Source organism: Desulfobotulus mexicanus, from assembly GCF_006175995.1.
Lineage (GTDB): Bacteria > Desulfobacterota > Desulfobacteria > Desulfobacterales > ASO4-4 > Desulfobotulus > Desulfobotulus mexicanus.
This window is the reverse complement of the sequence record NZ_VDMB01000024.1, coordinates 1-50709: the sequence shown is the minus strand read 5'-3', so window position 1 is coordinate 50709 and position 50709 is coordinate 1. Positions and strand designations below refer to the sequence as shown.

The 50709-nt window shown below is 48.6% G+C and carries 37 protein-coding genes, 2 tRNA genes and 1 other RNA gene; 22 read left to right on the top strand and 18 right to left on the bottom strand.

The genetic code is table 11. The features are described from left to right. Positions 1–225 precede the first annotated feature (225 nt). Both FIM25_RS14265 and FIM25_RS14260 read left to right on the top strand, forming a co-directional pair. Positions 226–687, top strand: coding sequence for a YkvA family protein (locus tag FIM25_RS14265; protein ID WP_218961441.1), 462 nt, complete (start codon positions 226–228; stop codon positions 685–687). A 3-nt stretch (positions 688–690) separates the two neighbouring features. After that, positions 691–1824, top strand: coding sequence for a tRNA nucleotidyltransferase/poly(A) polymerase-related protein (locus FIM25_RS14260; RefSeq protein ID WP_139450533.1), 1134 nt, complete (start codon positions 691–693; stop codon positions 1822–1824). Here the strand turns inward: FIM25_RS14260 and FIM25_RS14255 are convergent. Together FIM25_RS14255 and FIM25_RS14250 are read right to left on the bottom strand one after the other, a co-directional pair. Next, positions 1767–3437, bottom strand: a complete 1671-nt coding sequence (locus FIM25_RS14255) for a hypothetical protein (RefSeq protein WP_139450532.1) — start codon at positions 3435–3437, stop codon at positions 1767–1769. The genes FIM25_RS14260 and FIM25_RS14255 overlap by 58 nt on opposite strands. Before the next feature lie 94 nt (positions 3438–3531). Next, positions 3532–4035, bottom strand: coding sequence for an acyl-CoA thioesterase (locus FIM25_RS14250; RefSeq protein WP_139450531.1), 504 nt, complete (start codon positions 4033–4035; stop codon positions 3532–3534). A 296-nt stretch (positions 4036–4331) separates the two neighbouring features. On the opposite strand from FIM25_RS14250, the gene FIM25_RS14245 reads away from it, so the two are divergent. Continuing rightward, positions 4332–4622 (top strand): integration host factor subunit alpha, encoded by a 291-nt coding sequence (locus tag FIM25_RS14245; RefSeq protein ID WP_139450530.1) that lies wholly within the window; start codon positions 4332–4334, stop codon positions 4620–4622. Between the two features lie 187 nt (positions 4623–4809). Here the strand turns inward: FIM25_RS14245 and FIM25_RS14240 are convergent, their stop codons facing one another. The 6 genes from FIM25_RS14240 to FIM25_RS14210 form a co-directional block, all read right to left on the bottom strand. Beyond that, entirely contained in the window at positions 4810–5739 is a 930-nt protein-coding gene (locus FIM25_RS14240) for an acyltransferase (RefSeq protein ID WP_139450529.1), read from the bottom strand. 108 nt (positions 5740–5847) lie between these two features. Then, positions 5848–8094: a FapA family protein gene (locus FIM25_RS14235; protein WP_139450528.1), complete on the bottom strand. Its 2247-nt coding sequence runs from the start codon at positions 8092–8094 to the stop codon at positions 5848–5850. A 283-nt stretch (positions 8095–8377) separates the two neighbouring features. After that, positions 8378–8893, bottom strand: coding sequence for a MarR family winged helix-turn-helix transcriptional regulator (locus FIM25_RS14230; RefSeq protein ID WP_139450527.1), 516 nt, complete (start codon positions 8891–8893; stop codon positions 8378–8380). Positions 8894–8959: 66 nt separating this feature from the next. Further along, complete coding sequence (ispH, locus tag FIM25_RS14225; RefSeq protein ID WP_139450526.1) at positions 8960–10690, bottom strand: 4-hydroxy-3-methylbut-2-enyl diphosphate reductase; 1731 nt, start codon at positions 10688–10690, stop codon at positions 8960–8962. 347 nt (positions 10691–11037) lie between these two features. Further along, a complete protein-coding gene (locus FIM25_RS14215) occupies positions 11038–11922 on the bottom strand; it encodes a ParB/RepB/Spo0J family partition protein (RefSeq protein WP_139450524.1) in 885 nt (294 codons plus the stop codon). 89 nt (positions 11923–12011) lie between these two features. Next, positions 12012–12794 (bottom strand): ParA family protein, encoded by a 783-nt coding sequence (locus FIM25_RS14210; RefSeq protein WP_139450523.1) that lies wholly within the window; start codon positions 12792–12794, stop codon positions 12012–12014. A 151-nt stretch (positions 12795–12945) separates the two neighbouring features. On the opposite strand from FIM25_RS14210, the gene FIM25_RS14205 reads away from it, so the two are divergent. Continuing rightward, positions 12946–14406: a M48 family metallopeptidase gene (locus tag FIM25_RS14205; protein WP_179953406.1), complete on the top strand. Its 1461-nt coding sequence runs from the start codon at positions 12946–12948 to the stop codon at positions 14404–14406. Between the two features lie 33 nt (positions 14407–14439). On the opposite strand, the gene fusA is transcribed toward FIM25_RS14205, so the two are convergent. Beyond that, positions 14440–16470: an elongation factor G gene (fusA, locus tag FIM25_RS14200; protein ID WP_139450521.1), complete on the bottom strand. Its 2031-nt coding sequence runs from the start codon at positions 16468–16470 to the stop codon at positions 14440–14442. Then, positions 16467–17030 (bottom strand): GerMN domain-containing protein, encoded by a 564-nt coding sequence (locus FIM25_RS14195; RefSeq protein ID WP_139450520.1) that lies wholly within the window; start codon positions 17028–17030, stop codon positions 16467–16469. The genes fusA and FIM25_RS14195 overlap by 4 nt, the downstream gene beginning before the upstream one ends. 411 nt (positions 17031–17441) lie before the next feature. Between FIM25_RS14195 and panP the strand changes: the two genes are divergently transcribed. The 5 genes from panP to FIM25_RS14170 all read left to right on the top strand — a co-directional run bounded on the left by panP (position 17442) and on the right by FIM25_RS14170 (position 23909). Continuing rightward, positions 17442–19100, top strand: a complete 1659-nt coding sequence (panP, locus tag FIM25_RS14190) for a pyridoxal-dependent aspartate 1-decarboxylase PanP (RefSeq protein ID WP_139450519.1) — start codon at positions 17442–17444, stop codon at positions 19098–19100. Positions 19101–19256: 156 nt separating this feature from the next. Then, complete coding sequence (gene lepA / locus FIM25_RS14185) at positions 19257–21050, top strand: translation elongation factor 4 (RefSeq protein ID WP_139450518.1); 1794 nt, start codon at positions 19257–19259, stop codon at positions 21048–21050. 208 nt (positions 21051–21258) lie between these two features. Continuing rightward, entirely contained in the window at positions 21259–22041 is a 783-nt protein-coding gene (locus tag FIM25_RS14180) for an amino acid ABC transporter substrate-binding protein (protein WP_139450517.1), read from the top strand. Between the two features lie 100 nt (positions 22042–22141). Further along, positions 22142–23143, top strand: coding sequence for an amino acid ABC transporter permease (locus FIM25_RS14175; RefSeq protein ID WP_139450516.1), 1002 nt, complete (start codon positions 22142–22144; stop codon positions 23141–23143). After that, on the top strand, positions 23130–23909 hold the full coding sequence (locus tag FIM25_RS14170; RefSeq protein ID WP_139450515.1) for an amino acid ABC transporter ATP-binding protein: 780 nt from the start codon (positions 23130–23132) through the stop codon (positions 23907–23909). Before FIM25_RS14175 ends, FIM25_RS14170 begins: the two co-directional genes overlap by 14 nt. Positions 23910–24029: 120 nt before the next feature. On the opposite strand, the gene FIM25_RS14165 is transcribed toward FIM25_RS14170, so the two are convergent. Both FIM25_RS14165 and FIM25_RS14160 read right to left on the bottom strand, forming a co-directional pair. Next, a tRNA-Phe gene (locus FIM25_RS14165) sits at positions 24030–24105 on the bottom strand. Between the two features lie 207 nt (positions 24106–24312). Then, positions 24313–25077, bottom strand: a complete 765-nt coding sequence (locus FIM25_RS14160) for an RsmE family RNA methyltransferase (RefSeq protein ID WP_139450514.1) — start codon at positions 25075–25077, stop codon at positions 24313–24315. 466 nt (positions 25078–25543) lie between these two features. Between FIM25_RS14160 and FIM25_RS14155 the strand changes: the two genes are divergently transcribed. From FIM25_RS14155 to FIM25_RS14140, 4 genes are all read left to right on the top strand, one after another. Further along, positions 25544–26998: a hypothetical protein gene (locus FIM25_RS14155; protein WP_139450513.1), complete on the top strand. Its 1455-nt coding sequence runs from the start codon at positions 25544–25546 to the stop codon at positions 26996–26998. A gap of 156 nt (positions 26999–27154) precedes the next feature. Beyond that, positions 27155–29818: a valine--tRNA ligase gene (locus FIM25_RS14150; RefSeq protein ID WP_139450512.1), complete on the top strand. Its 2664-nt coding sequence runs from the start codon at positions 27155–27157 to the stop codon at positions 29816–29818. A gap of 271 nt (positions 29819–30089) precedes the next feature. Continuing rightward, positions 30090–30950 carry a carboxylating nicotinate-nucleotide diphosphorylase gene (gene nadC / locus FIM25_RS14145; RefSeq protein ID WP_139450511.1) on the top strand — a complete coding sequence of 287 codons (861 nt, stop codon included), beginning with the start codon at positions 30090–30092 and terminating at the stop codon, positions 30948–30950. A 13-nt stretch (positions 30951–30963) separates the two neighbouring features. Beyond that, on the top strand, positions 30964–31947 hold the full coding sequence (locus FIM25_RS14140; RefSeq protein ID WP_139450510.1) for a rhomboid family intramembrane serine protease: 984 nt from the start codon (positions 30964–30966) through the stop codon (positions 31945–31947). 87 nt (positions 31948–32034) lie between these two features. Here the strand turns inward: FIM25_RS14140 and FIM25_RS14135 are convergent, their stop codons facing one another. Then, positions 32035–34227, bottom strand: a complete 2193-nt coding sequence (locus FIM25_RS14135) for a transglycosylase domain-containing protein (protein WP_139450509.1) — start codon at positions 34225–34227, stop codon at positions 32035–32037. Further along, complete coding sequence (locus FIM25_RS14130) at positions 34224–39884, bottom strand: alpha-2-macroglobulin (protein WP_139450508.1); 5661 nt, start codon at positions 39882–39884, stop codon at positions 34224–34226. The genes FIM25_RS14135 and FIM25_RS14130 overlap by 4 nt, the downstream gene beginning before the upstream one ends. Positions 39885–40084: 200 nt before the next feature. Here FIM25_RS14130 and FIM25_RS14125 point away from each other — a divergent pair, with 200 nt between their 5' ends. From FIM25_RS14125 to ispD, 7 genes are all read left to right on the top strand, one after another. Further along, positions 40085–41359, top strand: coding sequence for an aminomethyl transferase family protein (locus tag FIM25_RS14125; protein WP_139450507.1), 1275 nt, complete (start codon positions 40085–40087; stop codon positions 41357–41359). Between the two features lie 298 nt (positions 41360–41657). Next, a tRNA-Ile gene (locus FIM25_RS14120) sits at positions 41658–41734 on the top strand. A 567-nt stretch (positions 41735–42301) separates the two neighbouring features. Then, the gene (locus FIM25_RS14115) at positions 42302–43336 is read left to right on the top strand and encodes a Nif3-like dinuclear metal center hexameric protein (RefSeq protein ID WP_139450506.1); all 1035 of its coding nucleotides are present in this window, start codon (positions 42302–42304) and stop codon (positions 43334–43336) included. Between the two features lie 117 nt (positions 43337–43453). Continuing rightward, on the top strand, positions 43454–44173 hold the full coding sequence (locus tag FIM25_RS14110; protein ID WP_139450505.1) for a zinc ribbon domain-containing protein: 720 nt from the start codon (positions 43454–43456) through the stop codon (positions 44171–44173). Positions 44174–44256: 83 nt separating this feature from the next. After that, an RNA gene (gene rnpB / locus FIM25_RS14105) (RNase P RNA component class A) lies at positions 44257–44631 on the top strand. A gap of 114 nt (positions 44632–44745) precedes the next feature. Next, a complete protein-coding gene (locus tag FIM25_RS14100) occupies positions 44746–46056 on the top strand; it encodes an HPr family phosphocarrier protein (RefSeq protein WP_342774348.1) in 1311 nt (436 codons plus the stop codon). A gap of 123 nt (positions 46057–46179) precedes the next feature. Then, positions 46180–46896 carry a 2-C-methyl-D-erythritol 4-phosphate cytidylyltransferase gene (gene ispD / locus FIM25_RS14095; protein ID WP_179953405.1) on the top strand — a complete coding sequence of 239 codons (717 nt, stop codon included), beginning with the start codon at positions 46180–46182 and terminating at the stop codon, positions 46894–46896. Between the two features lie 251 nt (positions 46897–47147). Here the strand turns inward: ispD and FIM25_RS14090 are convergent, their stop codons facing one another. From FIM25_RS14090 to FIM25_RS14080, 3 genes are all read right to left on the bottom strand, one after another. After that, a complete protein-coding gene (locus FIM25_RS14090) occupies positions 47148–47693 on the bottom strand; it encodes a hypothetical protein (protein ID WP_139450502.1) in 546 nt (181 codons plus the stop codon). A 115-nt stretch (positions 47694–47808) separates the two neighbouring features. Next, positions 47809–48072 carry a hypothetical protein gene (locus FIM25_RS14085; protein ID WP_139450501.1) on the bottom strand — a complete coding sequence of 88 codons (264 nt, stop codon included), beginning with the start codon at positions 48070–48072 and terminating at the stop codon, positions 47809–47811. Positions 48073–48256: 184 nt separating this feature from the next. Then, positions 48257–48565: a hypothetical protein gene (locus FIM25_RS14080; protein ID WP_139450500.1), complete on the bottom strand. Its 309-nt coding sequence runs from the start codon at positions 48563–48565 to the stop codon at positions 48257–48259. A 335-nt stretch (positions 48566–48900) separates the two neighbouring features. Here FIM25_RS14080 and argC point away from each other — a divergent pair, with 335 nt between their 5' ends. Beyond that, complete coding sequence (argC, locus tag FIM25_RS14075; protein WP_139450499.1) at positions 48901–49938, top strand: N-acetyl-gamma-glutamyl-phosphate reductase; 1038 nt, start codon at positions 48901–48903, stop codon at positions 49936–49938. 143 nt (positions 49939–50081) lie between these two features. After that, positions 50082–50498, top strand: a complete 417-nt coding sequence (locus FIM25_RS14070; protein ID WP_139450534.1) for a sodium:solute symporter family transporter — start codon at positions 50082–50084, stop codon at positions 50496–50498. On the opposite strand, the gene FIM25_RS17350 is transcribed toward FIM25_RS14070, so the two are convergent. After that, a partial coding sequence (locus FIM25_RS17350; protein ID WP_218961406.1) for a hypothetical protein occupies positions 50481–50709 on the bottom strand: 229 nt, incomplete at its 5' end. The genes FIM25_RS14070 and FIM25_RS17350 overlap by 18 nt on opposite strands.

Here is a 50709-nt window from a genome sequence, read left to right as displayed (position 1 = left end):
ATTTCTTCACGAAACAGATGCGCCCATGATGACTCCAGAAGAGCCAGCCTCTTTGGACCAAGATGCTCAAACGGGCTGAACATGTCGTACTGTTTGTGGTCTTTGACGTAGATCATGCAAAATCCTTATAATAGATTAATATCACAGGATATACATACCAAAAACGGCTCTTTAAATCAATAGCAAAATCATATAAAGACAACAAATTTAAACGGTTATGAAATTTTGTTTTTTTGCGAGTCCATCAATAAAAATGAAGATTTTTACCGGAAGCTTCGGGTAAAAATTAAAAACTGGGCCGTATTCGGAGCAGGCAGAAACAGCAGATGGTCAGAATATATATTGCTGGCACCGGATATTTTTTATCTTTTATGCAAGCTGGTTGTGGACCCGGAAGTTCCTGCCAGAGAAAAGGCCAAGCTGGCCTTTGCCATCGCATATTTTATTTCACCCATAGATCTTCTGCCCGAAGCCATTCTGGGGCCTGCTGGTTATCTGGATGATATTGTTCTGGCCACCTATGCGTTGAACAGTGTCATGACCAATACTCCTGCCCATGTCCTTGAAAAACACTGGGTCGGTGAGGGAGATATTTTTGAGGTGGTGCGCCGGGTTCTGGATGCGGCCGATGAAATGATTGGAGCGGGCCTGATAAAAAAAATCAAGGCCATGATTGGCGGGAAATAGAATGTGGAAATTTATACCGTAGGTGGTGCTATCCGTGACAAGCTTATGGGAAGAGCCTTTAAAGACAGGGATTTTCTGGTTTTAGGGGCTAAAGAGGCTGATTTTATTAAGGCCTTTCCCTCTGCCCGGAAGCAGGGAAAACAGACGCCAGTATACAGGGTGGGGGGGGATGAATACATACTTTCCCATACAGATAATATCCATGATGATCTGCTGGGGCGGGATCTGACCATTAATGCCATGGCAGAAGATGAAGGGGGCAGACTCTATCATCATCCTATGGCCCTTAAGGATCTTAAGGAAAAAATACTGAGGCCTGTACGCAGAGAAAATTTCATGAAAGATCCCTTGCGGGTCTTCCGTGCAGCAAGGTTTACAAGTCTTTTTCCGGATTATGCTCCTGCACCGGAGTTGCTTGAAACCATGAGAGAAACGGCCTTTCTGCTGGAAGGCATTTCTCCGGAAAGGGTGGGAAGTGAACTGCTTATTGCCCTTTCCGGTGAAAACCCTTCCCGTTTTTTTCGAATTCTTGCAGAAACCGGCTGCCTTGATCCCTGGTTCAGTGAAATGAAAAAAGCCATGGATGTTCCGGCAGGGCCAGTCCCCTGGCACAGGGGGTCATTGTTTGAGCATATCATGGATGTGACGGATGAACTGCATGGGAGCAGGCTTCTGGCATGGATGGCATTGTGCCATGACCTTGGAAAGCTTGCCACGCCGAAGGAAAAATGGCCTTCCCATCACGGGCATGATGGGGCAGGTGAACCCATGGCCAGGGCCTTTGCCCGGAGGCTGCGGCTTTCAAGGCGTTTTGAGGATGCAGGCAGCATGGCTGCACGCCTTCATATGAAGGCAGGACTCTATGGCAGGCTTCGTCCTGGTTCCAGGGTTGATCTTTTACTTAAGCTGCACAGGGCGGATCTTGTGGATGCCCTGTTTTATCTGGTACGGGCAGATCATGGAGAAGATTTCCTTGAAAGGGTAAAAAGAGATCTGGAACTGATGTTTTCCGTCCGTCTTCCCACGGATCACGGGCTGGAAGGAGTCGATGCAGGCCGTCGTCTGCGGGATCTGCGCTGTCAGGCACTGGCCGGTCGGTGCAGTGCAAGCTGGGGAAAGGGAATGCTCCAGCCATAATGGGTAGAGGCCTCCATGCATAGTTTTCTGATTTTTCTCTGCAGGTTCAGGTAGTCCTCTGCAGCTTCGGGAGAAAATATGGCAAAAACCCTTAGATTAAGGGAGTATGGTCCTGTTTCAAGGAAGATGACGTCAAGGTGCTGCAGATACCTGCTGTAATCCTGTTGTTCAAGATTTTTTCTGACATACTGTTCCAGGAGTCCGGGTATTTTGTCGGTAATTTCTGCCTGATATCCGTAGTCAAGACCCATGGTAACACTGATGCCGAATTTTTTTCTGCTGAGATTGCAAATGGATAGGCTTAAAAAGTCCACTGCGGCCCAGGTTCTTCTGGCCCCACCTTCCAGTTCTGCCACAACCTGCTCCGGCGTTTGCATAAGGATCTTTGCAATACTGCCATCTTCCAGAAGCAGAACATCATCCTTTTTGGAAGGAAACCAGGGCTCATTTTCATTAAAGGGCCTGGACTGCATACCCACAAGGTGCTTTAGCGGGATGCGCAGTAAGCCGCCTTCAAGCCAAGGATTGATGAGGATACCGTGCAGGCCCAGTTTCTGAACCTTCCATGGCAGACCTGTATAAATGAGTCTTTCCCCTTCCCTGAGGGTACCCATATTGAGTATCAGTTTTCCCTGTTCCCAGAACTGGGCCATACCGTTTCTGGCGGACCAGATCAGGGTAATCAGCAGGAGCAGGGCAATACTAAGGAGCATCCAGTCTCCGAAGGCGTAAAGCAGGAGCAGGGCAGCACTGATGGAAACAAAGGCTGTCGTGCTGTGGAATATAACCTGAAGCAGGCGGTGATAAAAAGGCGGGGGAGATTTTTTCTGGTTGTTGCTCCACTTCCAGTAAGTCAGTCTCAGGAGCAGAAAGGTTCCTATAAAGACGGTAAATGCCAGAAAAAGATTGCGTCCCCTGGTTTTGACAAAATTGGTAACTCCCTTCTGCATGGTGACCAGCATGGACTCATCGGGGCCGGTTTTCTGATTCAGCTGGAAACGGAGGCGGCGTATCTGGCGAAGAACCTCCTGCTCCTTTTCCTGCCAGCTTAAGAGAAGTTCTTCCAGGTGCAGATGCAGGGCTTTATCCTCTGTTTTGGCCATGAAGTCTTCTACCTTCGAAATGGCACTCCGGATTTCCGGGAGATGATTCTCGTAAAAAGCCGTATCCTTTCTCAGTCTTTCCAGCTCCCTCGGCCGTGATGTCATCTGTTTCAAACCCTCTACAAGGGGCCGCAGTACCTCCATGAGTTCTTCTTCAATGCGGAAGGCTTTGATGGGTGCCTGTGCTGTCTCTTCCAGCTCAATGCCCGATGCTATGGATTCAAATTCCCGCTGATAAGCATCCCTTAACCTTAACAGATGGCTGACCTCTATGCGGATGGCCTGCTTACGTTCTTCTATGAGGGCTTTTGCGTAGCTCTCTTCCTTTTCAAGGATGTCTTTATCAACGGCCTCGATGGAAAGGCGAAGGTCCTTTAATGTCTGAAGAGCCGAAGGAGGCCCTTGAGATTTCAGGACATCTTTGTCTCCGGAAATTGCCTGGGTGGACGGGAGGGCAAAAAAGATAATGCATAAAAAAAGCAGAAGGGTAAGGGATTTGTTTTTGATCATGATGTCCTTCCGAAGCAGGGGAGGCTGTCATGGCCTTACATACAGGAAGCGGGCCAGAAAAAGAGTTGCTGAGCCAGGGTTGTATCAGATTATTTTATGCGCACAGGTCCGGGTTTTTCTGGCAGGCTTTCTCCTTCTGTTTCTCTGTGAGACGCACTTTATGCCTGTCCTTTGCTTCCCTGTTGCGGCGTTCTTCGTCTTTGTTTTCAAGTATCAGAGGTGGCATTGGGCTGGGTTTCATTTTTTCATCCAGTGCCACAAAGGTGAGATAGGCAGAAACCACATGCCGTATTTCACCTGTGAGGACATCTTCTGCCTCTACCCGTACGCCTATTTCAGCGGATGTGCTGCCAACCATGTTCATGCTGGCTTTGATGATGAGAAGGTTGCCGATGAAAACAGGGTTGAAAAAATCAAGCCTGTCAACAGAAGCTGTGACGCAGAGCTTTCTGGCATGGCGGACGGCTACAACTCCTGCTGCATTATCAATGTATTTCATTATAACTCCACCGTGGACATTGCCTGCTGGGTTGGTGTCTTCAGGTAGCATGAGATGGGAAAGAATAACCCGGCTTTCTTTTATTGTTTTACCTTGCATGTTTTTTCTCCCTGTGGGTGAATATTTAAGGCTGGTATTTTCCTGCTGGAACAAAAAATCTGGTTGGTGAATCAGGGCTACTATAGGAGGGCTTTCCTTTTTTTGTCAATTGTTCTGTGCCCTCGGTCAGATGATTTGCCAGTATAGGGGGAAGGTATGTCTGCTGATATGTCAGATATGGGAGATATGTGATTGCAATATACCGTTTATGCTTGATTTATTTGAAAACATCCGTAAGATTTGCTTCGAATTGTTACGATATGTATATATGGACTCATGGGAAAGGAGAGAGTGACATGACCTTGACGAAAAATAATATAGCTGATGCCATTCAGGAAGGTATTGGTGTTCACCGCAGGCACAGTATAGAGATCGTGGAGATACTGCTGGAAATAATCAAGCGGAATCTGGAATCCGGAGAAGATGTGCTGGTCAGTGGTTTTGGAAAATTCTGTGTCAGGGATAAAAAGCCGAGGCTTGGACGGAACCCGGCTACGGGTGACAGTATGATGCTGGATGGGAGGAAGGTAGTTACATTTAAATGTTCTTCTGTTTTGAGGGATAAAGTTAACCAGATGGTGGAATAATTACCACTGGCATTTGGTGTTCAAATTTTTGGTCTTAACAAAGGTTGCATCGCTTAGTAGCTCCATATCAGCTATTTGTTTTACGACAACACAATGTTTGTGTTTATGATCAATAAAATTAAGGTGTTGTGGTTGAATTGAGCATCAAGCCTCTGGCTGGAGAAAAGCTGAAACTGGATTCAGCGGGTTATGCTGCTTCTTTTTTTATTTCATCCGGATTTTCCCATATATCCTGTTGCATTTCCATCAGACGCTTTTCCTTTTCCAGCCAGAGATTGTTGATGGCCTGCTGGAAGGAATCCCTGAAATCCGTATCATTAAAATAGTCACCACGCAGTTTTTCGTGGATGGGCAATGTATTTATCTGCATACGGATAAGTGGTGTTTTACCGCATATGAATTGCCAGAAGGTGGGGATACCTTTGGGGTAGGCAATGGTGACATCAACGATCTGATCCATCTGGTCTCCCATGGCAGAGAGAACAAAGGCTGTGCCTGCGGCTTTTGGTTTTAGAAGTCCTTTATAGGGACTTTTTTGCCAGAGATGTTTTTTTAGTGTAAATCGGGTACCTTCCACAAAGTTCATGACCGAAACAGGGCTGGTTCGGAACTTCTCACAGGCCTTGCGCGTGGCCTCAAGGTCTTTGCCTTTTTTGTGGGGATATTTAAGTATGTATTCTTTTTTGTAGCGTTTCATAAAGGGAAAATCCAGCGCCCACCATGCGATACCCATGACAGGAACCCATATGAGTTGCTGTTTTAAAAAAAACTTTAGAAAGGGCACTTTGCCCTTAAGCTCCTTTTGCAGGGCCAGAATGTCAACCCAGCTCTGGTGGTTGCACAGTACAAGATACCATCCTTCAGGGGAGAGTTTCTCACCGCCCCTGACTTCCCATCTGGTAGGTAGCAGAAGGGTAAAGGTCTGGCTGTTGATGTAAACCCAGAGGCTGCTGATGTGGATGAGTACCCGGGTACATAAGCTGCGGCTCAATTTCCATGGTACGGTAACTTTTATTATCGCGAGACAGATGAGGGGAATAAACAGGGTTGCCGTGGAAAATGCAACTATGCTGATTACAAGTGTACCCCGCAGGGGGGCAGGGACGATGGAGTTCATGGAGGGTATCCTTATTATGGAAGTTGACAGGCAATGTTTCCATTTTTGCTGTTAAGGATAACAGAGGAAAAATACATTGAAAAGCCTGTGACATTCCTTTGACATTTCTTATCTGAATATCCGTATGATATATTCCTTTTCTACAGAATTATGTACTTCCACCTGGCGTACCATGCATCTGGATAAGGGTTCCTGAAGGGTGGCCTGAGCCATTGAAGCTATAATACGTGTTCCAGGATAAGCTTTGCTGTTGATTTTTAAAAGGGCAATGGGAGTACGCTGGGCAGCCCAGTCTTCCATGGCTTTTTTTTCCTGCTCATCTTCTCTCAGGTTTTTTTCAGCTGCATCTATGGCTTCAAGGGCCTTTTTTTTGTCATCACCAATGGTGTCCTGACGATCAAAAAGCTCTCCCAGTCTTTTCTCGGCGTTCTGCATGTCTTCGTGGAGTTTTTTTACAAAAGAAGGTGCTTCGGTAGCTGTAGTTTCAGCATCCTCAAATTTTTTTTCCTGAATGAGTTTCAGTTTCAGGCCGGATCTGTCCTGAACCTGGGCAAAATGGGTAATATCGGCGAGAAGCTTCTTCTCCTCATTATCCAGATCCTGGGGCAGGAGAAGCACTTTGGAGAGGATCTCCTTTTTTTTCTGAATTTTACGATCAATCTCCATGAAGGTTTCCTGGAGGGGGAGATCAATGCCGATGTGCAGGGTAGAAGAAGAGGATATTTCCGTTCCTATGGTTCCCGCTTCAATGCCCTGACGTGCAGCAATCTCCGAAGCAATGATTTTACCTGTGCGGATATTGAATCCACCTGAGCAGGCAATGTCGGAATCGATCACTTCACTGTGAATGGTGACATTGGAGAGGGTTCGAATCTTGGATTTATTTACAAACTTGGCCCGGACTTCCCCTTCCGTATAAACTTCTCCTTCGGTAATTCCATTGGTGATAACCACATCACCTTTGGCGCTAACCTGTCCGCCATCTATGGCTTCTGCGGTAACTTCGTTGGCTTCTACCCGGAATCCTGCCGGTATTTTACCCGTAATGCGGACTTTGCCATCATATTGAATGTGACCGGTCTCATAGCCAACATCCCCTTTGATGAGAATCTCATCAATGACAGAGACTTCGCCAGAGGCCCGGAGGGAGGGCTGTCCGTCAATCTTGGCAAAGATTTTGAGCCTGTCCTCACTGGTGTAGACGCCGGTTCCTGCCTTTAAAGGCGGATCCTTTACTTCGGGAACCACCTGTATGTTACCAAATACATCCACTCCGTTGACCCCATGGATGGTGGCGGTTTTTTCAGCAAGAAGGCAGCCCTTTGTCACATGGGGAATGGCGCCCCTTTCCCGGAAGTCAATGCGCCCGTCATCGGATAGCATTGCACCGCTGGAAAGAAAATCCGTTGGAAAATTGAAATGAACACTGCCTTCTTTTCCCGGTTTTGGGGGCTTGCCCGATGCTGTCTTGAAGCTGGACTGGCGCACTGATTCAAAGCGGATGAAACCATCCAGCAGGCTTTTTTCTACGAGGCCGTAAATTATACCCTTTGACTGAAGCCATTCCAGAAGATCGTCTGCGTTAAAATGTTGAGGAAGAATTTGTTTTTGCCGTATAAAGGCAGCCATATTGTCCTGGGAAATGGTCAGGCTGAGGTAGCTGTCCAGCTCAGAAGTTGATGTTTCATCCTGCTCCAGTGTGTAACAGGAGATATTATCATCAGCAACATCAGATGATCCTGGAGCTGATTCATGGCAGGCAGGATCTTTCGGGATGGCTTTGGAAGTTATTTTTTTTGTTTCTGGGGGAACTTTAGCAGCAGGTTCACCACATTTATTCATGGCTTTTAGAATGGCATCCAGCTGTGTCTGTTTCAGGTGACCCTGCTGGATTAAAATATCCCCCAGACCGGGGTGAACGCCTTTTTTGCGGAAAATGAGCTGTTGAATTTCAGCGGCCTGTTTCATTTTATCTTCAGAAACCCACCCAAGACGCAGAATAGCCGCAGTAAGCCGTTTTTCCTGATTGCGAAGCACCCATACTTTATGGGTTTTTTTCAGTTTGTTTATTTTTTCTTCTGTTATTCCAGGCTGTTCTTTCAGGACCTCCAGAATGTCTGTATGGGGATTTTCAGATCTTTTTTCTTCCCACAGACGCATGATTTCAGAAAGACCATCCTTTGTAATCTCACCTGCGTGCAGGGCCAGCTGCAGGATCACCGGAGGAGCAGATGCGGGTATGGGCATGGGAGTCTTGCAATGGGTACAGGGTACCACACTGCCTGCAGCAGAGGCTGGAAGCTGTTGCTCCGCATGGCATTTTTTGCATTGGTAGGAAAGGGTTTTTTCCGGCATGGGCTCTCCAGGCGTTCAGGTCATGGGAAAAAGGAGGCAGAAACATTCCGACGGCTCTTCCACCCGTTTGCTTTACTCTATCTTATATGAGGTGTGCCGGAAATCGACACTGAAAATTTAAAGTAACAGCTGAATACCGCCTTTGTGACGGATATTGCCTGACAGCTTCTTTTCTGTGATCGGCAGAAATTCTTTCTTGCTGAAGCTTAAAGGATATTCTCTAAAAAAAGTGGTGGTATCTTTTTGTAATAGATATTGTAAATATTTGTGATTTTATAAGTTATTAAGATTCTCTGGCCTCATTTTCATTGTGGATGGGACCCGTAACGAGAAAGGGAGAAGCATCAATACTTCTGGCCTGCATCATATGAACGATGTGATGCAGGCTGGACAGGATCATGAGCTGCTCCCACTGGGGAAGGGCTGCAAGGCTGTTTACAAAGGTTTCCTGCAGCAGGGGAGGGGCCTCGTCCAGTATGGCTTTTCCTTTTTCCGTAACGGAGACAAGGGTATTGCGCTTATCTCTGGTTCCCCGCAGCCGGGAGATGAGTCCCTGGCGTTCAAGGCGCAGCAGAATACCAGTCACCGTTGCCTGACTGAGGCTGATGGCCCTTGCCAGTTCTGTCACGGCCATCTCACCGTTTCGGGCTATTTCTTCGAGAATAATCAGCTGTGGACCTGTGAGTCCATGGCTTCTCACCAGTTGCCTGGAATGCAGTTCAATGGCCTGGGTGATACGGCGCAGGGCTACAAGGACTTCTCTGGAGAGATCCCTTGCCTTATCATTATGGAAAACCATGGAATGGCTCCTTGTTGTACATCAGTATGTTATTTTGGTCCGGCAGATAAGGTCAGTACCAATATTTTAGATTACAGATATTTTAATCATGGCCGCCAGAATGCCGCTCAGTATCAGCAGGCTTTCAATATGAAATGCCAGGCGGGTATCCGCAGGAATGCGACCGCTGATTTCACCACACAGCATCCATATCAGAAGAAAGGGTGGCAGGGCCAGCAAAAAGGCCTGAGCAGGGAAAATGGAAAGGTGGATACATAAAAAAGTCCCTGTGAACACAGCCGTGAGCAGCAGAATTAAAAGCCTGCGGCTTTTTTCTTCTCCAAGGAGAATGGGAAGGGTTTCTTTTCCGACAATGCGGTCTCCCTGCAGAGCCATGATATCAAAAAAAGCGGTGCGTACAAAAACGAGAGCAGCAACAAAAAGAAAGGAGGCAAGGGTGGCTGTGTCCAAGCTGCCCCGTATGGCTGATGTGGGAAGTATGACACAGAGTACACCCCAGGCGATGGCAATTAGGATGGTCTTTGATCCGGGAATGTCTTTTAAGCTACGTATATGACTGCGGGACAGGGATCTCGGTAATAGGGGTGCTGTGTAAAGAATACCGGCAAGGGTCATAAAAAAAAGCATGGCAAAGGGAAGGATACCCGCCTCAAATGCCGTTGCAAGGCCTGTGATTCCGGCAAAACCCGCAAGAATGAAGAAAAATGGACGGTGGGTTTCGTAGAGTTTTGCCCTCTCCGGATTGTTGTAGCGGTCCGAAGGAATCCCTGTGAGGGTATTAAATATCTGCATGGAAAGAATATAGGTTGCGGCAATGAGGGAATAGCGAAACTCATGGTTGAATCCCTGCATCATGCTGGCTGCATAGCTGAGGGCAGCAGCTCCCATGGCAAGATAGATATTGCTGCTTAAAAGAAAACTTTGTATTTTTTTTATCCATGCCTGCATTGGGCTGTCCGTCATGGCCTGACTTTCAATGGTGCTGACGACCTGACGCAGAATCCAGTTGGGTGTGGAAGCACCTGCAGTTATACCGATGCGTTTTTTATCCTTAAGAATATCCTTTGGGATTTCTTCGGCGGACTCAATGTGCAGACTGGAAGTTCCGGCTTCCATGGCGACTTCCGCAAGCCTCTGGGTGTTGCCGGATTCTTTACCGCCCACAACAATGACAAGATCAACCTCTTTTGCCAGAGCCATGGTTTCATTCTGGCGTTTTTCCGTTGAATCACAGATAGTGTTGAAAACTTTGTAGTGGGATCTTTCCTTTGTAACCCATGTGCTGATACCCTCATAAAAGCGGGTGTTCTGGGTTGTCTGGGCTACGATGATGGCCTTTTCAAAGACAGGAAGGGCAGCAAGCTCTTCCATGCTGCTTATGACATGGCCAGTACTTCCGGCGTAGCCCAGAAGTCCCACAACTTCCGGGTGATCTGCATCCCCTGCAATAATGACATGATGACCTGATTCAGTATGTTTCCGGATGATGGTCTGTACCCTGATGACGCGGGGGCAGGTGGCATCCATAACCGTGAATCCGGCATCCTGAAGCTTCTTCTGCTGACAGGGAGGAATTCCGTGGGCACGGATGATGATGGTACCTTCACCTTTTTCCGGAATGCCTTTGAGAATAGGGATGCCTTTTTCTTCCAGTATATCAAGAACCTGAGGATTATGGATCAGAGGTCCATAGGTGCATATGGGGCCTTTGCTTTTATTGGCCGCATCAATGGCCATGTCAACGGCTCTGCGGACACCCATGCAGAAGCCGGCTGTTTTTGCTATCTGAATATGCATAAATAAGCTCTCGGTCGGATGAAAAAAGTTGTAATTATTCAGCAGCTTCGTACTGTTGCAAGACTCCGTGGCTATTTGCAAGTGACATTGCAATCGTTTCGGATCAGAGCTTTGCAGACCTGTGCGAAAGAAGCGGCAAACTGTCTGAGCCGCCACAAAGGCAGCGTGCATAAGCCTGCTATGGTAATCAAAAAGCTTATCCTGCCTGTGGCGGCGAGTTTTTGCCGCTTCCGCACAGGGCAAGAAGCTCTAAGAATAAGATTGCGTCACGGGCAAATAGCCTGGGGTCTGTGCATATGTCTTGCAGCTATGGTACTTGAAAAACTGTGCTGAACAGTTACAAAAAGTTAAAGATTTTCCAACTTTTTTACAATGGCATCAAACTCTTCCGGGCTGGTATAGGGAATTTCCATTTTCCCCGCATTGCGGCTTCCCCGGATACGGATGGCTGCCCCCAGGGAGCTTGAAAGACGTTCGGCCCTGATCTGGTATTCTTCCGGCACACTGGATGGAGAAGAGGGCTCCTTATTCAGAGGGGAAAGCCTTTTTTTTACGAGAGCCTCACATTCCCGGACGGAAAGAGTTTTTTCCATCACCTCGTGAAAGGTTCGGAGGAGGAGGTCTTCATCTTCGAGGGCCAGCAGGGCACGTCCATGGCCCATGGAAATTTTTCCCGTATCCATGGCATCCTGTATCAGGGCTGGAAGCTGCAGCAGTCGGATGAAATTAGTGATGCTGGATCTGCTTTTTCCCACGGAGGACGCAACTGCATCCTGGGTCATGGAAAATTCCTGTACCAGTCTCTGATAGGCCCGGGCTTCTTCCATGGGGCTTAAGTCATTACGCTGGATATTTTCCACAATGGAAATCTGAAGCATGCGCAAATCATCAAGATCTCTGATGATAACGGGAACGGATGAAAGACCTGCCATTTTTGCGGCCCTGACCCGGCGTTCTCCGGCGACAATCTGGTAGTCCAGGCCTGACCTGCGGACCAGAACGGGCTGGAGTATCCCTTCCCTGCCGATGGAGTCGGCCAGTTCCTGCAGGGTATCGGCATCAAAATTTTGACGGGGCTGAAAGGGGTTGGGGACAAGTGCATGGATGGGAAGGTTTTTTGGATTGTGGGATACTTCCCTGTCCGCAGCTTCAATGTCAGGGATCAGGGAGGAAAGGCCGCGTCCCAGTCCTTTTTTTTTACGGTTTTTTCCGGATACTGAAGAGTCAGTCATAAAGGGATATTCCCACGGTATTTTTTTGGTTATGGTGATGCCATAACGCTGGATTCTGTTTAAATATGCAGCCGGTGTAAGGAGTTTTTTTAAATGCCGGAGCGGGAAGATAGTGTCATTGCCATAAGCTCTTCCGCCAGATCCATGTAACTCTGGGCACCCTTGGATGCTGGAGAGTAGGTGAAAATTGGCTGCCCGAAACTGGGGGCTTCTCCCAGCCGTACATTTCTTGGAATACGGGTTTTAAAAATCAGATCTTTAAAATATTGCTCAGCATCTTCGGCAACCTGTGTGGAGAGGTTGGTGCGCCCGTCGAACATTGTCAGGAGGATACCGGCAATGCGAAGCTGGGTGTTGAGGCTTTTCTTAATCCGCTTGACGGTCTGGAGCAGCTGGCCAAGACCTTCAAGGGCATAAAATTCACTCTGCAAAGGGATCAGAACAGAATCGGCTGCAGTGAAGGCGTTGAGGGTCAGCAGGCTTAAGGATGGCGGGCAGTCTAGCAGTATATAATCATAACGGTTTTTTAAGGGGCTAATCACTTGGGAAAGGAATTTTTCCCTTTCCGGATCTCCCATCATTTCTACTTCAAAACCGATGAGTTCTACCCGTGAAGGAAGAATATGCAGATTTTCAATTTCACATACCTTAATAATATCCTCCACCCTGGCATCACCAATGAGTGCATGGTAGAGAGTCTGGTCAAGACCTGATTTGTCAAGGCCGATACCAGTTGTGGCATTGGCCTGAGGATCACAGTCCACAAGAAGAACTTTTTTGGCGGAAAGGGCCAGCGCCGCAGCCAGATTAATGGCTGTGGTGGTTTTGCCCACTCCCCCTTTCTGGTTGGCGATGCAGATGATCTGTGTCATAACGAATATGCCTCTACCATAGTTCCGGTGAATTGCAAAGCAAAGGATTCGGGACGGCCCGGTAGTTTGAAATCAGCAGTTTAAAAAGCAGGCAGATTTTTAAAAATATCCTTGATATCTCTGTATGCTTACCGCCGAAGGATCCCATGCCATGAAAGAAAGACGATTCATGTCGCTTTTACAGCAGGCTGTCAACCGTGTTTTTCTCCTTAGTTCCCTGGTATTTTTTTTCATGCTGCCTCCCCCTCCTGTCTTTTCCCTTACCCTTCAGCAGGAAGAGGTGCTGGCAGAAGAGTTTGTCCGCTACATTCATGCCACCCACCGTCTGGTAAGGGATCCTGTTATTACAGGATATGTGCGGGAAGTGGGGGCGCGCATTGTGGATGTCCTTGAAGACCCTCCCTTTCCCATTACCTTTAATGTGGTTCTGGATTCTTCTTATAATGCCTTTGCCGGACCCGGCGGGCATATTTATATACATTCAGGACTTATACTGGCCATGGAAAGTGAAGAGGAGCTGGCCGGTATTCTGGGGCATGAAATTGCCCATGTGACCTGCAGGCATATTTCAGAGCTCGTGGCCCGGTCAAAAAAAGTAGGGATAGGTACCCTTGCAGGCCTTGCCGCCGGTATTCTTGCCGCCGTTGGTGGTGCCAGTCCCGATGCGGCCTTTGGTCTGATCATGGGAAGCCAGGCAGCGGGCAAGTCTGCCCTTTTATCCTACAGCCGGGAAAATGAGCGGGAGGCCGATGAAAGGGGACTCGGCTACCTTAGCTCAGCGGGCTACGGAGGTGAAGGACTTTTGACCATGCTCCGAAAAATCCGGGGCAAGGAGTGGTATACCACAGATGATATCCCCACCTATCTGAGAACTCATCCCGGCACCGAAGAGCGCATTGTCTTTGTCGGGGCATGGTTGAAATCCCGTCAGAAAAACTCCTTAAATGAAGGCCGGGAGAATCCTTCTGACAATGTGCGGTTTGCCCATGTACGGGATCGTCTTCAGGCCCGTTATACGGATTCCGGTCCTGCTGTGTCCCATCTCCGGCAGAGGCTGGAAAAAGATCCGGACAATCTTTCCGTCCGCCATGCCTTCGCACTGGCGCTGATCCGGAATGGTGACAGGGATGAAGCCCTTAAAAACATGGAAATTGTGACCAGAGCTAATCCCATGGACAAGGTTGTTATCAGTGATCTTGGCAGAATCCGTTTCCATGCCGGTCAGCCTGAGGCAGCAATTATGCTTTTGAAAAATATAGCGCCGGATACCGGTGACCCGGAAGTTTTTTTTGATCTGGGCCGGGCCTATGCCGCCCTTGGCCGCTATGAAGAAGCCGTAAAAACCTATGAAGAAGTGCTGGAAATGGCTCCTGGCCTTATTGGTGCCCGTTATGCCCTGGGAGAGGTTTTGGGCCGCATGGGCCGGGATGGGCTGGCCCATTATCATCTGGGCCGTTATCATCAGGGAACCCGGGATTTCACCAATGCCGATTTTCATTATGCAAGGAGCATTTCCCTGCTTGCCGAGGATTCACAGGAAAGCAGGGATGCCCGTGAGCGGCGGAAAGCCATTGCAAGACAGTTAAGGAAGGCTTCCCCGGAAAGACGCTGAAAATGATTTGCTTTACATGGGAGCTTAAAGATTTCAGGGAGCGTCAAAGTGGGAGAATACCATGACGTAATTCCCCCGCCCCTGGGTTGCGGATCTCAGGTCCGTTGAATATCCGAACATTTTCTTGAGGGGTACCGTGGCCCTGATTTCCTGGATACCGGATTTGGGAGCGATGCCTTCTATTTTTCCGCCTCTGCTGTTGATGTCTCCGATGACCTCACCCATATGATCATCGGGTACAAATATTTCCACATTCATGATGGGTTCCAGCAGAAGGGCCTGCCCCTGCACCATGGCCTGCCTGCAGGCCATGGATGCGGTAACGGTGAAGGCCAGCTCCGTATCACTGCCTTCCCGGATTTCCGCTTCCAGAACAACAGCTTCAAGGTCTGTGGCAGGATAGCCCATCAGAGGGCCTGCACCAAAGGCTTCCCGGATTCCTTTTTCCATCGCTTCCTTCAGTACCGGGCGGAGAAGATCTTCGGGAAGTTTTGATGAGACACGGACACCGGCTCCCCGTTCCAGAGGCTGAAGGCTAAGAACGATTCGGGCGTAGTGCTTTGTGCCGGTAATTTCACGATCAAAAACGGCTTCTCCTCTGGATGCTGCTGAAAGGGTTTCCCTGTGTACCACCTGAGGCCGGCCCACATTCACCTGGGTATTGAACTCCCGTGACATGCGGCTGACAATAACTTCCAGATGAAGCTCTCCCATACCCGAAAGAATTATCTGCCCCGTATCCGGGTCCTGTTTGATCCGAAGGGTCGGATCCTCGTCCAGGAGTTTTGCTGTCACCTGTTCCAGCTTTTCCTGATCCCCATGGGTCTTGGGTTCAATGGCAAGGGAGATAACAGGCTCATAGATATCAATGCGTTCCAGCATTACTGGATGGTTGGGCCAGCAGAGGGTGTCACCTGTGGCGGAATCCTTGAGTCCCACCAGTCCCACAAGGCTTCCGGGGCCGGCATCGGGGATGCGTTGTTTTTTGTTGGCATGCATAAGAAGGATGCGTGAGACCCGTTCTTTACGGTTCAGTGTGGGGTTAAAAACTTCGTCCCCCTCCTTGATTTTTCCTGAATAGATACGGGCGTAAACCAGCTTTCTTCCTTCGGGCATGGAGACCTTGAAAATAAGAGCTGAAAGGGGTTCTGCGGATTTGGGCGGAAAATGTATTTTTTCTTCTGTACCGGGGATAATCCCTTCCACAGGGGGGACATCCGCAGGGCTTGGAAGATAGGCTGTAATGGCATCCAGCAGAGACTGGATTCCTTTATTTTTAAGAGCAGATCCGCAGAGAACTGGAACCATTTTCAGATCAATGGTGGCTCTGCGAAGGGCCGATACAATTTCTTCTTCTGTTATGTTTTCTTCGGAAAGATATTTTTCCATCAGAAGGTCATCGGTTTCAGCTACGGCCTCCAGGAGTTTTTCCCTGGCTTCAAGGACTTCTTCCTGCATATCTTCAGGAATTTCGACCTCATCGAAGGTGGCTCCGAGACCTTCTTCATCCCATATGATGGCTTTCATCTTCAAAAGATCAATAATACCGGAAAAACGGTCTTCAGACCCAAGGGGCAGGGCAATGGGGACTGGATTTGCTCCCAGTTTTTCCCGGATCTGTTCAACTACGGCATAAAAATCCGCACCTATACGATCCATTTTATTAACAAAGGCAATTTTGGGTACATGGTATTTATCAGCTTGTCGCCAGACGGTTTCGCTCTGGGGCTGTACACCACCCACGGCACAGAAAACACCGATGGCGCCGTCCAGAACCCTTAAGGATCTTTCCACCTCTATGGTAAAATCTACATGTCCAGGGGTGTCAATTACTTGAATACGGCTGTCTTTCCAGTCACAGGTGGTTACAGCACTGGTTATGGTGATGCCCCGTTCCTGCTCATCGGGCATCCAGTCCATGGTGGCTTCGCCGTCATGGACTTCACCTATTTTGTGGGAGCGGCCTGTATAAAAAAGAATACGCTCGGTGACGGTTGTCTTGCCCGCATCAATGTGGGCCATGATACCTATATTCCGGATCTGGGAGAGTTTTATCTGAGTCATCTTACAATCATCATATTAGCGGTAAGTGGATGCCGGATATCGATATGCCCCGCCAGGGTGTCCTGCTCCTGGCCTGCAATCAGTATCTTGACCTTTCGAATTTCCGGTACGTTAATTACAATGGAATTAACCAGAGCATAAATGGTCATGAGTTCTCCCTGGCTGCCACCGGGATGATTGTTGCGGATGTCCGGGTGAAAATCCAGAACCGCCATATTGCCTTCGGTGTACAGGGCCAGAAGTTTTGTGCCTTCGGGCAGGGTGGAGCTGCCCTCCATGGAAGGACCGGTGATAAGGGCTTCCAGAATGATGCGGGTCTTGTCCTGAGGAGTCCCTGTAAGGGAAAGCTCCCGTGCTTCTGCCGAAAGCGTATCCGATGCGGGATGGGCAAAGTAAAGGTAAGCCTTTTCCTTTGTATGGGACCTTCCGTCTTCCGGCAGCATTGTATGGATGTCCGGTTTAGGCAGCATGCCGTCTCCGCTTAGCCGCATCCCGGCCCAGAAGGCAAGGGCAATCAGCAGTGCGCCGATGATAAAGACGGGGATGGGAGGAAGTTTCATGACGGCTCCGTAAGCTGGACATTGTGAAGGGGAGCTTCTTCCATGAAAAAAGTAAAGGCAACCCTTCCTGAAAAAACAACCAAAGATACGGTGAAGTGGGGCTGGTGTCAACACTCAGGCACTCCCACGGATCTGTCGGGTTTTCTGAGACTAAAAAAAAAAGAAACGGCCGTTGTTTTTTTTTTTCAAACATGTTTACATGCGCAAACCTTAAAGGACAATTATATATAGATAATAAAAGTTATGAAAAAAAGATTCGTGAAATTTCCATCAGTCTGCTAAGGGGAAGCGGCAGGTAGAAAAAATTGAGGTTCAGATCAGCTTTAAGGGAAAAAAGAATGTACTGCTGGGGAGGCAGTATTTTTTTTAAGGCTCATAAGCCGGAAACCAGAAGACCATGGGGCGGGGACCATGCGACAGGGATTGAGTTTTGAAGCACCTTCTGTAAGGGATGGTGACTGGGAGCAGATGCTCAGGCTTTTTATCCAGCCGGACACTGAGGCTGACCGGGCCAAGCTGGTTGGTTACATGGAGCAGATTCTTTTCGGGTTGCAGGAGTTTCTGCACAACCACGTGGGGGTTACCGAGGAAATAGGGCTTAAAGAGCTGGCTTTGGGCTATATGGACAGCACCATATGCTTTGAGCCGGAAAAAAAACTTCCGGAAGTGATTTCTGATATAATTGATCGTATTGCACCTCAGGCCGTTAATGTCTCATCCCCCTATTTTGTGGGGCATATGACTTCTGCCATTCCTTTTTTCATGGTTCTTTTCAAGGCCATTGTTGCGGCCTTGAATCAGAATGTGGTTAAGGTTGAGACATCCAAGGTTGTATCCATTGTGGAGCGGCAGGTGACAGCAAGGCTGCATCGTCTGGTTTACGGCATGGAACCAGACTTTTATGAAAAATATGTTCAGAGTACGGATGCCACCCTTGGGGTTTTCACGGAAGGGGGCACAGCTGCCAATCTTACTGCTCTGTGGGTTGCCAGAAATAGACTGCTGGGACCCAGAGAAGGTTTTGACGGGGTGGAGGCCGATGGGCTTGCCGAGGCTTACAGGGCCTATGACATTGACCGTTGTGTCATTCTGGTTTCACGGCGGGGCCATTACTCTATGCGCAAGGCCGTGGGGGTTCTGGGGCTTGGGAACCGCAACCTTGTAACCATTGATGTGGATGGTGAAAACCGTATCTGCCTTCCGGCACTGCGCCGGAAAATTGCAGAATACAAGGCAGATCCCAGAACAAGAATTCTTGCCGTGGTGGGGATTGCGGGGGCTACGGAAACCGGAACCGTAGATCCTCTGCGCAAGATGGGAGAACTCTGCCGGGAAGCGGGTATCCATTTCCATGTGGATGCGGCATGGGGCGGGCCTACCCTGATGAGCGACCGTTACAGGCATCTGATGGATGGGATTGAGCTGGCAGACTCCGTTACCATTGACGGCCATAAGCAGTTCTATATGCCCATGACCTGCGGCATGGTTTATTTCCGTGATCCTTTCCATCTGGATGCCATCAGTTACCATGCCAATTACATTATCCGCAGGGGGTCTGTGGATCTGGGAATTAAAACCCTTGCAGGAACCCGTGAAGCCAATTCCCTGATCCTTGATTCAGCCATTAAAGTTATGGGCAGGAAGGGTTATGGCATGCTCATTGATCATGGCATTGATCTGGCCCGTAAGCTTGCCGAAGAAATCCGTAAAAGAGATAATCTGCAGCTGGTAACAGCTCCTGAGCTGAATATTCTTACCTATCGTTTCTGTCCGACACCTTTGAAGGAAGCCCTGCTGCGGTCCTGTGGCGCTGAACGGACAAGGCTCAATGAGAAAATTAATGACATTAATATAAATATTCAAAGGATACAGAGGGAGTCCGGTAAGAGTTTTGTATCGAGAACTGCCATTGATAAGGGTGTTCCCGGTGGTGGTGAAACCGTTGTGCTGCGTGTGGTATTGATGAATCCTTTAACCAGTCTTTCAATTTTAAAGGAAATACTGGATGAGCAGGAAGCTATTTATCGTGAATATTACAGTTCCTTGGATCTTCAGGGGACGGGAGTGTGAATTGACAGCGGCTTATGTATTCGGTACAAGGTTTGCCTGAAGAAAAAAAGCGGATTGTCGGTTTCCGGCTACCCGTTTTTTTATGGGGTAAATATATTTTTACCTGGTTTGCCAGGATGTATGCGACTGTTATTTTAGAAGGTGGTGGGATAATTCATGAAAAACATTAGAAATTTCAGCATAATAGCCCATATTGACCATGGTAAGTCCACCCTTTCCGATCGTCTGATTCAAGCCACAGGGATTATTGCGGACAGGGATTTCCATGATCAGATTCTTGACTCCATGGATATAGAAAAGGAGCGGGGAATCACCATTAAAAGTCAGACGGTCTGCCTTCCCTATAAAGCTGCTGACGGTCAGGTTTATTCACTGAATCTGATTGATACACCGGGCCATGTGGATTTTACCTATGAAGTATCCAGAGCTTTGGCCTCCTGTGAGGGTGCGCTTCTGCTGGTGGATGCCACTCAAGGGGTGGAAGCCCAGACCCTTGCCAATCTTTATCTTGCCATGGGGCACGATCTGACCATTATTCCTGTGATCAATAAGATTGATCTCCCCAGCGCCAATGTGGAATGGGTGAAAGAACAGATTGCCGATGATCTGGGGCTGGACCCCTTTGATGCCGTGCTGACTTCCGCCAAGGAGGGGACGGGTATTCCTGAGCTGCTTGAAGCCATTGTAGCCTATCTGCCGCCTCCGCAGGGAGATCCGGATGCTCCCCTGAAAGCCATGATCTTTGATTCCCATTATGATCCCTACAGGGGAACCGTGGTGCACATGCGTATCGTGGATGGTTCCCTGAAGGCCGGGGATGAAATCCGTTTTATGAGCAACGGTGCTGTGTACAAGGTGGAAGAGGTCGGTTATTTTCAGATTGTCCGCAATCCCCAGAAGGTGTTGAATGCAGGGCAGGTGGGATACATGATCGCTGGAATTAAAACCGTGAGTGATACCCGTTGCGGGGATACGATCACCCATCACAAAAAACCATGCACCAAAGCCTTTGGTGGTTTCCATGAAGCCAAACCCGTTGTTTTTTCCTCTATTTATCCCGTGGCCTCCGATGACTATGAGGAGCTGGCAACTGCCATAGAAAAGCTCAAGCTCAACGATGCTGCCCTCATGTATGAAAAGGACAGTTCGGCTGCCTTAGGTTTTGGTTTTCGCTGTGGTTTTTTAGGCATGCTTCATCTAGAGGTGGTGCAGGAACGCCTTGAAAGGGAGTTTGACCTTTCTCTGATTATAACAGCCCCTTCCGTAAGCTACCATCTTGAACTGATGGACGGTGAAAATATTGTGGTGGACAATCCGGCTCTGTATCCGGACCCTACCCTGATCAAAAGCGTGAAGGAACCTTTTATCAAGGCCAATATCATTGTGCCGGAACGCTATATGGGTTCTGTGATGAAGCTTTGTATGGAACGCAGGGGGATTAACAGGAATTATCAGTATCTGACATCCAGCCGCCTTGAGATGATCTTTGAGCTGCCTCTGGGTGAGGTTGTCTATGATTTTTACGATAAACTGAAAAGTATTACCCAGGGTTACGGTTCCTTTGACTATGATATAATAGAGCACAGGGAAACTGATCTGGTAAAGCTTGATATTCTTGTGAATGCCGAGAAGGTGGATGCGCTGGCTCAGCTGGTTCATAAGGACAAGGCAGAGGCCAGGGGGCGCATGGCCTGTGAACGTTTGAGGGAAGAAATACCCAGGCAGCAGTTCAAGATTCCCATACAGGCGGCCATTGGAGGTAAGATAGTGGCAAGGGAAACCATTTCTGCCTTCCGTAAGGATGTGACGGCTAAATGTTATGGCGGGGATATCAGTCGTAAGCGTAAGTTGCTCGAAAAACAGAAAAAAGGTAAAAAGCGCATGAAGATGGTAGGGCAGGTGGAAATTCCTCAGTCTGCTTTCCTTTCCGTGCTGAAAACCGGGGACTGATCAGTGGGAAGGTCTTGCTCCCCTGGAACTTTTTTTTGACAAGCCCTGTTTGTACAGGGCTGTCGCTTCCCGGCCTTTGAATACCTATAAAAAACTTGCAAAAAAAATTTCATTTCATTAAAGCATTTTTTGTTATGGATTCAAGTTGTTTATTTTCCGGTCAAATGGTCTGACCCTTTTGACCTTCAAAAACAACAAGGAGAGCACAATGAAAAAGTTGGCGGTTGTTTTTTTCTGTGTCATGGCGCTGGTCATAACGGCCCATGCGGATAATTCCTGGAAAAGGGTGCAGGATGCAGGAAAGCTTGTTATAGGGCTGGATGATGCCTTTGCTCCCATGGGATACCGTCTTGAAGATGGTACTCTGGTCGGTTTTGACGTTGATGCTGCAGAACTCCTGGGCCAGCGTATTGGTGTTGCCATTGAGTGGCATCCCACGGCCTGGGATGGTGTGATTCACTCCCTCAACTCCGGAAAATTTGACTGTATCTGGAATGGTATGACCATCACCCCTGCACGGGCTGAGCAGGTGAATTTTACAGAACCCTATATCATGGATGGACAGGTCGTTGTGGTGCGGTTTAATGAAAACCGCTTTACTTCCTATGGGGATCTGGGTGGGATGGTTATTGGTCTGCAGAAGGGGTCCAGCGCCCTGAATGCTGTGGGCGCACTGCCCGAGGCTCCCAAGGAGGTAAGGGAGTATGTGGATAATCCCAAAGCCCTTCTGGACCTTGAAAGCGGTCGTCTGGATGCAGTCATTATAGACAATGTTGTTGGCAGAGATGCCATTTCCAAACGTATAGGAAGATACAAGGTGTTGCCTGGATTTATTACAAAAGAACCCTTTGGTGTGGCATTCCGTAAGGCAGATGTAAGTCTGCGTAACAGGGTGCAGGCAGAGCTGGATGCCATGGTGGCAGATGGCAGCCTTGGAACCATTTCTGAAAAGTGGTTTGGTGAGAATATCGTTGATAAGGCTGCATGGTAGTTTTTGGATAATATGTCTTTGTCTGTTTTTGCGCCCGCACCTTAAAAATGCGGGCGCAGCTGTTTTAAGAAGCCGGGTGAAAGGTTCTGCAAGGAGAAGTATGGTGAGAATAGAAAAATGGATCTTTCTGGTCCTCTGTCTTTTGTCTGCTCCTGGTCTGGTTGTAGCAGATACGGCATCTGTTTTCCGTAAAGCGGATAATGTCATGGCAACGGGTGATCTTCAGGGAGCTGCAGCACTTCTGATTGGCATACCATCGCCTGATCAGGGCGGGGATGTGGCCCCCTTTGTTCGCAGCCGGATGCAGATGGCAAGGATTTTTCATGCCATGGGCGATTATGATGCAGCTATGGCAGCCTGTAGGGAGGTGCTGGACCCTTATCCCCAGAATGTAGAGGCAGCCAACTTTCTTCGCTCCCTGGAAAGGGAAACTCTTCCAGCCTATATTCTTTTTTTTAAAGATGCCTGGATGTTTCTGCCTGCTCTCCTTAAAGGTGCTGTGATGACCCTGACTCTGGTGCTGGTCACCATGGTAGTGTCTCCCATAGGCGGATTACTGATAGCGCTGGGGCGTATCAGTCGTATTCCGCCCCTTTCAGGACTTTGCTGGTTTATTATATGGTTTTTCAGGGGAACTCCGCTACTGCTTCAGCTGTTTTTCATCTATTATGGCCTGCCCAGTCTTGGAATAACCCTCAAGCCTCTGACTGCCGCTCTTCTGGGGCTTGGTATTAATTATTCCGCCTATCTTGCTGAAATTATCCGTGGGGGAATTGAAAGCATTGATGACGGACAGATGGAGGCTGCTAAAGCCATTGGCATGACCTATGGCCAGGCCATGCGGCGGGTAATTGTTCCTCAGACCTATAAAAGACTGATACCTCCCATGGGTAATGAGTTTATTGCTCTGATCAAGGATACGGCTCTTGTATCCACCATTGCCATGGTGGAGCTGATGCGGGCAGCGGATCAGATGTTCAATGCTTATTTTAACATTAATGTACTGATTCTTGCGGCATGTATCTATCTTCTTTTTACAACGGTCTTTACCTTTTGTTTTGAGACCCTTGAAAGGCGGGTGGGAGTTTATGAAAAGCGTTGAAAAAGAAGCTGTTCTGGAGCTTAAGGGAATTGTTAAAAGATATGGAAAGCTTAAGGCCGTGGATGGCGTGGATCTTTCTGTTTTGCCGGGTGAAAAGGTTGTTATCATAGGGCCTTCGGGATCAGGAAAATCCACCCTTCTGCGCAGTGTGAATATGCTGGAGCAGATCGATGAAGGCCATATTCTCTTTGAGGGTCGGGATGTGGGCTATGTCATGCGTAAGGGGAAAAGGGTTCCCGACAGCCACAGAAATATCTGCAGGTTACGCTCTGAGATCGGTATGGTTTTTCAGCATTTTTACCTTTTCCCCCATATGACGGTTCTTGGAAATGTCATGGAAGGACCGGTTACCGTAAAGGGAATGGACAAGGAAGAGGCCAGAAGGCTTGCCTGTATGATGCTTGAAAAGGTTGGTCTTTCGGATAAGAAGGAAGTGTTTCCCGCAACGCTTTCAGGTGGTCAGAAGCAGCGTGTGGCCATTGCCAGGGCTCTGGCAATGCAGCCCAAGATGATGCTCTTTGATGAACCCACATCAGCCCTGGATCCTGAGCTGGTGGGTGAGGTCTTTGACACCATCCGTGCCCTGGCAAAGGATGGGATGACCATGATTATTGTCACCCATCAGATGGGCTTTGCAAGGGAAATTGCTGATCGGGTTATTTTTATGGAGGCTGGTGTTTTTGTGGACAGTGGCAGGCCGGGAGATTTTTTTGGTACCTGCCAGGAGAATGAAAGAATTTCTTCTTTTTTGTCCCGTTGTCTGTAGCTGGTGCACTCCTTGCGGTTGTCTGATTCCAATATGGATATGGGCAGCCGTTTTTTAAATTGTAAAAAGTGCAAATAAAAAAAGCACCGGATCATGAAATCCGGTGCTTATTCTTTTTTATGGTGCCCAAGGGCGGAATCGAACCACCGACACGAGGATTTTCAGTCCTCTGCTCTACCGACTGAGCTACTTGGGCGCTCAAGACGAAGCCGTTGTAAGGAAAATGGGGCAAAGAGTCAAGATGTTTTTATTCCATCGTTAAAAAAAAATGCTTTTTATCCTTCAGGGAACAGTATTTTTGTCTCGTTTTAATGGGTAAGTCTTTAATCTTATGCCCTAAAAAGCTTCTTATGGCTACAGTATGGTTGTGGGCTCTTTTTTATGTATATAACTTCAGCCGGGCTTATTCTTTCCATAGTCCGGGAAAGGGAGGAAGGGAAAGATCTCCATAGAGATATTGAAGAAGGGACGTTCCTGCCAGAACTGCGGTTGGTGCCCTTAGAATGCGGGGACCAAGCCCCAGAGGTTTGTACCCGGCTCTGAAAAAACCCTGAATTTCTTTCGGATCAAATCCTCCCTCAGGACCAAAAACTGCACGGATACGCAGGGGCATAGCCTTTTTTTCTTCAGACCAATGACTGCTGTCCGTGCTTTCCCAGAAAAGAATCCGTTTTTCTTCTGGTGCAGGGTCAAGCATAAGGGGAGAGCTGTCTTTATGAAAAAGGATTTCAGGCATGTGGCTGCCGCAGCATTGCTTGAGGGATTCAGTGGCCAGTTTCTGCCATCTTTCCATCCTTGCTTCAGCCTTGTCTTTTTTAAGAACTGGAACACTGCGTGCGGCACAAAAGATTCTTATGGTTCCTGCTCCCAGTTCCGTGAGGGGGCGGATAAGCTCATCGATTTTTTTTTCCTTGAGAAGGGCGATGGCGATATCCAGATGTACAGGGGGGGCTGGAATGCTGCGCTGGATACCCGTCAATGTGAGCTGGACGCCCTCCGTATCCATTCTGTGAATCAGGGCTTCATATTCATTGCCCTTGCCGTCAAAGAGACACAGAGGGTCTCCCTGTTGCATGCGGAGAACTTTTCGAATATGGTTGGCATCCTGGCCTGTGATACAAACATGTTCCGGTGGGGATGCAGGAAGCTGAAAAGGAATGCGTCGCATGGTGATCCTTGTTTTGGCTTAAGTTTAATTTGGTTGAAGTCCTTCTCAATGCGAAGAAATACAATTTATACTTATATCTCATTGGATACAATGATACTGTCCTGATTGAAAAAAATGTTATTTCTGAACCTCATATAAAAAATAAGTGTTTTTAAAAGAAAAGGACAGCTCCGTTTTCTTGACAGATTTTTTCTGGTATGAAATATTTAGACTTATTATCCGCAGAACTTTCTGCATGAATTGGTAAGATATTGTATGCGGGAGGCTTTATAAAGTATATGCTACAAGCTTTGGAGTTTTGGTAAAAAAGTTTTTCAGGTTCTTTAGAGTTAAGGAATGTACCAGAAAGCAGAAATAAAAAGTTAATGTTTGCTTTACTTTGTCTAATCTTCGGATGTCGCCATCATTTCCTACCTGTTGCGGTGTCCACAACACCAGGCTGTCCAGTCATGTAATCGGAGAATATATGAAAGATACGACTGAACGGAGCATAGCGCCGTCTCGTGATGATGGATTAACGGATGATCTGGATCTTTCAGATCTTGCCATGACCCTTCAGGCAGAAGGAGATGGAAAAGGTTCTGTTTCCGTTCCGGTATTGGAAGTTGCATCTGAGGATAATTCAGGGGAGCCTTTTCGTGTTGTTCCGCATCCTTCTGAAAGCTCAGTGGAAGATGAAGATTTCATTGATCTTGAAGATATCCTGGTTGGTTCTTCTCCAAAATCCGGTGGCAATAAAATCCCGGACCTGCCTGTAAAAAAAGACATTGATCCCCAACCCGAAGAGGATCTTCTTCTGGATCCGGATGACTGGGTAGAGGAGCAGGATCTTGATGCGGCAGATGTTCCTGATTTTTCACAGGTATCTGTTGCTGCGCCGGAAGGTGAGGTTCATGTTCCTTCGGAAACAGAGTTGATGTTTCGGGAAGAGGCTATAGATCTCGGTGATGTGGGTGCTTTTCTTGAAGGAGATGATTTCTCTCTGGAATTGGATGGCAAACCGGTATCCGATGCAGATTCATGGAATGCCAGTGATGCTGATGATGTGCTGGATCTGGCTGTAGCAGGGGATCTTCTTGAAGAAGATCATATTTCTGATTCCGGAGAAAATGGCTTTGCAGATGAAGATGTTCTTGATTTAGAAGCAGCCGGTATTCTTCTGGAAGAGGACGTGCCTGTAGAAGAATCGGACGAAGGAGTTTTTTTCGAGGAAGATGTTCTTGATTTGGAAGCAGCCGGTATTCTTCTGGAAGAGGACGTGCCTGTAGAAGAATCGGACGAAGGAGTTTTTTCCGAGGAAGATGTTCTTGATTTGGAAGCAGCCGGTATTCTTCTGGAAGAGGACGTGCCTGTAGAAGAATCGGACGAAGGAGTTTTTTCCGAGGAAGATGTTCTTGATTTGGAAGCAGCTGGTATTCTTCTGGAAGAGGACGTGCCTGTAGAAGAATCGGACGAGGGAGAGTTTTCGGAAGAACAGGCTTTTTCAGGAGAAGATGAGGCACTCTTCGATCTGGAAGAAAAGGCAGCCATTTCGTCAGACGGAAAGTACTTTTTTGTTTCTGATACCATTGATGAAGGTGGGGCAGACTCAGCATTTTCTTTTGCTGATGAGCCTGAGAAAGACCTGGATTCTGATTTCGATAAAGGTTCGAATCAGGATCTTGCAGCAGAATCCCTGATGCCGGACACAGGCTTTGTGCCTTTGGAAAACAATGATTTTTCAGAGGATATGGAGCAGGGCAGCTCTGTGCAGGCCTTGGAGGACAGGCTGGCGGATGTGGATTTTGAAGCCATACTTGAGAGGGTGGTTCGCAAGGTATTTGCTGAAAAACTGGATATGGCTCTGGTTTCTGTTGTGGAAAGGGCTGTGGAAAAAGAAATCCATGCTCTGAAGGATGCTCTTTACAAAGATCCGTCCTGATTTTCGGGAAGTCAGCGGATCAAAAACTTGCACAAAAAAGGGGATTATTCCATAATCCCTTTTTTTATGGTCCGTATTCCTGTTTTTTTGTGTATACGACCGGATTTTAAAAACCGGTTTTTGTGAAGATATAATAAGAAGCATGAGGGAGTGCACATGAGTGAGGCTCTGTTAGACAAGGGGTATGAACCCCGGGAAGTGGAAGCGCGCTGGTACCGCTACTGGCTGGAAAATCAGCTCTTTGCCGCTGCGGATAAAGATGAGGAAAAAGAAGCTTTTTCCATCGTGATTCCGCCGCCCAATGTCACGGGTAAGCTGCACATGGGCCATGCACTGAACAATACCCTGCAGGATATTCTCTGCCGTTACCACAGGCTTTGCGGAAAAAATGTATTGTGGATGCCGGGAACGGACCATGCGGGTATTGCCACCCAGAATGTGGTGGAAAAGCAGCTGGCCCTTGAAGGGAAATCCCGGGATGATCTGGGCAGGGATGCTTTCATCGACAGAGTCTGGGAATGGCGTCAGGAGTATGGTGGTGCCATCATCAATCAGCTGCAACGCCTTGGCGCTTCCTGTGACTGGAATCGTGAACGCTTCACCATGGATGAGGGACTCTCAAAAGCTGTTCGCAAGGTTTTTGTACGGCTGTACGAAGAGGGCCTGATTTATAAAGGGCAGTATCTGATAAACTGGTGTCCCCGCTGCCATACGGCTCTGGCAGATCTGGAGGTGGAGCATGAAGAGAAAGATTCTTTTCTCTATCACATTGCCTATCCCCTGGCGGATGATTCCGCTTCCCTTGTGGTGGCCACCACCCGCCCGGAAACCCTTTTCGGGGATACGGCGGTAGCTCTCCATCCCGAAGATGATCGCTATGCAGACCTTTCCTGCGCTTTTGTTAAACTTCCCCTGACGGAGAGGGAGATCCCTGTCATCCGGGATAGCTATGTGGACAGGGATTTCGGTACGGGTTGTCTGAAGGTAACACCAGCCCATGATCCCAATGACTTTGAACTGGGCATCAGGCATGGCCTGGAGCAGATTAAGGCCATTGATGATGATGGCCGGATGAATGCCCATGCCGGGGCCTTTGCAGGGCTGGATCGTTTTGAGGCACGGAATGCTGCTGTGGCTGAGCTGGAAAAGCAGGGGTTGCTGATTAAAAAAGAAGAGCTGACCCACAGTGTGGGGCATTGCTATCGCTGTAAGACCGTGGTGGAACCCAACCTTTCCCTGCAGTGGTTTGTGAAGGTGGCCCCTTTGGCGGAAAAAGCCCTAAAGGCGGTGGAAGAGGGGCATACCCGCATTTATCCCGAAAACTGGACCAAAACCTATTACGAATGGATGCACAATATCCGGGACTGGTGTATTTCACGTCAGATCTGGTGGGGTCACCGTATTCCGGCATGGACCTGTAAAGACTGCGGTTCTCTCATGGTTCTTGAGGCGGACCCCGAGCTTTGTACGGACTGTGGTTCCAGCTCCCTGATCCAGGAAAGTGATGTGCTGGATACATGGTTCAGTTCTGCCCTCTGGCCCTTTTCCACCATGGGATGGCCCGAAAATACGGATCTTCTGAAAACCTTTTATCCGACCTCTGTGTTGGTGACAGGATTTGATATCCTCTTTTTCTGGGTGGCCCGTATGATGATGATGGGTACCCATTTCATGGATGAGGTGCCCTTTAAGGAAGTTTATATCCATGCACTGGTCCGGGATGCCGAGGGCAAGAAAATGAGCAAATCCCTTGGCAATGTTATTGATCCCCTGGAAGTGATTGATCAGTACGGCACCGATGCCTTCCGTTTTACCCTGACGAGTTTTGCCGCCATGGGCAGGGATATCAAGCTTGCCGAAGAAAGGGTGGAAGGTTACCGCCATTTTATCAATAAGCTCTGGAATGCGGCCCGATTTTCCCTCATGCATCTGGACCGGGCCTATGAAAGTTTTGATGAAAAAGCCCTGTCCCTGCCGGATCAGTGGATTCTCTCCCGCCTGAATACGGTGGCAGCCCAGGTGCAGCAGGCTCTGGAAACTTACCGTTTCAACGATGCTGCTTCCATTCTCTATCGTTTTGTGTGGAATGAATTCTGTGACTGGTACCTTGAGGCCATAAAACCCGTTCTTTTCGGTAAGTCCGGAGAAGCGGCCATGGAAGCCACCAAGGGCGTGCTCTACCGGGTGATCAGTGATACTCTGATTCTTCTTCACCCCATCATTCCCTTTGTTACGGAGGAAATCTGGTCAAAGCTCCCCGGAGAGAGAGGTTCCATCATGAAGGCTGTTTATCCCACAACAAACTGGGATCAGCAGCGTCTGGCCTATTCTCCTGAAGCGGAAGTGGCCATGGAGTTTCTCATGGAGCTTGTGACGGGGGTCCGTAATATAAGAGGCGAGATGAATCTTCCTCCGGCCCAGGCTCTGGATGCGGTTTTCCATACGGATAATCCCTTCCAGAAAGAAATGATTAACAACCATGGAGACCTGATGAAGCTTCTGGCACGCCTCAGCACCCTTGAAGCAGCCAGTGTGGGGGAACGTCCCAGAGTCTCTGCCACCAGTATTGTTTCCGGTTCCCCCCTCTATGTTCTCCTGGAAGGTATTCTTGATTTTTCCAAAGAAGTGGAACGTCTGGACAAAAGCATTGCCAAGGTGGACAAGGAGCTGAATGGCATATCTGCCAAGCTTGATAATCCAGGTTTTGTTGACAAGGCGCCTGAGGTGGTTGTGAAAAAGGTGAAAGAGCAGCATGGGGAGCTTTCGGAAAAACGTATACAGCTTGTTGCCAACCGGGATCGTATGGCTGCCATGGTGTAGAACTTTAGTAATTATTCAGCACATTTTATTTTGAAAAATTGTTCATTTAATTTCAAAGCATTGGTTCCGGTAAAAGACAATCGTGCTGTTTGTGAGTGACATTGCAATCGTTTCGGATCAGAGTTTTGCAGGGCAAGAAGCTCTAAGAATAAGATTGCGTCATGAACAAATGGCTCGGTTGTCTATGCACCTGATTGAAGGTATTCGATTTGTCAAAGGAAAATTGTGCTGAGCAGTTACGAACTTTATCCCATGAAGGGGAAAAATCCTTATGTTTGCTGTGGAACGCCTCATTGATCTGGCTCTGGAAGAGGATATAGGTACGGGAGATATTACCACCGAGGCCATTGTTCCCGAAGATGCCATGGGCGAAGGTATTGTTATCACCCGGGAAGAGGGCATAGTTCCGGCTGGTTTTTCCGTGGCCCGTCGGGTTTTTGAAAAGCTTGATAAAGATGTGGTTTTTTCTCCTCTGGTGAAGGAGGGAGAGGCTCTTGCCCTTAATACCCGCATCCTGCACCTTCAGGGGCGCATGCGTGCCTTGCTTACAGGCGAGCGGACGGCCCTGAATTTTATGCAGCGTCTTTGTGGAATTGCCACCCATGTTCGGGCCTTTGGTCGGGGTATGGAAGGCAGTGACATTACCCTTGTGGACACAAGGAAGACCACACCGGGCTGGCGGGTTCTGGAAAAATATGCCGTACGTGTGGGAGGGGCTGCCAATCACCGTATGGGACTTTATGATGGCGTTCTCATTAAAGATAATCACATCGCCGCAGCCGGAGGTGTGGCCTCGGCCGTGGAAGCCGTGCGCAGGCGGGTTTCCCATCTGGTGAAAATTGAGGTGGAGGCGGAAACCCTTGAGGAAGCGGATCAGGCTGCGGATGCTGGTGCGGATGTCATTCTTCTGGATAATATGGATGCCGATATGATCAGAGAAGCTGTCCGACGTATTGGCGGACGCAGTCTTGTGGAGGTTTCCGGTATGGTGACACAGGAAAAAATAAAGGTTTTGAGTCTTGCGGGTGTTCATATCATTTCAGCAGGTGCTCTGACCCATCAGGCAAGGGCCGTGGATCTGAGCATGCGAATTGCCCCCCCGGGAAAGCTTCGTCCGGAATGGGCCACCTGATCAGGGAGATGAAATGATTCCCATCCGAGACACCCAGCCATCCCGTAACCGGCCGGTGGTGACTCTTCTGCTTATCCTTATCAATGCCCTGGTGTTTTTTATACAACTGGGGCAGGGGCCGGAGATGGCCCGTTTTCTGTGGGAGTGGGGGCTGGTTCCCGCCCGTTACACGGACCCAGCCCTTTCTGCCTATACGGGTTTGTTTCAGAAGGTTTTCACTTTTTTTTCCTTTATGTTTCTCCATGGCGGCTGGCTCCATATTATTTTCAATATGTGGACCCTCTGGATTTTTGGGGATAACGTTGAAGACCGCCTTGGCCCCCTTCGTTACCTCGGGTTTTATCTTGTTTGCGGACTGGTATCGGGACTGGCCCATTCCATGGTTTATCCCAGTTCAACCATTCCCGTTGTGGGAGCCAGTGGTGCCATTGCCGGTGTCATGGGTGCTTACTTTCTTCTGTATCCGGCATCCCGTATCCTGACCCTCATCCCTATTTTTATTTTCCCACTTTTCATTGAAATACCGGCTTTCATCTATATGGGTATCTGGTTTATGTTTCAGGTACTTAATGCCATGGGTGGAGGAGGAGGGGTGGCCTGGTGGGCTCATATTGGTGGCTTTGTCATGGGTGCTCTTCTGCTGCGTTTTCTCGTGCGGCTTCCGGAAGGTCATTTTGCGGCAAAGGTACGCAAGGCTATGCGTAGAAGGAAAACTCCGGGACTCCAGACTATCCGTGTGATAGCCCCTCAGGATGCTCCCCATTTTTACGGTACCCTGATACTTTCTCCACCGGAAGCCCTTGCAGGATGCACCAAGCGGGTGAACATCCCATGGGGTTTTTATTCCCGCCTTTATAAGATTACCGTCCCGCCCCAGAGCCGTGAAGGGCAAAAGCTGAGGTTGAAGGGGTTGGGAAGGCGGATGGATGATGGTTCAATCGGAGATCTTTTCCTGAAAATCCGCATACGACAGCTGGATGAAAAAATTGATTTCTAATCAGGTAATTTCCTGAAACAGAAATACCTTTTGCCATCATCTTTCTTTTGGAGAAGCTTGGGGCGAGAGACCAGTTTCCGGGTACATTCAATCCAGGAAGTCGCCTTGCAGCTTTGCCCGAATACCTCCCATAACCTGTATCTCTGTTTTTTTCTGAACAGTTTTTCTGCCATCCAGAAGAATATCTACATGTATTTGATGCTGACCCGGATAGAGCTGCCATTCGATGTCAGATGTCTTGCTTTCCTTAAAAAACTGACCATTCACATACCAGCGGTAAAGGGCTCCTTCTTCTGCCCCTTCCACGCTGAATACAAGACGCTGATGTTCAAGGGGAACTCTTGGGTCCATGGCGAGTGTCAGTCCATCCGAAGGACGGAGGAGGCGAATTTCTTCTGTCCGGGCAAGATCTGCAGGCAGGTTGTTTTCCATGGGTGGCAGCCATTCACTGCGGAAGGCTGTGCATTCCGCCCCTTTTTTTTGTATGCAGATGTCTTTTTTTACAAGTTCTTCGGGCGGAGTCAGCCCCCTGGTTGGCTGATTGCGGTTCAGTTCGTTAAAGATGGCCCGGAGCAAAGGCAGAGGGCCGGAAGCGCCTGCAAGTCCCTGCATGGGGCTGCGGTCAAGGTTGCCCATCCAGATGCCTGCGGTATGTTTATGGTCAAAACCAAAGGCCCATGCATCCCTGTGATCGGAGCTGGTGCCTGTTTTAATGGCGGTCTGTACGGGAAAATTCATCAGGGGGCCGAATTCGTATTTTCTGGCTTCAGGGTCGGAAAGAATATCTGCGATGAGCCGGGCCGTATCCTTATGGAAAATTTTTTTTGCGGGTAAAAGAGGCCGGGACTCATCCGCAAGGAAGCGAAGGGGAACTTTCTGACCATCCCGGGCGAAAACGGCATAGGCCTCTGTCAGCTCCAGCAGGGAGACTTCTCCGTTGCCCAGCACAAGGCCGTCTCCATAATAGTCCGCATTTCGGGTGAGGCTTTGCAGGCCACAGTCCCTTAGGGTAGCAAGGAAGGGGGCTGTTCCCACATGGCGCACGGTGCGGATAGCCGCAAGGTTAAGGGAATTTGCCAGAGCATCCCGCAGGGGCAGGGTGCCATACGTGTTGCGGGAGTAGTTCCTGTAATCGTGAAGACCTGTACCAACTGGGGTACTGATGGGGGTATCCTCAATGGGGGTGGCTGCTGTCCATCCCTTTTCCAGAGCCATGGCATAGGCAAAGGGTTTGAGGGCTGAGCCTGGCTGCCTTGGTGCAAGGACCGCGTTGATTTTTCCTCCGGGTCTTTCATCTTTGTTACCCGCCACGGCCCATGCCCGTATTTCTCCTGTCTGGTGGCTGATGACGATGACGGCTCCGTTATTGACTTTCCGGCTGCTCATCTGCTCTATCCGCCTGTCCAGAAGCTTCTGTACCCTGTCTTGAAGAGAAGCGTCCAGAGTGGTGCGGATATGGGTACTCTCTGTGGTGCTATGGTGCAGTCTTTCCCTTACAAAACTGACAAAAAAGGGTGCATGCACGGGTATGGATGCTCTCTTCAGTTCAGGAATTTTCAGGGCATTTTCAAGGGAATTTTTTTCCAGTAATCCGGCTTCTGTCATGCGGAGGGCAAGGTCAGCGGTGCGTTTTTTTAGCCTTTCCGGGTAAAGTTCAGGATGCAGAGCCTGGGGTGCTCTGGGAAGGACTGCCAGGGTAATGATTTCTGCATTGCTCAGGGTGGAAAGATCCCTGTCAAAAAGGTAATTTGCGGCCTGCATTACGCCTCTGCACCGGTCCGGGTAGGGTACCTGATTCAGGTAGAAGGAAAGAATATCCGCCTTGGAAAAGCGGTGTTCCAGAAGGTGGGCTTCTATGCTTTCCAGAATGCGGGAGCTCAGGGTGCGGGGTCTGGGGTGCAGAATACGGATTACCTGTTCCGTAATGCTGCTTGCCCCACGGATGTTCCGGCCTGCCCTCATGTTCTGGAAAAGCGCATGGAAAACAGCTTTCCAGTCTGTTCCCCTGTGCTGAAAAAAACGCTGGTCTTCGGCCAGAAGAATTGCCTGGCGGAGAAGCAGGGGAATGGTATCCAGATTAGCAATATCTGTGGTGTTGAGCTCATCATCCCTGGAAAGGGTGAGGGGTTTGCCATGGTAATCCAAAAGGCGGATACGCTCACTCCTGCTGCCGGGTTTCAGTTCCGGCGGCAGGGGACGCAGTTCCGATATAATCCATATCCCTGAAAATATAAGAATCAGAATGACAGAAGCCACTCCGGTGAATAGACGCCTTTTCATTGTTCCATGGCAGGATCATCGGTCCGGGGACCGATAATCAGCAAATGCTTTTTGTCTCTGCCCCATATTTCAGGTCTGTACAGGGCTTCTGCATGGGCTGCAGGCATAAGGAAGCTGCCTTCGGCAATGGCCTGGGCTGTAAAATACAGACGCCAGGTGCCAGCAGGCAGATCTTCTGCAAAGAAGCGGACCTGCTGATGCTGAAGCTCCTGATGATAAAAGGGCCATGGGTTGCCTGATTTTACGGAATCGGGCAGGGCTGGTGCTTTCATCTCTTCTCCGGAGCTTGCCAGATGGGGATTTACTGCCTCAAGGCCTGCGGGAAGGGGAACTTCAGCTATGATAAAGTTTAAATTCTGGGTGTTGCTGATATCGCATACCATATGAACACGCTCTCCCCTGAACATGGAAACAGCACTGTCCTTTTGTATTTCTTCACCCTTTTCATTTAAGATCCGCAGCCGGACGTGCAGGCCGTTGTCGGCAGGTAGTTTTGGTTCTTCTGAGGCAAAGGCAAGGGCTGCGGTATAGTAAAGTGAACCGGAACCACTTTTTTCTATTTGAATAATCTGGTCTCTGCCCGGATCATTTTTTACTATGGGCCGCGTAATGCGGACGGCCGTGTCCCGGATATCCCGGAAGCGGATTTTTCCTTCAAGCCCTTCTTCGTCCCGGACCTTAGCTTCAAGGTCTACCCTCTCGATTTCATAGCTTAGGGCGTATTCCGTTGCAGCCATAGCTGCAAAAAGGTTTTCCTGGGTACCCTGCCAGCGGGCAGCTTTACCCTGCTGTGCCATGAGTTCTCTCATAAGCAGGGTGGGGTAGCTGAGTAGTTCTTTGGGCGCATCGGGTAATTCTCCAAGGCGGATTATGGCCATGAGTACTGCAGCCTGGGTACGGGAGTGGGAACCCATGAGCCATGGATGGGATATGCTTTCCTCATCCTGGGCGGAAAGGCCTCCGGCTGTTTTATGGGTTCGTGCCAGCAGGACATCCACCACAGGGGAGAGTTCACCATAGCTTAATCCCTTTTTGGCCGCGGCTTCCAGAAAAAGGGCTGTTGCAAAAAGCCCGTCACGTTCTGGGTGGGGTCGGAGGCGTTCAAAAAGGTCTGCATCCGCCTGTTCAGAACGTGCCAGCAGGCTCATCATGCGGGAACTGCGGTCCAGAACAGAGTCTCCTGTGATATTCCTTCGCATAAGGGTGTCAAGGTAGGCGTCCAGTTTTCGGGTGACATCAGGGGCAGGGTAAAAGCCAAAATCTGCGAGTTTTTTGAAGATAAGGGCTGTAAATGCTGAGAGCATTGGGTTCTCTCCCCCGCCGGATGTGGGGAAATAAGCCATGGAGCCATTTTCCCTTTGGAAAAGGGCGGCTTTTGCCAGAATTTCAGGAATGACTTTTTCTGCATTCTGCCATTGTACCTCATCGGGCAGATAATCCATCATGGAAAGGTAGAGAGCTGCAGCCATGGCCTTTGACAACTGCTGTTCCCAGCAGTCATAGGGATAGTCTCTCAGGAAAAGAAGGGGGGCTTCCACCGAGGAAATAAGGCTGGGGGAAAGCCTTATGCCCAAGGCACCCACATCCAGCCTTGCTTTTTCCGGAATCTTTAAATGGATCTGCGTTACTTTGTCTTTGGTAATACCGGAAGTTGCCTGGGTTTCAAGTAAAATACTTTCTATGACCTCAAGGCTGTGGCCTATGGCATCACCGTCAAGGGCATCCTTTGCGATGACTTCCATGCGTAAGTTGCCAGTATTACGGACTTCTGCGGGCAGAAGAAAAAGCTGGCGCTGCCAGGGCTCAAAGTTTTTTTCAAATTCACGGTTTGCAAGTATTCTTCCTTCTTTGTGCAGCTCTGCCCGGATGCTTATATCTCTGGTTTTATCCGTACGGTTTAAAATGGAAAAACCAGCCACAAGTTTGTCTCCCGTGCGGAGGAAATTGGGCATGACAGGGCGGATTTCCGTAGGCCGGTTAACCCGGAAGACACCATGGCCTGTGCCCATGCGATCCTTTGGCGTGACAGCGAGAACCAGAACTTCCCAGCTGGTCAGATTATCGGGAGCACTGAAGGAGATTCTGGCACGGCCGCTGGAATCGGGCAGGATTTCCGGTTGCCAGAAAGCTACGCCCCGGAAATCTTCCCTCAGGCGGATACCGCCGCCGTCTCCTGCCGGTGTGGCCCCTTTGGCTTCCAGGCGCTGCATTCCGATAAGGCGGGAGAGCAGGGTGTAGGTTTCAAGATCCATGGAGGAAACAGGTGCGTACAGGCCGGTATGGGGGTCAAAGTTTTTCCTTCCACCGGGTAGAAGATCAAAAATGGCACTGTCCAGAACGGCAAGGGTCAGCTCCGTATTGTCGGCCAGATTCTCTGGAATTTCAATCTCTACATGCACGGTTTCACCGGGCTTGTAGCTTTCCCTGTCCATGTTTACGCTAACGGGAATTTTCTGCTCTTCCGGCCTCACGCTCAGATACAGATAGCCGCTTCGAAAGGACGGTTTTCCCAGATCAGGTCCCTTCTCCGGAGGAAGAGATCCTTCTACTCTGGGCGAGAGAATGGATACGGATACATAGCACCCTGGAAGCATGGCAGGTCCCATGGGAATTTCTATTACCTCTGCGGCATTTTCAAGGGTGCGGACTTCGTGACGGAGTACACCGTAACGCTCCACACTGATCAAAGCCTTTGCGCCGGGGAAGGGGTTTTTTATAAGAATGCGGGCCGTGTCCCCCACCTGAAGTTCTGTTTTTTCAGGAACCAGCTCCACCCGCAGATCTTCGGGGCTTTCCCAGATTACAGTTCCTGGACCGGAAACCCATACGGGAATACTGGTTTTATGGGTACGACCCAGGCTGTCTTCGATTTCCACACGAACCCGCCAGCGGCCCGGCGTATCCGGGGTGAATACCGCATCCTTCGGCTTTTCGCCTGAAACAAGGCTGCCTGTGGCAACTTCCTTCCATTCTATGCTGTGTCTGGGTGTGTAGGCATCTCCTGCCGACCTTGCCCGTACCACGGAAACATCCTGACGTTCGGCAATAAAACGGATGGGAATATCGGGTATGATTTTTCCCTTTGGATTCACAACCACAACACGGAATTCAGCACTTTTTCCGGATTTCTGCATCCAGTCCAGTGCTTTGATCCCCACCAGCATATCCCTTCCTTCAAAGGGAATGGATGTGCTGGCAGATACGGTTTTTCCCCTTTCGTCGCTGACACCTGCTTCCAGGGTAAGTGTACCAAAGGCCAGATCTGTTTCAGGGATTTTTATCTGGGCCTTTGACCTGCCCTTGTCATCCAGCCTGCGGCTGAGGTCTGCAAGGGTTTTAACCGGTAGATTCTCCCTGCCGTTATTGCTGTCAAAATAGAAGTCCTTCAATGCGGGACTGTCCGGTGTAAAGGGCCGGGAACGGATATGGCTGCGTATGCGTACCGGTGCTTCTGTATAGGCTCCACCTGCATGGAGACTGGCTGTGGCTTTAAATGTGACTTTGTCTCCGGGTTTTGCCTGCAGTGCGGCAATATCTGCCTGCACACGGAAAGGAGCTGTGGAAAAGTCCGTTACCATAACGGAAAGGGGACGAAGAATTTTATCCGTGTCTTTATGGGAGAGCTCAAAGCTGTACCTTCCCACTCTGCCGTTTTCAGGGATGGACAGGGAGCCGTGGAAGGTTCCAAAGGCGGAAAGCGGGAAATCATCTTTTCTGAAAATTTCCTGATTGCCGGGATCCAGCACCTTCAATGTCCATCCTGATAAAGGCGGTGGTATCAGTCCGTGCAGATCCTGATTCCGGACATAAATTTTATAGTCCATGGTTTCGCCGGTGCGATAAATTCCCTGGGCCGTCAGGCCCCAGCTTTTAATATGGCCAAGGGGAGCCCTTGCACTGGAAAATATGGGAGTATCGGATATCTGCCATGGATTCAGGGAAAAACGCCAGTCCAAGGGGAAAAGCACCAGATCCTTTTCACTGGAGGCCTCAAGGAACCAGAGGGGTTTGTCTTCCCGGTATTCGCCCCTGCCTGCTGTTTTCTGTTCCGGATCCAGCTCCGCTGTTCCCGGCAGAAGGGCGATGCCTTCAGCATTGGTGCGGGTTGTGGCAATTTCCTCATCACTGATTTCAAGATTTTTTTCATGCCCTTCCAGCAGGCGTATGGTGATACCGGAGACGGGCTGGCCGGTACGGAGATCTGTCACCCATATCAGACTGTTGAAGTGTCCTATTTTTACCACCACCTGCCAGGGAGATACTATGGTCAGAAAACGGGAAGCCCCTTCCCAGGTACTTACTTCAGGGTCTGTCTGTACTTCTGCGCTGAGTATACCGCTTTCCGTCAGGATGTTCCGGATACCTGCAGCCAGGGTGGCGGAGGTGTTTTCGGGAATGCCGGTCTGCATATAGCCTGTATCTACGGGGTAGAATCCCCCTTTGTCCATGGCAGAGCCCTGAATTCTGTAATTCTTAATATTGGTAAAAGAAATGGGGAGTTCCGAATCCATCCCCTTTTCAAGAACCGCAGTGCTGGTGGGGAGATAAAAAGAAGGTTTCAGCCTGTCCGTATGGAAGCGGGCAATGCGTGTCTCACCCATTTTCCGCTTGAATGCATCCGTCATGACTCCACTCACATGGATAGTGTAATCCTGCAGGGGCAGCGGAGTTGCAGGCAGGGATATGCCGTAGGTGCTGTCTTCGGTATGCAGGCTGCGGGTAGGGTCATAGTCATAATAGTCTTCCCATGGTTTGTTTATACCCGGAAGGGGAGGTGTGAAGGTGATGTTTTGCGTTGCCTGGGATATCCGTACCGGTGTACTGAAAAGAAGCTCCGCATATCCTTGGGGGTCTGCGGGCTGGGGCGGTCCGTCTTTTGTGATCTGATCTTCACTGGAAGCAGGGATGAAAATATTTTCTCCATTGAGGGTGGCATATCGGAGGCCGAGGAATTCAGGGGCAGGAAAGGTAACAAAATTGCGCAGGTTTCTGATTTCCTTACCGGGCATGTCGCCTTCCGGTGTCCGCAGTCCTTTTTTTACCATGAGTTCTGTTTTCTCGTTGGCAGGAAGGGGCCGGGCAGGCTGGATAATCCAGGAAGTGGCGATGGCTGCATTCGGAAGATCACCAGCTGCGGATACCTTTACCGGGTGAAATCCGCCGCCTGTATGGAAGACCACGGCTTTTTCCACGGAAGAGCGGGTAAGGGGCATGTTGGCCTGAAGTTCAAATACGGGGGTGAGCTCATCAAGCCACTTATGGAAAAATCCGTGGCGGATCTCAGGTCTTGTGGTGATAAAGGTTTTTTCTTTTACAGGTTTTACAGCTGTGCCATCCAGAGCCACCAACCCTGCATTTACATCCACACGGTAACGGGTTGCCGGTTTAAGTTTTTCTTCGGGATCGGGTCTGAAGCTTAAGGTTTGGGGATCTGTCCAGCGCCATTGGCCTTTAACTTCTGGAGATATACGGACAGGTACATTTGCTGCTTCAGCCTGCCCGAGAGGGATCATGGGTCTGTCGAATTCCAGACGGATGCGCTGATCCGAAGGAACATCCTCTCCCTGGGGCACAATGCGTATCAGGGGGCTGGCCAGGGCAAGGGAGGAAAAAAGATAGAAGAAACAGAAAAAAAAGGCTGGAATTCGGGTATGCATGGCGCAGATCCTTCATTCTTTTGCTGGCAGATATAAAAAGATATTGGCCCGGACAGCGGAAAAGGGCCTGGCGGGATTGAGAGCAGGAAAAAAGAAATTTTATTCTTCATATCCCATGTTTTTTTCCATGGCAAGACCCTATAATGTATTTGTCTGCTTTATATTTTAAGCATTTTTTGTAGCGGGAAGGAAAAGTTATTATGCATTCAGTAATAAAAAAAACAGCACTCCATGCAAGGCATCTTGAGATGGGTGCACATATGGCAGATTTTGGCGGCTATGAGATGCCCCTCTGGTATTCTTCCGGTGCAAGGTCCGAACATCTCGCTGTACTCACTGCTGCTGGCATGTTTGATACAAGCCACATGGCCCTGATTCGTGTGAGGGGAGAGAATGGGCGGAGTTTTCTGCAAGGACTTTTTTCCAAGGATCTGGATTACTGTACAGGCCCCAAAGCTCTGCCCCTTGCACCGGGGCGCTGCGCATACGGGGTTTTTTGTGATGTAAGGGGGCATGTGCTGGATGATGCCCTTGTGTATATGTTGGAGAAGGATCATTATTTTATCGTTGTCAATGCCGGGATGGGGGGGATAATAAAGGAGCATCTCTCTGTGTTTTCTGAAGGTCAGGATGTGGTAATCGAGGATCTCACGGACAGGGTGGGTAAGGTGGACGTGCAGGGGCCTTTTGCGGGGAAAATTCTCTCTGCGGCTTTAAAGGATGTTTCGGCTCTTTTTGCAGCCATGCCCTATTTTTCTTTTAAGGGAGACTGGACGATGGATGGCAGTTCCGCCAGCTGCCTTTTAAAAGATGATACCCCAATACTTTTATCCCGCACCGGTTATACCGGGGAATTTGGTTTTGAGATTTTTTGTGCCCTGGAGGATGTAAACAGAGTATGGTCAATTCTTTCTGAAGCAGGAAAACCTTTTGACCTTATACCATGCGGTCTTGCTGCCAGGGATTCCCTGCGCACCGGAGCCCTTCTGCCCCTTTCCCATCAGGACATCGGAGACTGGCCCTTTGTGAATCATCCATGGATGTTTGCCTTGCCCTTTACGGAAGACAGAAAGGCTTTTACCAAAGGTTTTTTGGGAGATGAGTCGCTTATGGCTGCCATGGAAACTGGCTTTCATACCTATGCATTCTTGGGAAAGGATCTGCGCAAGGTTGCAGCAGGGCCTGATACGGACGTATGGCTGGGGCAGGAAAAAATCGGCAGGGTGCTTAGCTGTGTAACAGATATGGGTATGGGAATAAAAAATGGGTCTGTGTATTCCATAGCAAGTACGGACAGACCTGAAGGTTTTGTCATTAAAGGACTTGTTTGCGGTTTTGTGCGGGTGGATCGTCCCCTTACACCGGGAATCCCTCTGATTCTGGATGACGGGAAAAGAAAGATACCCGTTACCTTGGCATCGGATCTGCGTCCGGCCCGGACGGCAAGAATGGCTCTCTCTGCCATGCTGGTTTGAGCAGAATGGATGGAATAAAAAGAGAGCATCAGCAAGGCTAGTAGCTTACCATCCTTTTAATCTGGATCTTTTTTTTAATGTGTTTATCAATATAATAATAAATACTTTCAATTGTACGACAAATTTATGCCATGGTATCAGACAGAATGGAGATTTTGATTTTCAAACCTGTTTTTTGGGGAATACAGGAAGTGTTGAATTTTCAGTAAGGATTTACTGGTTCAATTATTTTTTTGTGAAAAAGGTTCTGCAGCTTGACAAAGGCTGTCCAAAAAGATAGGTATTAAAGGTTTTCTAAGGGCCTATAGCTCAGCCTGGCAGAGCCACCGGCTCATAACCGGTCGGTCCCTGGTTCAAATCCAGGTGGGCCCACCAAAATACAAAAAAGCTCCCGAAAGGGGGCTTTTTTTTGTGCGTGATTTTCAGTGTTGGCGGGGATGGTTTGTTTTTCTGATTTTGGCAGCTTCTTTTATGGGAGAGAAATTAGTATGGTAATACTGCTTGTTGGGAATGATATCTGGACAAAAGCAGGATAGGGCTGTATATTTTTTTTGCATATGGTGTTTAGATTGTTTTTTTGAAATGGGCGATTCTCTGAATTTAAAAAAGGGCAGCAGGCAAATTTAATTATAGAAGCAATATATAATAAAATTGTATTCTTTACTCTTAAAGGAATGCCCATTAAAAAATCACTCAGATCTGACTGGCAGATTTTTTCAGGTGCTTTGTTTTGAAAAATAAGTTTTTTTCTCTGATTAAAATATACAGTTGTTACAGGTGTATGAATACCGGTATCTGTGGGGAGAGTCTGGGCTTTAGATTTTCCAGAGCAGTCATACCGGCAGGATTACAATGTGCGCTTATTAAAATAGAAAAAACACATAAAAAGGGCGATGCGGGGAATACCTGCATCGCCCTTTTAATTTTAAGGGAGGTTTTTAAATGTCACTCAGCGTAGGGGATTGCATGGCCCTTGTGGCTTCTGTCGCACCTCTGGATCTTGCAGAATCCTGGGATGCATCAGGCCTTCAGATAGGAGACCGCTGTCAGTCTGTCCGGTGCATTGGAGTTGCTTTGGATGCCACTTTCGGGACTGTATCCGAGGCGATTGAAAAAGGTGTGGATTTTCTTGTGGTGCATCATCCGCTTTTTTTTCGTCCTTTAAAAAGCCTGGTCCTTGATACGCCGATGGGACGTGTAGTTGAGGCTGCAGTAAGGAATGGTCTTAGTATTTATGCAGCTCACACGAATCTTGACAGTGTTGCAGGCGGACTTAATGATGCTCTGGCAAGCCGTATAGGCCTTGGTGATGTCCGGGTGCTGGGACCGTGTATCAGGGGCAAAGACTGGGTTTTTCATTTGAAAGTTCCTGCTTTTCTGCAGTCAAGGGTCCATGGGGTTCTTGTAGAAGGCGGCCAGGATATTGCGTGGTGGGACGGGATGAAAGGTGAGGGCGGAATAAGCATTGCCCGCTGTCGTGTCAGCGCCGATAAAATCTCCGGTGTTAAGGCAAAGATCAGAAGCCTTTGTCCTGATGCACAGATGGATGCTGTACCTGCCGGCGAGAGGGATATGGGGGCAGGTTTGGGGAGGACCGGGTTTCTTCCGGCGTCCATGAGCCTTTCGGCTTTTTCAGAAAAGGTGAAAAAGGATCTTGATCTTAAATATGTACGGGTTGTGGGAAACCCTGAAACGTCCATTCGCTGTGTTGCACTGTGTACGGGGAGCGGAGGCGGAATGATTCATGATGCCCTTGTACGGGGAGCAGATGTTCTGCTTACCGGAGATGTGAAATACCATGAAGCCATGGATGCGCTGGATCACGGACTTTGTCTGGTGGATGCAGGACACTTTGGCACGGAAAGGATTATGGTGGATCTGATGCTTGAACGTCTTTTAAGTGTTCTTGAGGAAAAAGGGGAGAAGATTACCCTTGTGCCTTTGGTGTCACAGCAGGATCCTTTTTCTGTTTTATAATGTTTTAATGCCTTGGTGTACTGTTCGGGTTTATGGACAGATGATGATAATGATTTGTCTGTGGGAATGGGCTGATCACAGACAGTTTTTACTATCGGCCCAGAGGACGGATCCGTTATGAATCCATCGGTTAGAGAAGAACTGGATATTCTGATTCGTCTCCAGGAGACGGAGACCCGTGCCAGCGAGCTGCGGGTGACCATTCAGGGTGTTGAGCAGCAACAATCCCGGCTGGAAGAGGTTCTCGACCGTGAGCGTTCTGCGCTTGATGAAAAAAGTGAAGCTTTGGCCAGTTTGCGTAAACAGTATGAAGGATTTGAAGACGATCTTCGCTATAATGAAGACCGCTTGAAAAAGAGTGAGCAGACGCTTAGAACCGTTACCAATAACCGGGATTATCAGGTGCTGTTGCGGGAAATGGATGATAACCGAAAGGCCAATGGTCGTATGCAGGAAGCCATGGTGGGGCTGATTGATCAGATCAGTGCCATGGAAGCGGAACTTGCAGATATTCAGGCAAGGGTGGATGCGGAGGCTCTGCGTGTGGAAGAGCAGAAGGCTGAACTGATGGCTTCCTGTTCCAGGGAAGTGGCAGCCCTGGCAGAGCTGGAAAAGGAACACTTGAATCTGGGGCAAAAGGCTTCTCTTCGCCTGCTGAAACGTTTTGAAAAGGCGGTCAGTCTGGGGGGAGGTGTCGGTGTCGCATGTGTAAGCTCCAGTATATGCAAAGGGTGTTTTATGACCCTGCCACCCCAGTTTTGTATTGAGCTTCAAAGGTGTAATGAAATCCGTCACTGTCCGCGTTGTAACCGTATTGTGTACTGGAATGGTGTCTGAATAGTGTTTTTATGGGAGCACTGGTGATTTTCCATGATGGACTTTTATGGAAAAGAAGCTTATACTGGTTAAAGCAGACGGTAAGAGTAAGCCAGACGATCGCCGGGATGCTATGGTATCCGGGAGGAAAGTCCGAACACCACAGGGCAGGATGCTCCATAACGTGGAGTCACGGTGACGTGAAGGCAAGTGCAACAGAGAGAAGACCGCCTTTTGCTTCAGGCAGAAGGTAAGGGTGAAAGGGTGCGGTAAGAGCGCACCAGTGTTCCGGGTGATCGGAGCAGCTGGGTAAACCCCATCCGGTGCAAGACCAAATAGGGAAGTGTCAGGGTGGCCCGCCCTGCTTCCGGGTAGGTCGCTTGAGGCCGTCGGTAACGGCGGTTCTAGATGAATGATCGTCACTCTTTTCCGGGTAACCGGGGCAGAGAACAGAATTCGGCTTACGGCTTACTCTAACCGTTTGTACTATAACCGCCAGTGATCTTTTTTTTGAGGTCCTGGCGGTTATGTTTGGTGGTCGGTGAGAAAAATTTTTTTTAAACTGAACCGAATCAGCACCAATGGGGGGGAATGTGGAAGAACTGACCTGCAAGATAACTTTTTCTGAAAAAGTAAAAATTTATTCAGAAGATTATCTGAAGTGCTGTATCTATATCACTCGCTTTCTGGAGCCACGGCATTATTTTACAAAACGCATGTATTCCAAACTGATCTCCACTTCCCATCTGCTGGAAGATTTTCTGGATTTTCATGGGGCAAAAAATAACAGAGGCTGGTATTTTTACAGAGAGTTGGCAGCTACGGTGCGGCATATCAGTCTGGGCTGTTATGCGCAGCAGCATATCCTTAATCGCCTTGAATATTATGGGCTGGAAGATGTTGCGACATTTCGTAAGGAAGGAGAAAAGACACTGGAATTTTTGAACAGTGTTCTGATTCGGGTGGCTCCTGTTATTCTGGAAGAAGCCGCAACCCTTGGGATACCGCTTCCAGCCTCGGCCTTTGAACCCCAGGATTTTCCGGGCGTCATTACCTCAGAAGTGCTGGAACATAATATTGATGATGATGAGGATGCGGTTCCTTTTCAGGGGCACTATATTGTAAAAATTGCAAGCGAACTCATTGCAACTGCAAAGGATTTTGATCAGTTTGGTTTCTATGAGCCTTATCCCTATGCGGAAATGCTGGAGCTGGTGCCCGCCAAGGTTAATGAAGCGGAAATCCGCCGATTTCAGGTTCTGGTTCATAATCTTCAGTCCTCCTTTGATACCTATGTGATCCATGGTGGGTATCGTTTCGGAAACCGTAGATTGAAACAGCTGCGGTCTCATTTTTCCGTTTCTTTTCATCTGCTTCAGATTGTCAGCCGTATGTTGCATTACTATGAGCGCCATCTGAGGGTACGTGGATTTAAGGATTCTTATAAAAAAGTTCAGGAAGTACTTTGTGATTATGTGGATCCGGAAATTCTTCTGGACAGGACGGTAAATTATGCTCTTTTCTATGTGAATCACTACCTCAGTTCAGGGACACAACTGGCTAAAGAGCTTTTGAATGAGTATGTGGAGCAGGGGAGCATAACTGTGGGTATCCCTGTGAAGCTCGGCTTCCACAGCCGTCCCAGCCTTATGGTAGCTAAGATTGTGCAGCACTATGGTGGTCGGGTGGATCTATGCGTTGGCGATGCTGTTTTTGATGCATCCAGTGTGCTCGATATACAATGGGCAGGTGGTAAAATACAAAAAGAAGCCATACAGGAAGTCTGCTTCAAAGGAGATGTCCGGGCTTTGAAGGATATTCAGGTTCTTGCTGCTGTAAATTACGGAGAAGACAGTATGGGTAAGGGGATTCCCCTGCCAAAGGAGTTGACTTATCTGCGTTGAAGTAATTCCTTGGGTATATGCAGAAAGATCCGTTTTCCGCAAGGCAGATTGTCTGCCGATTTAAAAAATATGTGATGTCTTTTTTGGTAAATAAACATTCCCATGGCTTGGGAAGGGGGCTGTGTGTCTGAAGCAGAGGGAGGTCTGGCTGCTGTGGTGGTGGCCGGAGGATCAGGTATACGTATGGGAGCAGGTACGCGAAAGCAGTATCTTGCCCTTGGAGGCATTCCCCTTATGGGCCACAGTTTGCGGATGCTTGATCAGAATCCTGAAGTTGAAAGTATTGTGCTGGTGGTGCCTTCGGAAGACATGGTTTATGTCCGGGATTGTATTTTACCGGATCTGAAGCTTCGCAGGGTGCCCAGTCTGGCGGCCGGTGGTACCACCCGTCAGGCTTCAGTATATTCAGGGCTGAATTCTGTGGATGCTTCTGCCGGGTTTATACTGGTGCATGATGCTGTACGTCCTTTTTTGGAGTATCGGCATATTTCAGAGACCCTGGATGTTGCCCGAAACCATGGAGCAGCAACGCTGGTCATTGATGTGGTGGATACCCTTAGAAGGCAACTTCCCGGTGGCAATGTGTTGATGGTGGATCGGCAGGGGCTTTTTGCTGTACAGACTCCTCAGGTTTTTCGGAGTGATATCCTGCGCAGGGCCCATGAAACAGCTTTGGCAAGAGGGCTGGAGGGTACGGATGATGCGGGTCTTGTAACGGCCATGGGGCATTCTGTGGTTTTTGTTCGAGGGAGCCGGATCAACCTTAAGGTTACAAGTCCTGAAGACCTCATTCTGGCGGAAGCTCTGCTTGGTATTATACGAAAAAAAGCAGGCTTGTGAAGGGGAGGGTGATTTGGGACAGGCGGGCTGTTAAGGCTGTTTCCATGTTGTTCTGGAAAAAGTCTGTTTAAAAAGGGTGAAATCATAAGCCCTGATTGCGGAAAGGAGGGCAGGGGCCACTCCTTTCAGGTTCTGTTAATCTGTCCAGATCTTGGCGTCCTCCTTGACAAACAGAAGATGAAAGCAAGTCTGTTGTGACCTGCGGAGGAATTGCAGGGTATTCTGTTATAAAATTTGGATGCTTCAATGTTTCAGGATTTGGCTGTCTGGGTTTTTGCAGGTTCTTTTTTTTCTTCCGGCTGTACCTTTTTCTTTAAATCCTCTTCCAGATTTTTTATCTGGGCTTCTGCGGCTCTGAGAGCTTCTTCGGTTTTTTCCAGTGTTTTTATCTGTGTTTCTGCTGCCCTGAGAGCTTCTTCGGTTTCTTTGAGTCTGGAGCTGTTCTGTTCATTCTGTTTATTTTTTTTCTGTTCTTCCTCTATTTTTTGCTTTATGGCCTTATACTGTTCAAGGAGGCGATCATATTCGTTTTTCGGAACCAGCCCCATGATTTTCCAGTATTCCTCAAACACGGTCTGTACCTGTTCCGTGGCAAGGGTATACCACTCAATGCCCGCTTTGTTAAAATCTGGCATCAGATCTGGATTGGGCCACATGGAAGAGGTGTCCATGGACTTATGACCCTTCATCCACTCTTGCAGGGGGTTGAAGGATACACCGGGTGTAATGAAACTGGAAAAATCAAAGGCTGGAAACTGAAACCATTCAGTACTTTGTTTATTATCCGCAGCGCTCATGGAAGAATCCTTCTATTGGTATGATTTTGCATGTTTTCTCTGGCGAATCCATCGGCTTTTCATGGGATAATCAGAAGATAGATTCGCCATACTTACCTTTATTCCGGGGCTATGCTCAGGGGATAAGGGAAAGAAGATAGGTTTCCATCTGACGGTAGGAATTATTCAGGGATTCCTGGATATCTTTTCTGGCCTGACGGACATTCCCCAGCCACTCGCCAATCATTTTTTTGCCCTCTTCAGGTGTGTTTTCCTGTTGCAGGAGCATCTCAGCCAGTTTTTCCATCTGCTCCTGAGCCATGGTTGAGGATGCGATGAACTGATCAAAGGCTGCTTTATTATAGGTGAGGATTGATTTGGTGAACTCTTTCTGATCCATAGGGAGTAAATGCCTTTCACTAAAAATTCAGGAGTAGTAAATCAGGACAGGATTCGCTGCCATTCAAGTTGCGGCAAGCCCCAATTCTAACCAGAGACATCATGTTAAGATCCCGGAAAGTTAAAATTGAGGCTTTGTGAGAACGGAAGAGAGATATTTGCCGTATCTGCAGGTCTGCTAAGGGCTATTTTGCTGCTTTGCCAGTGCTTTTATCTGCTTTTCCTGCGTTTTCTGCGACAAAGGATTCGAACTTTTTGAAGTTTTCATCCATGGTTTTTTTAAAATCTTCCTGGCCTTTTTTGAAGGCCAGCATCCACTCCTGAAGCATTTTCTGGCCTTCTTCGGGGATCATGCTGTTTTTGGTAAGGAAGGTTTCAGTCATTTTTTCCGTCTGACCCTGAACCATGATCATGGCATTGAAGGTATTGTCAAAGGCCGTTTTCTGGAAGTCAAGGATCTGCTGAACAAATTTTGTAGGCTCAAGTGTTTTCATGGATGGCTCCTTAAATTAAGATTAGGGTTTGGTGTTACTGATTGTTTGAAAAACAATATGATGTCTCTTGAGTTTTTTGTCAAGAAAAAATATTGCGGTGCAACAGGGATTTGTGAATTAATTAAAATCTGCCAATTCATGTGTTTTCAGGTCGGGTTGCCTTTCTTCATAAATATTGTATCTGTATATTTGCGCACTTGCTACATGGGAAAAAAACCCTTGCCCTTGCCAATAAAAGGGGGGTCTGGTAAAGACGGTACGCTTTGGATATTTACCTTTTTTGTAATGGTTTAATAAATGGATTTCAGACGGGCAGACCCGTCATGGGGGGCTTTATGATCCGCGTTGCTGTTATCGGTGCTACAGGATATGCTGGTGCGGAACTGGTGCGTATCCTCAGCTCTCATCCTCAGGTCAGGATGACCATGCTGACTTCCCGGCAGTATGCGGGGCAGCTTTTTTCAGATGTTTTCCCACCATTTTATAAGCGCATTGATCTGCCTCTGGAGAACTATGATGTGAAAAAAATTGTGGCAGAGGCGGATCTTGTTTTTATGGCACTGCCCCATCAGCTGCCTATGAATATGGTGCCGGAGCTTCTGGAGGGAGGGTGTCGTGTGGTGGATCTTTCTGCGGATTTTCGTTTTTCGGACCCGGTGGAGTATGAGACTTTCTATGAAACTCACAGAGCACCGGAGTTGTGCGGGGAATCCGTATATGGATTGAGTGAATTTTTTAAGGAAGACATCAGCGGCGCCAGGCTGGTGGGGAACCCGGGCTGCTATCCCACATGTATTCTTCTTCCGTTACTGCCGCTGGTTCAGAAGCAATGGGTTGATCTTTCCCATGTGGTCTGTGATGCCAAGTCAGGTGTCAGTGGTGCAGGCAGAGGTGTTTCCCTGGCAACCCACTATTGTGAAATTGCACAGGGATTTAAGGCTTATAAGGTAGGAGCCCACAGGCATCGTCCTGAAATTGCCTCCATTATTGAGGGGGTTGCTGAGCAGAGACCTGCCATTACCTTTGTGCCCCACCTGGTGCCCACGATAAGGGGTATGCTGGCAACTAGCTACCTGAAACTGAAGGAAAACAGGACTGAGGCAGAAATAAGAGAATGTCTTCAGCAGGCTTATAAAGACAGGCCATTTGTCCGGATACTGCCCGAAGGTCGCTTCCCTGACCTTTCATTTGTGAGGGGTACAAACTATTGTGATATTGCCCTGCGTCTGGATCCGGAAACCGGTGTGCTGATTCTGGTGTCTGCCATAGACAACCTTGTAAAAGGAGCTTCAGGGCAGGCGATTCAGAATATGAACATTATGTGGAAGCTGGATGAAACCATGGGTCTGGATATTCTGCCGCCTGTGATTTAAGATATTCAGAATGCCTTGATTTGTCAGGTGATGCTTGATTTTGGATGGGTTTATTGGAAGCTTTAAGTTTTTGAATTGAAACAAAAAAATCAAAAAAAGATCCGGTCACGGCATGGGTGTGGTCTGATAAAAAAGGATTTGAGATGCTCATTAAAACCCTTGTGGTAGTCTTGTATTTTGCAGTGATTCTGTGGGCTGGTTTTGCCGGTTTGCGCAGAACACGCTCTTTTGCGGATTTTTTTCTGGGCGGTGGCAATATCGGCCCGTGGATGAGTGCTTTTACCTATGCAACGGCTTATTTTTCTGCTGTTTTGTTCATTGGATTTGCCGGAAGTGTGGGTTGGAATTTCGGGGTTTCCGGACTCTGGATTGCCTTTGGTAATGCATTTGTGGGAGTTTTAGGTGTCTGGATGATCATGGGAAGGGCCATCAAGAAGATGTCCGTCACCTATGATGTGCAGACTATGGCTGAATTTTTTGATAAGCGTTATAATAGCCCCGGCCTGAAACTTTTTGCATCCATGATGCACTCGCAAAAAGTCTCAAGCCATATTTTGTGAGGAAAAGTTGAAAAGATTGTTCCGGGACAAAAATATCCTTACAAATTGATGAATCGAGTCTGGTAGATGTAAAATGCGCTCTTTGACAACCTTATGAAGGGCAAATTTAAGGGTGTTTGCCCCCTCACCTCCCCTTTTTACCCTTTTGAGGCGATTTCTGAACGCAGTTGCCCTCAGGATGTTTAATCCTGTCACTTTGAGTACCGCTGCA

Bases quoted from the DNA above. Each gene is read 5' to 3' on its own strand.
- FIM25_RS14160 (WP_139450514.1), bottom strand. From the start codon at position 25,077: ATGCGACGCATTCCTTTTCAGCTTCCTGCATCCCCACCGGAACATGTT.
- FIM25_RS14210 (WP_139450523.1), bottom strand. From the start codon at position 12,794: ATGACACAGATCATCTGCATCGCCAACCAGAAAGGGGGAGTGGGCAAA.
- FIM25_RS14080 (WP_139450500.1), bottom strand. From the start codon at position 48,565: ATGAAAACACTTGAGCCTACAAAATTTGTTCAGCAGATCCTTGACTTC.
- FIM25_RS14085 (WP_139450501.1), bottom strand. From the start codon at position 48,072: ATGGATCAGAAAGAGTTCACCAAATCAATCCTCACCTATAATAAAGCA.
- FIM25_RS14155 (WP_139450513.1), top strand. From the start codon at position 25,544: ATGAAAGATACGACTGAACGGAGCATAGCGCCGTCTCGTGATGATGGA.
- FIM25_RS14235 (WP_139450528.1), bottom strand. From the start codon at position 8,094: ATGCCGGAAAAAACCCTTTCCTACCAATGCAAAAAATGCCATGCGGAG.
- FIM25_RS14180 (WP_139450517.1), top strand. From the start codon at position 21,259: ATGAAAAAGTTGGCGGTTGTTTTTTTCTGTGTCATGGCGCTGGTCATA.
- FIM25_RS14255 (WP_139450532.1), bottom strand. From the start codon at position 3,437: ATGATCAAAAACAAATCCCTTACCCTTCTGCTTTTTTTATGCATTATC.
- FIM25_RS14115 (WP_139450506.1), top strand. From the start codon at position 42,302: ATGTCACTCAGCGTAGGGGATTGCATGGCCCTTGTGGCTTCTGTCGCA.
- FIM25_RS14125 (WP_139450507.1), top strand. From the start codon at position 40,085: ATGCATTCAGTAATAAAAAAAACAGCACTCCATGCAAGGCATCTTGAG.
- argC (WP_139450499.1), top strand. From the start codon at position 48,901: ATGATCCGCGTTGCTGTTATCGGTGCTACAGGATATGCTGGTGCGGAA.
- panP (WP_139450519.1), top strand. From the start codon at position 17,442: ATGCGACAGGGATTGAGTTTTGAAGCACCTTCTGTAAGGGATGGTGAC.
- FIM25_RS14215 (WP_139450524.1), bottom strand. From the start codon at position 11,922: ATGACTGACTCTTCAGTATCCGGAAAAAACCGTAAAAAAAAAGGACTG.
- FIM25_RS14205 (WP_179953406.1), top strand. From the start codon at position 12,946: ATGAAAGAAAGACGATTCATGTCGCTTTTACAGCAGGCTGTCAACCGT.
- FIM25_RS14150 (WP_139450512.1), top strand. From the start codon at position 27,155: ATGAGTGAGGCTCTGTTAGACAAGGGGTATGAACCCCGGGAAGTGGAA.
- FIM25_RS14245 (WP_139450530.1), top strand. From the start codon at position 4,332: ATGACCTTGACGAAAAATAATATAGCTGATGCCATTCAGGAAGGTATT.
- FIM25_RS14110 (WP_139450505.1), top strand. From the start codon at position 43,454: ATGAATCCATCGGTTAGAGAAGAACTGGATATTCTGATTCGTCTCCAG.
- FIM25_RS14140 (WP_139450510.1), top strand. From the start codon at position 30,964: ATGATTCCCATCCGAGACACCCAGCCATCCCGTAACCGGCCGGTGGTG.
- FIM25_RS14090 (WP_139450502.1), bottom strand. From the start codon at position 47,693: ATGAGCGCTGCGGATAATAAACAAAGTACTGAATGGTTTCAGTTTCCA.
- FIM25_RS14170 (WP_139450515.1), top strand. From the start codon at position 23,130: ATGAAAAGCGTTGAAAAAGAAGCTGTTCTGGAGCTTAAGGGAATTGTT.
- FIM25_RS14195 (WP_139450520.1), bottom strand. From the start codon at position 17,030: ATGAAACTTCCTCCCATCCCCGTCTTTATCATCGGCGCACTGCTGATT.
- fusA (WP_139450521.1), bottom strand. From the start codon at position 16,470: ATGACTCAGATAAAACTCTCCCAGATCCGGAATATAGGTATCATGGCC.
- FIM25_RS14130 (WP_139450508.1), bottom strand. From the start codon at position 39,884: ATGCATACCCGAATTCCAGCCTTTTTTTTCTGTTTCTTCTATCTTTTT.
- FIM25_RS14240 (WP_139450529.1), bottom strand. From the start codon at position 5,739: ATGAACTCCATCGTCCCTGCCCCCCTGCGGGGTACACTTGTAATCAGC.
- lepA (WP_139450518.1), top strand. From the start codon at position 19,257: ATGAAAAACATTAGAAATTTCAGCATAATAGCCCATATTGACCATGGT.
- FIM25_RS14250 (WP_139450531.1), bottom strand. From the start codon at position 4,035: ATGCAAGGTAAAACAATAAAAGAAAGCCGGGTTATTCTTTCCCATCTC.
- FIM25_RS14070 (WP_139450534.1), top strand. From the start codon at position 50,082: ATGCTCATTAAAACCCTTGTGGTAGTCTTGTATTTTGCAGTGATTCTG.
- FIM25_RS14175 (WP_139450516.1), top strand. From the start codon at position 22,142: ATGGTGAGAATAGAAAAATGGATCTTTCTGGTCCTCTGTCTTTTGTCT.
- ispH (WP_139450526.1), bottom strand. From the start codon at position 10,690: ATGCATATTCAGATAGCAAAAACAGCCGGCTTCTGCATGGGTGTCCGC.
- FIM25_RS14135 (WP_139450509.1), bottom strand. From the start codon at position 34,227: ATGAAAAGGCGTCTATTCACCGGAGTGGCTTCTGTCATTCTGATTCTT.
- FIM25_RS14230 (WP_139450527.1), bottom strand. From the start codon at position 8,893: ATGGTTTTCCATAATGATAAGGCAAGGGATCTCTCCAGAGAAGTCCTT.
- nadC (WP_139450511.1), top strand. From the start codon at position 30,090: ATGTTTGCTGTGGAACGCCTCATTGATCTGGCTCTGGAAGAGGATATA.